Origin of the sequence: Psychrobacter sp. CLB018 (genome assembly GCF_041222815.1) — a bacterium.
Taxonomy (GTDB): domain Bacteria; phylum Pseudomonadota; class Gammaproteobacteria; order Pseudomonadales; family Moraxellaceae; genus Psychrobacter; species Psychrobacter faecalis.
This window is the reverse complement of the sequence record NZ_CP166085.1, coordinates 1,211,100-1,268,770: the sequence shown is the minus strand read 5'-3', so window position 1 is coordinate 1,268,770 and position 57,671 is coordinate 1,211,100. Positions and strand designations below refer to the sequence as shown.

At 41.1% G+C, this 57,671-nt stretch carries 45 protein-coding genes and 1 tRNA gene (2 of these 46 cut by a window edge); 23 read left to right on the top strand and 23 right to left on the bottom strand.

Annotated features, from left to right (window positions below):
• From benB to AB8P72_RS05410, 10 genes are all read left to right on the top strand, one after another.
• A protein-coding gene (benB, locus tag AB8P72_RS05455; RefSeq protein WP_305935449.1) for a benzoate 1,2-dioxygenase small subunit crosses the window boundary here: on the top strand, positions 1 to 375 show its 3' portion. It extends 132 nt beyond the left edge of the window; 375 of the gene's 507 nt are visible here — the last part of the coding sequence; its start codon lies beyond the left edge, outside the window; the stop codon is at positions 373 to 375.
• A gap of 65 nt (positions 376 to 440) precedes the next feature.
• Positions 441 to 1,457: a benzoate 1,2-dioxygenase electron transfer component BenC gene (gene benC, locus AB8P72_RS05450; RefSeq protein ID WP_369958182.1), complete on the top strand. Its 1,017-nt coding sequence runs from the start codon at positions 441 to 443 to the stop codon at positions 1,455 to 1,457.
• Positions 1,458 to 1,516: 59 nt separating this feature from the next.
• Entirely contained in the window at positions 1,517 to 2,296 is a 780-nt protein-coding gene (locus AB8P72_RS05445) for a 1,6-dihydroxycyclohexa-2,4-diene-1-carboxylate dehydrogenase (protein ID WP_201571628.1), read from the top strand.
• A gap of 75 nt (positions 2,297 to 2,371) precedes the next feature.
• Positions 2,372 to 3,601, top strand: a complete 1,230-nt coding sequence (gene benE, locus AB8P72_RS05440; protein WP_313492514.1) for a benzoate/H(+) symporter BenE — start codon at positions 2,372 to 2,374, stop codon at positions 3,599 to 3,601.
• A 113-nt stretch (positions 3,602 to 3,714) separates the two neighbouring features.
• Positions 3,715 to 4,404 carry a 3-oxoacid CoA-transferase subunit A gene (locus tag AB8P72_RS05435; protein WP_313492515.1) on the top strand — a complete coding sequence of 230 codons (690 nt, stop codon included), beginning with the start codon at positions 3,715 to 3,717 and terminating at the stop codon, positions 4,402 to 4,404.
• Between the two features lie 59 nt (positions 4,405 to 4,463).
• Positions 4,464 to 5,129 (top strand): 3-oxoacid CoA-transferase subunit B, encoded by a 666-nt coding sequence (locus AB8P72_RS05430; RefSeq protein WP_144296331.1) that lies wholly within the window; start codon positions 4,464 to 4,466, stop codon positions 5,127 to 5,129.
• A gap of 17 nt (positions 5,130 to 5,146) precedes the next feature.
• A complete protein-coding gene (gene pcaF / locus AB8P72_RS05425; protein ID WP_369958272.1) occupies positions 5,147 to 6,382 on the top strand; it encodes a 3-oxoadipyl-CoA thiolase in 1,236 nt (411 codons plus the stop codon).
• Between the two features lie 82 nt (positions 6,383 to 6,464).
• Positions 6,465 to 7,244, top strand: a complete 780-nt coding sequence (pcaD, locus tag AB8P72_RS05420) for a 3-oxoadipate enol-lactonase (RefSeq protein ID WP_313492517.1) — start codon at positions 6,465 to 6,467, stop codon at positions 7,242 to 7,244.
• A 274-nt stretch (positions 7,245 to 7,518) separates the two neighbouring features.
• The gene (locus AB8P72_RS05415) at positions 7,519 to 8,883 is read left to right on the top strand and encodes an MFS transporter (RefSeq protein WP_144296332.1); all 1,365 of its coding nucleotides are present in this window, start codon (positions 7,519 to 7,521) and stop codon (positions 8,881 to 8,883) included.
• Positions 8,884 to 9,182: 299 nt separating this feature from the next.
• Positions 9,183 to 9,716 carry a DUF2058 domain-containing protein gene (locus AB8P72_RS05410; protein ID WP_200661722.1) on the top strand — a complete coding sequence of 178 codons (534 nt, stop codon included), beginning with the start codon at positions 9,183 to 9,185 and terminating at the stop codon, positions 9,714 to 9,716.
• Positions 9,717 to 9,794: 78 nt separating this feature from the next.
• Here AB8P72_RS05410 and AB8P72_RS05405 read toward each other — a convergent pair whose 3' ends face one another.
• From AB8P72_RS05405 to speB, 4 genes are all read right to left on the bottom strand, one after another.
• The gene (locus AB8P72_RS05405; protein ID WP_313492518.1) at positions 9,795 to 11,294 is read right to left on the bottom strand and encodes an aldehyde dehydrogenase family protein; all 1,500 of its coding nucleotides are present in this window, start codon (positions 11,292 to 11,294) and stop codon (positions 9,795 to 9,797) included.
• 93 nt (positions 11,295 to 11,387) lie between these two features.
• Positions 11,388 to 12,794 (bottom strand): YjiH family protein, encoded by a 1,407-nt coding sequence (locus tag AB8P72_RS05400; protein ID WP_369958181.1) that lies wholly within the window; start codon positions 12,792 to 12,794, stop codon positions 11,388 to 11,390.
• A 126-nt stretch (positions 12,795 to 12,920) separates the two neighbouring features.
• Positions 12,921 to 14,672, bottom strand: a complete 1,752-nt coding sequence (locus AB8P72_RS05395) for a 5-guanidino-2-oxopentanoate decarboxylase (RefSeq protein WP_369958180.1) — start codon at positions 14,670 to 14,672, stop codon at positions 12,921 to 12,923.
• A 120-nt stretch (positions 14,673 to 14,792) separates the two neighbouring features.
• Positions 14,793 to 15,761, bottom strand: a complete 969-nt coding sequence (gene speB, locus AB8P72_RS05390; RefSeq protein WP_144296335.1) for an agmatinase — start codon at positions 15,759 to 15,761, stop codon at positions 14,793 to 14,795.
• A gap of 254 nt (positions 15,762 to 16,015) precedes the next feature.
• Here speB and AB8P72_RS05385 point away from each other — a divergent pair, with 254 nt between their 5' ends.
• Positions 16,016 to 16,915, top strand: a complete 900-nt coding sequence (locus AB8P72_RS05385; RefSeq protein ID WP_306495707.1) for a LysR family transcriptional regulator — start codon at positions 16,016 to 16,018, stop codon at positions 16,913 to 16,915.
• Between the two features lie 72 nt (positions 16,916 to 16,987).
• Here AB8P72_RS05385 and AB8P72_RS05380 read toward each other — a convergent pair whose 3' ends face one another.
• Both AB8P72_RS05380 and AB8P72_RS05375 read right to left on the bottom strand, forming a co-directional pair.
• Entirely contained in the window at positions 16,988 to 18,778 is a 1,791-nt protein-coding gene (locus AB8P72_RS05380; protein WP_144296337.1) for a potassium/proton antiporter, read from the bottom strand.
• Positions 18,779 to 19,202: 424 nt separating this feature from the next.
• On the bottom strand, positions 19,203 to 20,867 hold the full coding sequence (locus AB8P72_RS05375; protein ID WP_369958179.1) for an alpha-keto acid decarboxylase family protein: 1,665 nt from the start codon (positions 20,865 to 20,867) through the stop codon (positions 19,203 to 19,205).
• 260 nt (positions 20,868 to 21,127) lie between these two features.
• On the opposite strand from AB8P72_RS05375, the gene AB8P72_RS05370 reads away from it, so the two are divergent.
• Positions 21,128 to 21,202: transfer RNA gene (locus tag AB8P72_RS05370), tRNA-Gly, on the top strand.
• Positions 21,203 to 21,678: 476 nt separating this feature from the next.
• Here AB8P72_RS05370 and AB8P72_RS05365 read toward each other — a convergent pair.
• The gene (locus AB8P72_RS05365; protein WP_333613915.1) at positions 21,679 to 21,849 is read right to left on the bottom strand and encodes a helix-turn-helix transcriptional regulator; all 171 of its coding nucleotides are present in this window, start codon (positions 21,847 to 21,849) and stop codon (positions 21,679 to 21,681) included.
• 188 nt (positions 21,850 to 22,037) lie between these two features.
• On the opposite strand from AB8P72_RS05365, the gene AB8P72_RS05360 reads away from it, so the two are divergent.
• Genes AB8P72_RS05360 through AB8P72_RS05345 form a run of 4 tightly spaced genes read left to right on the top strand, consistent with a single transcriptional unit; the run spans position 22,038 to position 24,142 of the window.
• Positions 22,038 to 22,253 carry a hypothetical protein gene (locus AB8P72_RS05360; protein WP_147222245.1) on the top strand — a complete coding sequence of 72 codons (216 nt, stop codon included), beginning with the start codon at positions 22,038 to 22,040 and terminating at the stop codon, positions 22,251 to 22,253.
• Positions 22,254 to 22,279: 26 nt separating this feature from the next.
• On the top strand, positions 22,280 to 23,524 hold the full coding sequence (locus AB8P72_RS05355; RefSeq protein WP_369958178.1) for an Arm DNA-binding domain-containing protein: 1,245 nt from the start codon (positions 22,280 to 22,282) through the stop codon (positions 23,522 to 23,524).
• Positions 23,521 to 23,814 carry a hypothetical protein gene (locus AB8P72_RS05350; RefSeq protein WP_369958177.1) on the top strand — a complete coding sequence of 98 codons (294 nt, stop codon included), beginning with the start codon at positions 23,521 to 23,523 and terminating at the stop codon, positions 23,812 to 23,814. The genes AB8P72_RS05355 and AB8P72_RS05350 overlap by 4 nt, the downstream gene beginning before the upstream one ends.
• Before the next feature lie 10 nt (positions 23,815 to 23,824).
• Entirely contained in the window at positions 23,825 to 24,142 is a 318-nt protein-coding gene (locus AB8P72_RS05345; RefSeq protein WP_369958176.1) for a hypothetical protein, read from the top strand.
• 110 nt (positions 24,143 to 24,252) lie between these two features.
• Here the strand turns inward: AB8P72_RS05345 and AB8P72_RS05340 are convergent, their stop codons facing one another.
• From AB8P72_RS05340 to AB8P72_RS05310, 7 genes are all read right to left on the bottom strand, one after another.
• The gene (locus AB8P72_RS05340; RefSeq protein WP_369958175.1) at positions 24,253 to 24,813 is read right to left on the bottom strand and encodes a hypothetical protein; all 561 of its coding nucleotides are present in this window, start codon (positions 24,811 to 24,813) and stop codon (positions 24,253 to 24,255) included.
• 119 nt (positions 24,814 to 24,932) lie between these two features.
• Positions 24,933 to 25,445: a hypothetical protein gene (locus AB8P72_RS05335; protein WP_369958173.1), complete on the bottom strand. Its 513-nt coding sequence runs from the start codon at positions 25,443 to 25,445 to the stop codon at positions 24,933 to 24,935.
• A 359-nt stretch (positions 25,446 to 25,804) separates the two neighbouring features.
• Positions 25,805 to 26,494, bottom strand: coding sequence for a hypothetical protein (locus AB8P72_RS05330; protein ID WP_369958172.1), 690 nt, complete (start codon positions 26,492 to 26,494; stop codon positions 25,805 to 25,807).
• A 234-nt stretch (positions 26,495 to 26,728) separates the two neighbouring features.
• On the bottom strand, positions 26,729 to 27,607 hold the full coding sequence (locus tag AB8P72_RS05325; RefSeq protein WP_369958171.1) for a WG repeat-containing protein: 879 nt from the start codon (positions 27,605 to 27,607) through the stop codon (positions 26,729 to 26,731).
• A gap of 14 nt (positions 27,608 to 27,621) precedes the next feature.
• On the bottom strand, positions 27,622 to 28,383 hold the full coding sequence (locus AB8P72_RS05320; protein WP_369958170.1) for a WG repeat-containing protein: 762 nt from the start codon (positions 28,381 to 28,383) through the stop codon (positions 27,622 to 27,624).
• A gap of 642 nt (positions 28,384 to 29,025) precedes the next feature.
• Positions 29,026 to 30,285: an MgtC/SapB family protein gene (locus AB8P72_RS05315; protein WP_369958169.1), complete on the bottom strand. Its 1,260-nt coding sequence runs from the start codon at positions 30,283 to 30,285 to the stop codon at positions 29,026 to 29,028.
• A gap of 216 nt (positions 30,286 to 30,501) precedes the next feature.
• Positions 30,502 to 30,654 carry a hypothetical protein gene (locus AB8P72_RS05310; RefSeq protein WP_369958303.1) on the bottom strand — a complete coding sequence of 51 codons (153 nt, stop codon included), beginning with the start codon at positions 30,652 to 30,654 and terminating at the stop codon, positions 30,502 to 30,504.
• Between the two features lie 469 nt (positions 30,655 to 31,123).
• Between AB8P72_RS05310 and AB8P72_RS05305 the strand changes: the two genes are divergently transcribed.
• Positions 31,124 to 31,987 (top strand): leucine-rich repeat domain-containing protein, encoded by an 864-nt coding sequence (locus tag AB8P72_RS05305; RefSeq protein ID WP_369958168.1) that lies wholly within the window; start codon positions 31,124 to 31,126, stop codon positions 31,985 to 31,987.
• A 364-nt stretch (positions 31,988 to 32,351) separates the two neighbouring features.
• Here AB8P72_RS05305 and AB8P72_RS05300 read toward each other — a convergent pair whose 3' ends face one another.
• The 5 genes from AB8P72_RS05300 to zorA all read right to left on the bottom strand — a co-directional run bounded on the left by AB8P72_RS05300 (position 32,352) and on the right by zorA (position 42,465).
• A complete protein-coding gene (locus tag AB8P72_RS05300; protein ID WP_369958166.1) occupies positions 32,352 to 34,496 on the bottom strand; it encodes an Ltp family lipoprotein in 2,145 nt (714 codons plus the stop codon).
• Positions 34,497 to 34,984: 488 nt separating this feature from the next.
• Complete coding sequence (locus AB8P72_RS05295; protein ID WP_369958165.1) at positions 34,985 to 38,212, bottom strand: DEAD/DEAH box helicase; 3,228 nt, start codon at positions 38,210 to 38,212, stop codon at positions 34,985 to 34,987.
• A 9-nt stretch (positions 38,213 to 38,221) separates the two neighbouring features.
• Entirely contained in the window at positions 38,222 to 39,643 is a 1,422-nt protein-coding gene (locus AB8P72_RS05290; RefSeq protein WP_369958164.1) for an EH signature domain-containing protein, read from the bottom strand.
• A 5-nt stretch (positions 39,644 to 39,648) separates the two neighbouring features.
• On the bottom strand, positions 39,649 to 40,380 hold the full coding sequence (zorB1, locus tag AB8P72_RS05285; RefSeq protein ID WP_369958163.1) for a type I Zorya anti-phage system protein ZorB1: 732 nt from the start codon (positions 40,378 to 40,380) through the stop codon (positions 39,649 to 39,651).
• A gap of 18 nt (positions 40,381 to 40,398) precedes the next feature.
• The gene (gene zorA / locus AB8P72_RS05280) at positions 40,399 to 42,465 is read right to left on the bottom strand and encodes an anti-phage ZorAB system protein ZorA (protein ID WP_369958162.1); all 2,067 of its coding nucleotides are present in this window, start codon (positions 42,463 to 42,465) and stop codon (positions 40,399 to 40,401) included.
• Positions 42,466 to 42,986: 521 nt separating this feature from the next.
• Here zorA and AB8P72_RS05275 point away from each other — a divergent pair.
• Genes AB8P72_RS05275 through AB8P72_RS05250 form a run of 6 tightly spaced genes read left to right on the top strand, consistent with a single transcriptional unit; the run spans position 42,987 to position 54,319 of the window.
• A complete protein-coding gene (locus AB8P72_RS05275) occupies positions 42,987 to 45,407 on the top strand; it encodes a type I restriction-modification system subunit M (RefSeq protein WP_369958161.1) in 2,421 nt (806 codons plus the stop codon).
• Positions 45,407 to 46,705 carry a restriction endonuclease subunit S gene (locus tag AB8P72_RS05270; RefSeq protein WP_369958160.1) on the top strand — a complete coding sequence of 433 codons (1,299 nt, stop codon included), beginning with the start codon at positions 45,407 to 45,409 and terminating at the stop codon, positions 46,703 to 46,705. Before AB8P72_RS05275 ends, AB8P72_RS05270 begins: the two co-directional genes overlap by 1 nt.
• Positions 46,702 to 48,234, top strand: coding sequence for a DUF262 domain-containing protein (locus tag AB8P72_RS05265; RefSeq protein ID WP_369958159.1), 1,533 nt, complete (start codon positions 46,702 to 46,704; stop codon positions 48,232 to 48,234). Before AB8P72_RS05270 ends, AB8P72_RS05265 begins: the two co-directional genes overlap by 4 nt.
• Before the next feature lie 36 nt (positions 48,235 to 48,270).
• The gene (locus AB8P72_RS05260; protein WP_369958158.1) at positions 48,271 to 50,418 is read left to right on the top strand and encodes a DUF262 domain-containing protein; all 2,148 of its coding nucleotides are present in this window, start codon (positions 48,271 to 48,273) and stop codon (positions 50,416 to 50,418) included.
• A complete protein-coding gene (locus tag AB8P72_RS05255; RefSeq protein ID WP_369958157.1) occupies positions 50,415 to 53,585 on the top strand; it encodes a type I restriction endonuclease subunit R in 3,171 nt (1,056 codons plus the stop codon). The genes AB8P72_RS05260 and AB8P72_RS05255 overlap by 4 nt, the downstream gene beginning before the upstream one ends.
• A complete protein-coding gene (locus tag AB8P72_RS05250; protein WP_201559357.1) occupies positions 53,582 to 54,319 on the top strand; it encodes a M48 family metallopeptidase in 738 nt (245 codons plus the stop codon). The genes AB8P72_RS05255 and AB8P72_RS05250 overlap by 4 nt, the downstream gene beginning before the upstream one ends.
• Positions 54,320 to 54,359: 40 nt before the next feature.
• Here the strand turns inward: AB8P72_RS05250 and AB8P72_RS05245 are convergent, their stop codons facing one another.
• The 4 genes from AB8P72_RS05245 to AB8P72_RS05230 all read right to left on the bottom strand — a co-directional run.
• Positions 54,360 to 54,983, bottom strand: a complete 624-nt coding sequence (locus AB8P72_RS05245) for a hypothetical protein (protein ID WP_306495681.1) — start codon at positions 54,981 to 54,983, stop codon at positions 54,360 to 54,362.
• 183 nt (positions 54,984 to 55,166) lie between these two features.
• Positions 55,167 to 55,613, bottom strand: coding sequence for a DUF1810 domain-containing protein (locus AB8P72_RS05240; RefSeq protein ID WP_369958156.1), 447 nt, complete (start codon positions 55,611 to 55,613; stop codon positions 55,167 to 55,169).
• Positions 55,614 to 55,704: 91 nt separating this feature from the next.
• On the bottom strand, positions 55,705 to 56,709 hold the full coding sequence (locus AB8P72_RS05235; protein WP_369958155.1) for a leucine-rich repeat domain-containing protein: 1,005 nt from the start codon (positions 56,707 to 56,709) through the stop codon (positions 55,705 to 55,707).
• 30 nt (positions 56,710 to 56,739) lie between these two features.
• On the bottom strand, positions 56,740 to 57,671 hold the 3' portion of the coding sequence (locus tag AB8P72_RS05230) for a PD-(D/E)XK nuclease family protein (RefSeq protein ID WP_238049396.1). The gene runs 334 nt beyond the window's last position; the window shows 932 of its 1,266 coding nt (coding positions 335–1,266); its start codon lies off the right edge, out of view; its stop codon occupies positions 56,740 to 56,742.

Genomic DNA, 57,671 nt, shown 5'->3' with positions numbered 1-57,671 from the left:
ATGCCAAGTTGGGATGATGATGGTCAGCTCATCAGCGACCCACAACGAGAAATCTCGCTGATTTATTATCCGGATCGCCGTGGTCTTGAAGATCGTATCTTCCGCATTGAGACTGAACGTTCATCAGCGACCATTCCTGATACGCGTACCACGCACAATTTATCGAATATTGAACTACTCGAAGACAATGACGGTATTGTATCGGTGCGTTTTAACTGGATCAACAAATCTTTTCGCTATCATGAGACCAATACCTATTGGGGTTACTCTCAGTACAAAATAGACATGACTCAAGACCAACCAAAAATTTTGGATAAGTATGTGGTCTTAAAAGACGACTATGTGCATCAAATTATGGATGTTTATCACGTCTAAACATTATTCACTCATTATTTAGCCACTAGCTTTTAATTAATACGTGTTGAAAAGGGATATTTCTCATGGAATATAATATTGCTCTACAGTTCGAAGACGGCGTCACAGGATTCATCAAATGTGAAGCCGACGAAACGGTCGCCGAAGCAGCGTATCGTCAAAAATTTAATATCCCTGTGGATTGCCTTGATGGTGCTTGCGGTACTTGCCGTTGCCATTGTGAATCTGGCAGCTATGACATGCACCCTGATATGTATATCGAAGATGCACTGACAGAAGCTGAAGCCGATGAAGGTTATGTTCTCACCTGTCAGATGATTCCTGAAAGCGACTGCGTGATCAAAGTGCCAAGTTCTTCTGAAGCCTGTAAAGTCGGCAAGTCTGTATTCAAAGGCAAACTACAACAGCTGAATGTGCTGTCAGAATCCACTATTCATTTTGGTGTAGATATTGATAATCCCGAGGCTTTGGTCTTTCTTCCGGGACAATACGTCAACATTAACATTCCTAACTCTGACGAAACGCGCTCTTACTCGTTCAGCTCTGTGCCCAATGCCAAGCAGGCTGAGTTCGTCGTTCGTAATATTCCTAACGGTAAGATGAGTACTTTTTTATCTGACATCGCTCAGATTGGCCAAGATATTGATTTCGAAGGCCCATTTGGTAGCTTTTACCTGCGCCCTCTAATCCGCCCGACCCTATTTCTAGCAGGTGGTACTGGTATCGCACCTTTTTTATCGATGCTAAAAAGCTTAGAAGTGTCTGGTGCTCATCATCCTGTCAGGATGGTCTACGGCGTCACCAACGACTTTGATCTGATAGAAGTTGAGAAACTAGAAGAAGTCAAACAAAACCACCCTTGGTTTGACTACCGCACCTGTGTCGCCGCTGAAGACAGTAATCATGAGCGTAAAGGCTATGTTACCAGTCATGTTGATAATGAGTGGCTGAACGATGGTGACGTCGATGTCTACTTGTGTGGTCCGTTAGGGATGGTGGATGCGGTGAGTAATTGGTTAGACAGCAACAATCTAAAACCAAGTAATTTTTACTATGAAAAATTCACGCCCAGTGAACAATAACGTAGCCTAGCCGTATTACTCTACTAGCAAAGCATGAGCAAGATTTTTAGGAGACCGTCATGAGTAAAAGATTTGATAATAAAGTATGTATCGTTACTGGTGCCGCTCAAGGCATCGGACGCGGAGTCGCATTACGCTTAGCAAGTGAGGGCGGAAAAATCGTCATGGCAGACTTTTCTCCATTAGTAGAAGAGGTGCTGGCTGAAATCATCGCTGATGGCGGAGAAGCCGTTACCATTCAAGCTGACCTTGAAACCCATCAAGGTGCTAAAGAGGCTATTGATAAGGCACTTGATAGCTATGGGCGTATCGATATATTGGTCAACAATGTCGGCGGCGCAATATGGATGAAACCTTTTACCAGCTTCTCTGAAGCAGAAATCCAAAAGGAAATCAGCCGCTCATTATTTCCAACATTATGGTGTTGTCATGCTGTTTTACCAACCATGGTCAAACAGCAATCAGGCACTATTGTTAATGTGTCCTCTATCGCTACTCGCGGTATTAACCGCATACCCTATTCGACAGCGAAAGGCGGCGTGAACGCCATGACCGCATCGCTCGCTTTTGAGTATGCAAACGATGGTATACGCGTGAATGCTGTGGCAACTGGCGGTACTGAAGCGCCGCCCAGAAAGATTCCACGTAACGCCAAACCATTAACTGATGATGAAAAATCATGGATGAATGCGGTGGTTGATCAGACCATTGATCGCACCTTTATGAAACGCTACGGCACGATTGATGAGCAAGTCAATGCCATCTTGTTTTTAGCATCCGATGAGTCTTCTTATATTACTGGTAGTACCATTCCTGTGGGCGGTGGCGACGAAGGCTAATAATAAATCTGCCAATTAGTAGCATGCATCTTAATTTGCAACCCCGTAACGAATGCTAATTTGCAAGGAAGCAATATGGCCTCTGTAATCCAAACCTTAAAAAACGACTGGTCGCTCTCCTCATCGGTTGCAGGATTCTTAGCGGTTCTTATTTCCTATGCTGGTCCTTTGATTATTTTTTTTCAGGCCGCACAAGCCGCACGAGTATCGGATGCCATGATGGCGTCTTGGATTTGGGGTGTCTCCATCGGTGCTGCCATTCCTGGTATTTATTTATCCATTAAATATAAAACACCGGTTATTACAGCATGGTCCGCCCCTGGTACCGCTTTACTAGTTACCCTATTTCCACAGATGAGTATTAATGAAGCTGTTGCCGGTTATATCATCTCAGCGATTGTCATATTTATTGTTGGGGCAACAGGTTACTTCGACAAAATATTAAAATGGATTCCTAACGGTATTGCCGCTGGCATGATGGCAGGGATTTTATTTCAGTTCGGCTTAGAATTATTTAAAGCCACTGATAGTATGCCATTTATCGTCTTTAGCATGCTCGGTTGCTACTTATTGGCTAAACGCTTTTCACCGCGCTATACGATGATCTGGGTATTGATATGCGGTGTTATCTTAAGCGTCTTACTTGGCAAAATGAACCCTGTCCATTTCGATTTAGCCGTTACCATACCTACTTTTATTGCACCTGAATGGTCGTGGAACTCAACGTTTAACCTCGCTATACCCCTTATTCTTGTGAGCTTAACAGGACAGTTTTTACCGGGAATGGCTATTTTAAATCTTAGCGGTTATAACACGCCAGCCAAACCCATTGTCGCCATCTCTAGTCTCTCGTCGTTAGCAGTCGCCTGCGTTGGTGGTATTACCATTGTGCTTGCTGCCATCACTGCGGCGCTTTGTACTGGTAAAGATGCTCATGAGGTAAAAGAGAAACGCTATATTGCAGGCGTCGCCAATGGCATCTTCTATTTATTTGGCGGTTTATTTGCTGGCAGTATCGTGATGGTATTTAGCTTGCTTCCAAAAGAGCTTGTCGCGGCACTGGCCGGCCTTGCATTAATCGGTGCCATTTCTGCCAATATCACCATTGCTATGAAAAATGATGAGCAAAGAGACTCTGCATTGATTACATTTTTAGCGACAGCATCGGGTATGAGCTTTTTGGGATTAAGCTCTGTGTTTTGGGGCATTCTTATTGGCATGATTGCTCACTATATTCTGACCAAAAAACGCCTACTACCAACATCATCTATCTCATTAACGACCTCTAATAATGAAGCCAATTAAGAGCAAGTCTCTTACGAAAAAAATTAAGTAGTGTCAGAGCAATGAGTCCAACCCATGTACCACTTATTAATTCTAAAGACACTACCTCATATGACTTTTTATAGGATATAAACATGATTAACAAAGCAGATAAAAGTATCTCTGACGTACTTAGTCAAATCAAAGATGGCGCCACCATCATGATTGGTGGCTTTGGCACAGCAGGTCAACCAGCTGAACTCATTGATGGACTTATTAATTTAGGCGTAAAGGATTTGGTCATCATTAATAATAATGCCGGTAACGGCGACCATGGCCTTGCCAAGCTCTTAAAAACGGGTGCTGTGCGTAAAATCATTTGCTCTTTCCCGCGTCAATCGGATTCTTGGGTATTTGATGAGCTTTATCATGCTGGCAAGATTGAGCTGGAGCTAGTACCACAAGGGAATTTGGCTTGCCGTATTCAAGCAGCAGGTATGGGACTCGGTGCGGTATATACGCCCACAGGCTTTAGTACTTTACTCGCAGAAGGTAAAGAGACTCGAGAAATCGATGGTAAAGACTATGTTCTTGAATATCCGATCAAGGCTGATTTTGCTTTAATCAAAGCTTCTAGAGGCGATCGTTGGGGCAACTTGGTGTACCGCAAGTCTGCCCGTAACTTCGGCCCAATCATGGCAATGGCGGCTGATATTACTATCGCCCAAGTCTCCGAAACGGTTGAGCTTGGCGCGCTTGATCCTGAGCACATTATTACACCGGGTATTTTTGTGCAGCATGTGGTGCAAATTCAGCCTGCTAGCACTGAAGCTGCTAGCGCTTAACTTTCTAGCACAGCTACTACAGCCACCGCTTAATACTGCCAACTATAAGGAGCGTCATCATGAGCCATACTTCCTACACCGTTTTGACCCGCGATCAAATCGCCGAGCGTGCTGCACAAGATATTCCAGATGGTGCCTATGTCAATTTAGGCATCGGACTACCGACCAAAATTGCCCAATACCTACCGGATGATAAAGATGTATTTTTGCATTCAGAAAACGGCTTATTAGCTTTTGGGCCACCACCTGCCAAAGGTGAAGAGGATCCCGAGCTGATTAATGCCGGAAAAGAGTACGTCACAATGCTCGATGGCGGCAGCTTCTTTCATCATGGCGACTCTTTTGCCATGATGCGCGGTGGTCATCTTGATATCTGCGTACTAGGTGCATTTCAAGTGGCTGAAAATGGTGATCTAGCCAATTGGAGCACCGGTGCGACAGATGCAATACCGGCTGTTGGCGGCGCTATGGATTTAGCCGTCGGTGCCAAAAAAGTCTTTGTCATGACCAATCACACCACCAAGACTGGCGACCCTAAAATCGTTAGCAAGCTTACCTACCCTGTGACTGGCAAAAACTGTGTTGATCGTATTTATACTGACTTATGTGTCATTGATGTCACTGATAAAGGTTTAGCCGTCACTGAAATGGTCGATGGCTTAAGCTTTGCGGACTTACAAGCATTGACGGGTGCGACGCTAATTGATGCTACAAATTCAAAATAATAAAAAGGACAAGGATGATGACTGATTCAATCACTGGTTTAAATGATGCTTATATTATCGATGCCATTCGCACCCCTTTTGGACGCTACGGCGGCGCTCTAGCACAGATACGCGCTGACGATTTGGGAGCTATCCCTATCAAGGCGTTAATGGAACGTAATACCAATGTCGATTGGGTGCAAGTAGATGACGTTATTTACGGCTGTGCTAATCAGAGCGGTGAAGACAATCGCAACGTCGGGCGTATGTCATCGTTACTAGCTGGCTTACCTTATCAAGTGCCTGCCACCACCGTGAATCGCTTATGCGGCTCTTCAATGGATGCGTTAGCGATAGCGGCACGCGCTATCAAAGCCGGTGAAGCTCATCTAATTATTGCAGGTGGCGTTGAGAGCATGAGCCGTGCGCCATTAGTAATGGGCAAGTCAGATCAAGCGTTTGGTCGTAGTCAAAAGCTAGAAGATACCACTATGGGCTGGCGCTTTATCAATCCAAAGCTTGATGAGCTATATGGCACGGAAACGATGCCGCAAACCGCTGAAAATGTCGCAGAGCAATTCAATATCAATCGCGCTGACCAAGATGCTTTTGCCCTACGTAGTCAACAACGGACCGCAGCGGCGCAAAAGGCAGGGTTTTTCAAAGATGAGATTACTCCAGTCAGCATCCCGCAACGCAAAGGCGAGCCTATCACTGTCGATACCGATGAACACCCTCGCGCTGATACCACGCTTGAGAAGTTGACCAAACTGCGCCCTATCGTCATCTCAGATGGCACCGTGACGGCTGGCAATGCGTCAGGTATCAATGATGGCGCAGCGGCTTTTTTAGTGGCATCAGAGCAAGCGGTGAAAAAGTTCAATCTAAAACCGCGTGCACGTATTGTGGCCTCAACTACGGTAGGCGTTGAGCCACGTATTATGGGCTTTGCTCCAGCACCAGCGATAAAAAAACTACTGGTAAAAACTGGACTGTCACTTGATGAGATGGATGTCATTGAATTAAACGAAGCCTTTGCCGCTCAAGCTCTCGCTTGTACGCGTGACTTAGGGTTAGCTGATGACAGCGCGCGCGTCAACCCTAATGGTGGTGCCATTGCCCTTGGTCATCCACTCGGTGCCTCAGGCGCACGTTTAATTTTAACAGCACTCAATCAACTTGAGAAAACTGATAAGCGTTATGCTATTTGCTCGATGTGTATTGGGGTTGGACAAGGCATTGCGATGATTATTGAACGGGTTGTCAACGATTAGATAGTGCTATTCATAAATATCGCTCAAACCACCCACCATTACTACTGCAATGACATTACCATGATTAAAAAGGATAATAATGATGCCCATATTTGACAACAAAGACGTTGCCCTAAACTATGCCACTTTTGGCGATAGCAGCAATCCTGCTCTGATATTTTCTAACTCTTTGGGCACTAGCTATCATATGTGGCAGCCGCAAATCGATGCCTTACAAAACGATTACTTTATTATCTGCTACGATACCCGTGGCCATGGTAAATCTTCCGCACCAAAAGGCCCTTATCGTTTAGATCAGCTTGGACAAGATGTGATTGATTTGCTTGATTATCTGAATATTGATAAAGCGTTTCTTTGTGGCATCTCTATGGGCGGCATGACTGGTCAATGGTTAGCTATCAATTACCCTGACCGCTTCCATCACTTAATGCTTTGCAATACCGCCGCGAAGATTGGCAATGAGGATGCTTGGGTAGATCGGGCAAAATTGGTACGTGAGAAAGGATTAGAACCTATTGCATCGACAGCTGCTTCGCGTTGGTTTACAGCAAGTTTTATCGATGATTATCCAGATGTAGTTAAAGCATTATCTGACGCTCTCGTAGCTGGCAGTAGCGAGGGTTATGCCAGCTGCTGCGAGGCATTATCTGACGCTGATACACGTGAACAGCTAAAAGATATCCGCGTGCCAGTTACGGTGGTTGCAGGTACTGAAGACCCTGTGACCACAGTTGCGGATGGTCAATACATGGTTGATCATATCCCAAATGCAACACTCACGACCATTAATGCCTCACATATCTCAAATATTGAACAGCCTGACGTGTTCAATCAATTAATCAAACAATATTTTCATGACTAATAGAGTTACGGATACCATCAGATTTTTTAGTAATAAAAAAATAGTCTAACAATTAAGAGTTTAAATCTTTCATTTGGTTTAAGAAAAGCACCTGCATATCTAAAGGATATGTAGGTGCTTTTCTCTTTTACCACATGTCACCGCCCTTTATTAAGTTACGTCAAAATCTATACCTTATAGGTATAAATTAATACTCAGATGGTTTTTGACTTTCTTGATAGAAAACAATAGCTTAATAAAGACTTATAGGGATATTACCCACGGAGAAAAAAGAATGGACTCACCTACTTTAAACATCAATAGAGTTATTGATGAAGCCAAATTTGCACCTTTTCACTGGAAAGTCTTATTTTGGTGTTTATTGATTATTATCTTTGATGGCTATGATCTTATTATTTATGGTGTAGCATTGCCCCTACTCATGGAGGAATGGTCATTAACCGCAGTACAAGCAGGTTTTCTTGCCAGTGCTGCACTTTTTGGCATGATGTTTGGCGCCATGATTTTTGGAACACTCTCAGACAAGATTGGACGCAAAAAAACCATTATGATTTGCGTCGGCTTGTTCAGTAGCTTTACTTTTCTTGGTGCTTTTGCTGGTGGTCCAATACAGTTCGCCACTTTGCGCTTTATTGCAGGCCTAGGTATCGGTGGTGTTATGCCTATCTGCGTGGCTTTAACCTCCGAATATGCACCAAAACGTATTCGCAGTACTTTAGTTGCTATAATGTTTAGTGGTTATGCCATTGGAGGCATGGCATCGGCATTATTAGGCTCGTTTTTGGTGGTAGATTTTGGCTGGGAGATTATGTTTTATATCGCTGGCATTCCAATGCTACTTTTACCAATCATTTGGAAAATGTTGCCTGAATCTTTGATGTATTTGGTAAAAGAGAAGCGAGATAAAGAAGCCAAAATTATTGTTAAAAAATTGGCACCGCAAGAAACGATTACCACTTCTACCAGTTTGCTATTGGACGAGCCGACCAAAGGCGATGATGCACCAATTAAAGCCTTATTTCTGAAAAACCGTGGTTTCACTACTATCATGTTTTGGCTCGCTTTCTTTATGTGCTTACTGATGGTGTATGCCCTTGCTAGTTGGTTGCCAAAACTAATGATTCAGGCAGGTTACTCACTAGGTGCAAGCATGCTGTTCTTATTTGCACTCAATATTGGTGGCATGGTGGGAGCTATCGGCGGCGGCATACTGGCTGATAAATTTCATCTTAAACCTGTCTTAGCCATCATGTTTGCCCTAGGCGCTGCGGCGTTGATACTGCTTGGCTATAACAGCCCTCAGCTAGTACTATATACTCTGATCGCGATTGCAGGCGCTACGACTATCGGCTCACAGATACTACTCTACACCTTTGTCGCACAGTATTATCCGACGAGTGTACGGACAACAGCTATGGGCTGGGCATCAGGTATTGGTCGTATTGGTGCTATCGTAGGTCCTATCTTAACTGGCGCGTTACTTACACTAGAGCTAAGCCACCAGACGAACTTTTTGTTTATCGCGATACCAGGATTAATTGCAGCCACTGCTATTTTCCTTGTGAATTTAAGCGCAGCAGTGGATGGCAAAACAAGCAAGGTACAACCAGTAACTTTAGATACGCCTATAGCAACCTAAATCTGACTAAACTCTATTTTTATTTAAGCATTTTTATATTACACCTATATAGCTTTTAGCGTACTCACGATGTGGGTGCGTCTTTTTGACAATTTGAATAAAAGCTTAGCTCTTTATCTTTAAACCTTATGTGAGAGATATTATGTACAATTACTTTTTAAAATTATTCTTTTAAGGCGTAATGAACGATTTTTACGCCAGACTGTGACAGTACTGCACAAAATTTGCTACCATAACCTTTTTAAACACTATAATTTTGGATCTAGGCAATTTCACTTAGGTACTTAGGTAATACAGACATGGCCAAAAACGCCCTACAAGAACAACTCTTAAAAGCTGGATTGGTGGATAGCAAAAAAGCCAAAAAAATCAGCAAACAGTCACAGCATGCCAAGCGCACAGGTGACGCATCAAATCTTGAAGCCAAAAAAGCCTTGGCAGACGCTCAAGCCAAAAAAATAGAAAAAGACCAAAAGCTCAATCAAGAAAAACAGCAGATTTTAGAAGAAAAAACGCTAAGAGCCAACGTTATCCAAATGATTAGGCAACATCAAATCACAGAAACGCAGGGTGACATCACTTATCAGTTTGTTGATAATGGCAAAATTAAAAAGATTTATATCTCCCAAAAGCTCTATGATCAAATCGTAGCAGGTCATGTGGTGATTGCACGCTTAGAAGACGATTATGCGCTGCTTCCTCGTCCACTAGCTGATCGTATCAACGCCAAGCTCGAAGGTTTCATTGTGGTGTCGAATGACAAGTCAGAGGTCGAGCTGGCAGAAGATGACCCTTATGCCGCTTATGTTATTCCAGATGATTTGATGTGGTAATCTACTAAACATTAACCAAAATCCCCTGTATAAGATATCTATATAGGGGTTTTTTTGACAGTGCAATAAAAACAGTAATTACAATGGTAGCAAAACGTGCTTACTCTTCTGATAAGCAGACAAGCCATCAGCACCCAATTCGCGACCAATGCCACTTTGCTTAAACCCGCCCCAACCTGCTTCAGGTACTACAATTTGCTGCTCGTTAACCCAAATATGACCAGCTTGAATTTGTAACGCCATCTCTAACGCTGCAGTCTCATTAGCACTGACAATAGTCGCTGCCAAGGCATACTTACTATCATTGGCAAGTTCAATCGCCTGTGCATCGTCTGCAAAGGTAGTACTGACCAATACTGGTCCAAATACTTCTTCTGTCCATAACTGACTGCTTACTGGCACATTCGTATAAATAGTCGGCGTTGCAAAATATCCTTGACGGTCTAGTATCTCGCCACCTGTTAGGCAAATAAGATTTTCACCAACCGCGATATCGATATACTTTTCGACTTGCGCAAGTTGTTGCGCGCTAACCAATGGACCCATTTGCGTATCGACAGCAAAACCATCGCCTATTTTTAAACTTTCTGTTTTTGTTTTCAGTGCGTCAAATAACGACTGGGCAATGTCTTGATGGACAAGCAGCCTTGAGGTTGCAGAACAAATCTGACCGGCGTTGGTAAAGATACCGCCGATGATTAAATTACAAGCATAATCAATATCAGCATCTGCGCGCACTACGATAGCGGACTTACCACCAAGCTCTAGACTGATATCCTTGACACCTGTTGCTGCTTGGCGCATTACTTTTTCACCGACGATATTACTACCGGTAAAAGATACTTTATCAATCAGCGGATGACTGCTCATCGCTGCGCCCACTTCTGCTGCGCCCGGTAGGATATTGACCACCCCTTTTGGCAGCCCAATAGCCGACAATATATTGCCCAGCATCAACTCTGGTAATAGTGTCACCTCTGATGGTTTGAGAATAACAGTACAACCTGCCGCCAATGCTGGTGCTAATTTCCAAGCAGTAGTGACCATCGGGAAGTTCCAAGGCACGATAAGAGCGCAAATACCAACAGGTGCGTAGGTTTTTAATAAGCGTATACCTGTCTCGTTGGTGGTGACCTTAGACCAAGTCGTCTGCTCGGTGATAAGATTGGCATAATAGCGATAACAATCAATGGCGTCGCTCACGTCTATTTTCGCCTCTGCAATCGGCTTACCATTATTCAATACCGACAACGCAACCAGCTTCTCAAACTGCTGCGCCATCGTATCTGCAATCGCCTGCAGATAACGCGCGCGCTCATTGACGCTGGTTTGCGACCAAGTTGCATAAGCGCGTGATGCGGCATAAGCGGCGCTGTCTACCTGTGCGCTACGACACAAGCGAGTTTTTGCAATGACTTCGCCGGAGTTTGGATCATATAAAGCATGTTCACCTACCGAATCAGATGCTGCAATCGTGACCCAATCACCCTCTATGTAGGCGGCATTTAACCTAACTTCATTTTTCATGCTTTGCTGAGCGGCGGCTCTCGTTAAGGATAAAGAATTTGTTATTTCCATGATGACTAGTTGCCTTATATTGTTTAATAAAGTTGTCTTTACGCTAACTGTTCACTGATTTTTTAATGCCAAAATGAGGCGTTGCAATCACGACTAATACAATAGATGCGCCACCGACGTAATGACCACCAAGCTAATCAGCGTCCGCAAGATAAAAATCATAAACAGCTCTAAGACGTTCAGCTTGATGTTTGATTTCAATATCAGCGCGCCTACCTCAGACATATAGATAATCTGGGTAATAGAAGCTGCACCAACGATAAAACGCGTCATTTCACTCTCGATACTTTTACCAACCAAGGCTGGCAAGTACATATCGGCAAAGCCCATAATCATCGCAGGCGCGGCCTCTGCTGCCTCTGGAATTTGCAATAATTCAAGTAATGGCACGAGCGGCGCAGAGAGCCAATTAAATACCGGCGTGTATTCTGCCAAACCAAGACCAATGACGCCAATAGCAAAAATTACTGGAATTAAGCCAAAATAAATATCAAATAAGTTCTTTAGGCTATGCTTAAACACTTTCCCTAAGCTTGGCATAGAATGCGCGCGCGTGACGGCACGATTGATCGCCCATTGGTAAGTAGAATACTCAGTAGGAATTTCTTCATCGAGCATACTTTTGCCAGAATGATAAGTGTCAGGTTTTAATGACAGCGGCGGTATACGCGGCATAATAATCGCGGCGATAAAACCAGTTGCAGCAATGGTCAGATAAAAGAAAACAAAGTTGTTATCGACGCCGATGGTTTTGGCAACGACATAGGTAAAGGCGATGGACGTCACCGAAAAGGTGGTGGCAATAATTGCCGCTTCACGCTGACTATAGTAGCTTTTATCATACTCTTGCATGGTCACCAGCAGACCAATAGAGGCGGCGCCAAACCAAGAGGACATGGCATCGACCGCAGAGCGACCCGGCAATCTAAATAATTTAACGAACACTTTACTAGATAAAGTACCCAAAAACTCCATTAAACCGAAATCAGTCAGAAATGGTAAGGATAAAATGGCAAAAAAGAACAAAGGAATAAGGATAGGAATCAGGTCTTCAAAAATCACGCCGCCGGTATTACGATTGATGATAAATTCAGGGCCGACTTGTAAATAAATCATCCACGCAAACAGTACGCCCAAAAAGCGGGCAGCAAGCCAAAACCAGTCGACATCAAAAAGCTTTACCCACATGGAGCCTGCGGGCAGATTGGGTCTTAAAACCTTAACAGCCAGCGCCCCGATAAAGGAAGCCGTTACAATCGCTAATACCGCGTAAACCACATAACTGCCCAGCACTGCTTGCAAGGTATCGGTTAATACGCCCAATAAAATGGTTACTTTGCCATCCCACTGAAAGGGAATAATAAACAGCGCAATACCCAGTGCTGAAAATAGCAAAAACTTCCACATGGAGGCGCGCCAATGTAGTCCTTCTGGTGTGCCTGAAACAATGATATTGTTGCCTAAGATTGGCTGCTGGGATTTATCGATATAGTTCGTCATTCAATCCTCCTTGATAGGCGTCGAGCGCAAATTTTTTCTTTCGCGGCTCACTCTGTCCATAGATTGAGCGCATTGCGCAAATAGTTAGATAACGTTTTATAAGTTATTTTTAGTAGCAATTATGCTTTAGCTAAAGCAGGTAAAACCTTTACCCATTTCAAGAAGAAATGCATCAGCTTCATCGACTTCATAAATAATTGGTTGTTTGCCTTTGATGTCTTCTTTTAATGCCTCGATCAGCTGCTGCTTATCTGTGATTCGACGATAACCGGCGCCAAATCCTGCGGCTAACCGCTCAAAGTTCGGGGTTTTAATATTGACCCCAATCAATGGCAAGCCGCCCTCTTGCATATAGCGGCGAATCTCGCCATAGCCTTGGTTGTTCCATAACAGCACAATTAATGGCAGCTCAAGCTCGGCGGCACAGATTAGCTCGGCAATAGTAAACTGAATGCCGCCATCACCCATCAGGCTAATAACGGGCGCTTTTGAGCCAATCATGGCACCAATCGCGGCGGGCAAACCATAACCTAAGGTGCCAAAGCCCGTCGATGAGTTAAACCATCGACGCGTAGCTAAAGCTTCAAAGCCAAGATTGCCGCTATAAACAGGCTGGGTTGAATCGCCAACGAAGATAACGTCCTCCACCTCATCTCGAATCAGCTGTAGCAGCGCGTTTTGACCAGCAAAATCTGGCGTCATTTCTTCTATCAACGCTTGCTTTACCTTTGCTACTCGCGGTGCTGCTTGATGATGCAGCGGTTGATTTTCTAAGCGCGTACATAGACCACTAATGGCCATTTGCGCATCCGACAATAGCGCAATATCCGCTCTAAACGGACGCTGTAATTGCTGAGCGTCACAGTCGATACGAATCAACGTGCCATTGATTTTGAACCCACCATTAAAAAAAACATCATAATCAGTCTCACCAAGCTCCGTACCTATCGCCAATACTAAGTCGGCCTCGCTAATGACGGCGCGACCAGCGGCCAATGATTGATTGCTACCCAAACTCAGCGGATGCGCAGGCGGCAGTAAACCTTTGGCATTGATGGTCAAAAATGTTGGCGCATCGATAAGTTCTGCCAGTTTTTGTGCGTCATGATTAACATCAGCGCAGCCACCACCGTAAAGCAAGACTGGATTTTTTGCCGTTTTTAAGGTTTCAACAATCAAATCTAATTGCGCAGGATGAGGTAGCGGTTTGTTTGCTTGTAATGGCGCCAAAATATTATTAGTAGATTGGCTGTTTAGAGAAGTGTCTAGCTTATCTAGCTTATTTAGTTTAGGCGGCTTGGCGACATGGCTGGCATCAGCGGTAATCACATCAATGGGCAGCTGGATATGCACCGGTCCCGGACGCGCGCCATTAAATAACGCAAAAGCTTCAGCGATGACTTTGGGTAGTGACTCAGGTTGCCAAATGGTTTTACTCATAAGCGCAACCTTACTGATCATACCTTGCTGATCGTGCAGCTCATGTAAGTGCCCTTCACCGCTGCCGGTATGCTGCACTTTATTGACACTAGATATCACCAGCATTGGTATAGAATCCGCCAATGCTTGCGCCATCGCCGTCATAATATTGGTCATGCCGGGACCAGTGATGATAAAACAAACCCCCACTTTGCCAGACGCGCGGTAATAACCATCGGCCATAAAGCCAGCACCTTGCTCGTGACGTGGCGTCACGTGGCGAATATTGGTATTCGGCAGGCCACGATATAGCTCGACCGTATGCACGCCCGGAATACCAAATACCGTCTCCACCCCGTAATATTCTAACCACTGGACAAGTAGCTCACCGCAAGTCAAAGATGAGGCAGTTGGCGCGGAATTTGGCAATAAAGAAGGCGTTTGCAGAGAGTGCGTCATGAGTTAATCATCCTAAAAAATTCAATAGCAATTAAATAAGTCGTTCAGTATCAAATCCAAGCTAAACCCAAACTGCCCTTTAATTCCTTATAAAAGGCAGTTTAAGTGTATAAATTGTGCTTAATAAATGGCTTTGACCTTATCGTCATAGCGCACACCCGGTAGGATACATAGCATCTCAAATAGCAGGTTCGCAGCTAGTACCGAGGTGTTACCAAACGGGTCATACGGCGGTGACACTTCTACTAAATCGCCACCAACTACGTCAAGTCCGCGCATACCGCGAATGATTTCGATACCTTGCGTTGACGTTAGGCCGCCAATTTCAGCCGTGCCCGTACCGGGTGCAAACGCCGGATCGATGCCATCGATATCGAAACTTAAATAGACAGGGCCGTCGCCTAATTTTTCGCGCACTTCTGCCATGAGTGGTGTCAATGATTTATACCAGCACTCCTCAGCAGGCACGACGCGAAAGCCTTGCTCGGTTGACCAATCAAACTCTTCGGCGCTATAACCCGTGCCACGCAGACCAATCTGAACGACGCGATTGCCATCGATAAGGTTCTCTTCGACAGCTCGGCGGAACGGCGTACCATGGGCGATTTGCTCGCCAAACATCTCATCATTAATATCGGCATGGGCATCGATATGTACCATCCCAACAGGGCCATATTTTTTGGCGAGCGCGCGCAAAATAGGCAAGGCAATCGTATGATCGCCGCCTAATGTCAAAGGAATAGCGCCATGACTGAGAATCTTATCGGTATAGAATTTCTCAATAATATCGACGCTTTTTAGTAGGTTAAAAGTATTGATAGGCACGTCGCCGATGTCAGCGACTTGTAAAGATTCAAAAGGCGCGGCACGAGTGGCGACATTATAAGGGCGAATCATGCGTGATTCATCGCGAATCTGTCTCGGACCCAATCTTGCACCGCTACGGTTTGAGGCGCCAATATCTAAAGGCACCCCAACGAATGCTACATCTAGCCCTTCAGCATCGGCTTGGGTTGGTAGGCGCATCATAGAAGCGAAGCCGCCAAATCTTGGCATGTCGTTGCCACTTAGTGGTTGGTTAAATTTCATCACTTACATCCTTGTATCGATTGGTCAAAACAGACAATTTGTCTATATTACTTTTTATCTATATTACTTTTTGTCTATGCCGTTTTTTCTATAGCTCTGACAATACCTAAATATCAGAGGCGAGACCATGGTAAAATTCAGAAGTAAACTTCTGGTTTTTCGTAGTAACTTTGATTTATTCGTTATTTGTAGAAGTTTTATAAAAAATCTGGTTAAGACAGATTAAGATAATAGATATGGGAACATGACCTTTAATGCTAGATGAATTGATAAAAATTGATATCAAGACCTTGCGCAGCTTTATGGCCATCGTAGAATGCCAAGGCGTGACCGCCGCGCAGTCACGCTTAAATGTCACCCCGTCTGTCATCAGCGGTCATTTAACCCATTTAGAAGATCGTTTGGGTATGACGCTTTGTCATCGCGGGCGCGCGGGTTTTAAGCTCACCGAAGACGGCGCAGCAGTTTACGAGGCGTGCTTAAGCTTTAATGAGGCAGTGGCCAGCTTTCAACATCAACTACACTATATTCGGCAGCTAGATTCAGTACGCGGCGGTCATATTCGATTATGTCTTATCGATCAGATGCCAACGATTTTTTATGATGTCTTGCGTCAGTGCTTAGCTGCGAGCTATCGCGACAATCCACTTATTCACTTTTCTATCGATGTGCAAAGCCCTGAGAGTATGCTTGATAAGTTACTTAGCAATGAAAGTGACATTGGCGTGGGATATTTTGGCAGCTTCCCGCCCCTACTAACCTTCCAGCCAGCATTTATCGAAAAGCAAGTCGTCTGCTGCGGCCGTGAGCATCAGTTATTTGATAAGTCAGCTGGTTTAACCTTTGAGGATTTGGAACAAAATTATCCATGGATAAAACGAGGCTATGTTACCGATTTGAGCATCAATCATGTCCGCCCAAAAACGTTAAGCGCCACCACTTACCATATGGAGGCGACTGCACAGTTAATTTTGGCGGGTCATCATGTCGGCTACTTGCCCAATGATTTGGCCAAGCGCTATGAAGAAAAAGGAATGATGAAAATACTGTTGCCCAATGAGGCAAGCTACGAGGTCAAGCATCATTGGGCCTATCGAGAAAACCTGCATAAGCATGTCGCTGATTTTTTGCAGCAAATGACTGGGCTTTTATAGAGTGATAAGCATTTAATGGATAATAATAAAGGATAACGATAAACAGTCATGGCAAAAAATAACGATAAACAGCTACCCTGCTTTTGGTAGCTCTTCACGTTTTAAACCAATCGTTCTAAGTTTGCCTTTATCATCGACTTCTTTGATGACCAGTGACCATTCATCATTAATCGCCACTGTATCGCCCGATACCGGCGCCATATCTAGGTTACCTTTGACGTATTCAGCAACCGTTTGCTGCCACATATTTTTTTCATTATCTTCTGGCTTGGATCTTAGCTTATCGACCAAAGACTCAGAAGTCATAACACCGGTAAAAAATGGCAAGTCGCCCAGTTTAACGCTCGGTGATAGGAGCCAATCGCCATAAAAATCATCGATAGCTTTGCGGTCTAAGGTGGTGTCATTAAAAATCCGCGCAATTTGGCTGGCATGATTGCCGCGCATCGCATACCAAACGCTATCACCAAATTTTAGCTTAGTGTCTTCGTCGACAATGACAATCTGCTGACCGCGTACCAAGGCAAACACACTAATTTCATCAGGGTTAACGTGGTTAGAAATGCTTTTTGGATGACGTCCAATCGCAAACGCCCCAGACTTTACTTGAAACTGATATAAAGTAATACTTGCCTTGTCCGATACCCAAACCTCATGCTTCTCTTCGGGGTCTTTGTTATTGGGAATGCGTACTTTAAATAAATCCGCCATAAAGGGAATGGTTGTGCCTTGCAAAATCAAGGATAAAACCACCACGCCAAAGGCAATATCAAACAGCATAAAGGCGCCGTCAATACCCGCCATTACGGGCAAAATAGCAAGGGTAATCGGTACGGCACCGCGCAAGCCAACCCAAGAAATAAAACCGATTTCTCGGTCTTTAAACTTAAAGGGTTTTACGCTGCTGTAAACGGCGATAGGACGAGCAATTAAAATCATAAAGGCGGCAATCGCAACCGAGTAATACCAAACATTAATGACGTTTGATGGCGTCACCAACAGACCCAGGACCACAAATAAGACTGCTTGCGATAGCCACGCAAAGCTGTCCATCACGCGCATGACATGCTCGGTTGAGCGCACTTTATGGTTGCCTATCAGCACGCCAGCCAGATAAACTGCCAAAAACCCACTACCACCGATTAAATTGGTCGCCGCAAATACTGCCAAGCCCGCCGACAATATCAAAATGGCATACATGCCTTCTGCCAAATGTATCTTCGGTAATAGCCTTGCCAATAAATAACCAAATAATAAACCCATACCGAGGCCGAAGCTCAGCTGCTGTAATAGCAAGCCTATAAAGCCCAGTACCGTTTGTCCCTCAGGGTCGACATTTAGCGCAATCAATCCGGTGACTAATAAAATGGCTAGTGGATCGTTGGCACCAGATTCAAGCTCCAACGTCGCTTGTACGCGGTCGTTAAGTTTAACCCCGCCATTACGCAGCAATGAAAATACCGCTGCCGCATCGGTCGAACCGACAATAGCTGCCATCAATAGCCCAAAGCGCCAATCGACATCGAGTAGCCACGTGACAAAGACGCCCAGTATCATGACCGTTGCCAGCACTCCCCACGTGGCAAGAGTAATAGCAGGTCTTAGCCCCACTCGAAAAGATTTAAAGGAGGTGCGCAGTCCACCATCTAACAAAATACAAGCCAGCGCCGCCTGCCCGACAAAGTTAGCAAGACCATATTGAGAGAACTCAATACCCAAGATACCTTCTTCACCGGCGAGCATGCCCACGACTAAAAACAACAATAATAGCGGCACGCCCAAACGCGCCGACAAGGTACTTGCCATGATACTGGCAAAAATTAAAACTGCTCCTACGAAATACAGGATATTTAAGGTATCCATCTTTTTTAAGCCCTATTTTTAATCATTATTATGTAAGTGTGTCCTTTAGCTTTTCTAGCGTACTTGTTGCAAAAGCTTCAAATTGAAATGCTTTAAATTAAACAGTCTTATTGTAGTTTTCTTAACTGTCTAACTTTAAAAACCCAATCTATAAAAGCCTACTCTATTGTATAACATAGAATCCTAACGGTAGTTTGTGTTAAGCGTCGCACGCCTGCAATTCCTATAGAAAACATTAACTATTGGCTCTTTATTTGTTCAATCATAAAGACTTTTAGCGCCACTATAAACCTTCGTCTGAGAATATTAAAAAAGTCCTATTTAGCATGACGCTAAATAGGACTTTTCTGTTTTATAAACGCTTAATTATTCTCTTTCATCAATAAAAGATATAAATTTATAGTAATGAAATTTTTTACTTAGGCTATTTTGGTTTAAGGGCAGCGCTGATATCAGCCAATAAAGGCGGGATATCGTGTTTATCTGTCATCACTTCTAACATTACCAGTTTATCTTTGGTGGCCGCTGCTTTTTCGAGCGCTGCTTTTAGTTCGCCAGCGGTTTCTGCTTTAAGTATAAGGCTATTTTCTTCCGTGGCGCCAAAGGCTTTTGGCATCATTTGCCAGTCACACTTAGGAATATCATTATAGCGCTGATTTTCACCATGAATCGCTCGCTCAACGGTATAGCCATCGTTATTAATCAAGACAATAACCGGATTGATGCGCTCTTTAATCATTACCGCGATTTCTTGAATGGTTAACAAAGCCGAGCCGTCACCAATCAATAAGATACTACGCTTATGCGGTGAGGCAATAGCGCCACCCAAACTCGCTGGCAAGGTATAGCCGATTGAGCCCCACATCGGTTGCCCATAAGACGTCACCCCTTCTGGCAGCCGCACATCACTGATACCAAAATACGCCGTGCCTTGGTCAGAAAATACGAGGTTTTTATCATCAAGCGCATCGGCGATGATATGCCACAAGTCATCTTGGCGAATCGGCTCGTCATCCTTGCCGTTTTGCTCATGCGGCTGCATCGCCTTGCAAAATTGCTTCGGTACGATATTAATGCCTGAGGTCATGACTTCATGCAGGGTTTGCAGCGCATCTTTGAGCGCAATCGGTGCAAAGTTTTGACCGCTGATAGATGCCCGCTCATAATGCAAATCAACCACAACTTTTTCATCAATATTTTGGCTAAAACCTGCGGTGGTTGTGTCGGTATATTGCACGCCGATTTTAATTAAGCATTCGCAATTTTCTACCGCATCTTTAACCACAGGACGTGATGCCACGCCTGCATAAGTACCTGCCCAACGCTCACTGTTTTCATCAAGCAAGGTTTTGCCCCATGATAACGTCGTATAAGGAATGTCGGTATCAGCAATTAAAGCCTTTAGCTGGTTTTGCAACCCCAAACGATGCACCATCAAATCTGCCATCAGTGTGGTGGTTTTATTAGGTAAAAACTCTATCAATGCTTGCTTAAAGTCTGCCAACGCGGCTTGGCTGGTGATATCTTCTTGGCTATCATCAAGCTTGGTCGTTGGCGGATAAATCGGCATCTTCGCCACATCTGGTGATAACAACAAATAACCGGGACGATGCTTTTTCAGAATAACTCGAATCACACGATCAATCTCAGAGGCAGCGTTATCAGGCGTGATTTGCGCGCGTGCCACGGTGACAGGTTCCACCATTTTAATAAAATGATTAAACACCCCATCACCTAAAGTATGGTGAATCCGGCGTTTCGAATCTTGCAGGGCGGTACTTGGCGCACCGACCACGTGCAGCACGGGTGCGTACTCGGCAAAAGAGCCGGCAGTAGCATTAATCGCCGACAGCTCACCCACGCCAAAAGTCGTCACCATAGCAGCAAAACCACGCTCACGTGCGTAGCCGTCGGCTGCATAACCAGCATTTAGCTCATTGGTATTGCCGACCCAGCGCAACTTATCAGACGCAATAATATTATCTAAAAACGTTAAATTAAAATCACCGGGCACGCCAAAGATTTCAGTCGCACCCGCTTCAGCGATACGATCGAATAAATAATCCGCGATGGTATATTGTTGACTCATTTTTTATCCTTAATGCTTAAGATTATAAGTATTGATAACTATCAATAAAAATGGGATTTCTTATAAAATGCACACCAGCTTATTTCTTCCATACAAAGCTTTTGGAATACATATTATAATAAACTGTTATAACATAAAATTATGGCTAGATGACATGCCTGTTTTGCTAACTTTTACTTTTTTTCGTGATAGGTGTTGACAGATAAATAAAACTGCGTATAATACGCCATCATCAACTGACGATAGTTAATTGATCATTAGCGGGAATAGCTCAGTGGTAGAGCATAACCTTGCCAAGGTTGGGGTCGAGAGTTCGAATCTCTTTTCCCGCTCCAAATACTTAAAAAGCCTCACTTAACAGTGAGGCTTTTTTTTGTCCAATTTTCGGGGGTTGTAGAGAAATTCTCGAGATATCTTTTTGAATATAGTTAAGTTTAGCTACTCAATCAAAAAGCTCATTTTCGGTGCGGTGCCCATTTGGTGCCCAAACCGTGCCCTGCCCTAAAACTGCGTATACGTATCTGACTACAACCTAGCTATTTTTGGTTCAAAAACTATCATGACACCTAACCTAGTAAATTTGGCACTATGCTGATTTTTGAACCCAACCTCAATTCAGCAAAAAATGTGCTTTTTAGATGCCTCGTTTATTGGAAATATATTTAAGATACATAGTGCTCAAGGCTAATCGTGACTTAAAAAATCATGACTCCAACCTAACAATATAAATCATTAAGCCTTACAAGTATGCTTCAGCCCTAATATGCCTTCAGCTAGCAATTTCCTATCAGAGGTTATCACGATAGTCAATCTACTCCTCTTCTGAAAAGCTCCCATCATTAACTTCATCTGGAACATATTTCAAAATATCCCCTGGCGTTACTTCTAATACATTACATAGCTTACTCAAAGTATCGAACTCAATTCTAGTCGTCTCGTCATTATATATTCTATGCAGCGTCGATTTACTGATGTCCGTCATTCTCACTAAATCTGCTACACGTAACCTTCTTTCTGCTAAAAGAACAGGTAAGTTACATGAAATCACAATAAAATCCTTATTGGTAAGTAAAAAGTACTTGCCAATGACTACTTTTCTGATAATATAGTACTCGTTGGCAACAACAAAGTGTTTATTAAAAACTATTTAATACTGACTGGAGAACTATTATGTCACAGACTTATCTCACTACTCAAGAATTAGCCGACCGTATCAAATACGACGCCCGTACTATCCGCAATCAAATGAAAGACACCGTTTTGATTGAAAACATTCATTACATTCGTCCTTTTGGCGGTCGCAAGATTTTGTACGTATGGGAGCGTATCGAAGAAGATATGTGCAAGCCGGTTATGAGTGCTATCAACGGTATGGCTTTACAGTAAGTTTTATTTAAACAAGGAGATTAACAATGGCATCAGTAAGAGCAAGGCGTGGCAAGCTATTCATAGATTTCACATATATGAATATTCGTTGCCGTGAGACAACAATCTTCCCTGATACTCCCGCAAACGTTAAAAAATTGACTTTAGTGGCAAAAGAGATAGATGCAAAAATAACCCTAGGCATCTTTGACTATGGCGCCTACTTTCCGAAGAGTACGCGTTTAAAAGAGATGACGGCACTGGCTGATAGAGCGGAAGCTTGTATCAGTCGTAATCCAACCTTTAGGCAGTTTTCAGAGATTTGGTATGAGGAGAAGAAAATTGAATGGCGGCCGAGCTATCGGCAAAAAATAAAGATTATTCTTGATAAGTACTTGTTGCCTGAGTTTGGTGGTAAAGCAGTGCATGCCATAAAAAAACCAGACTTGCTGACCTTCCGTAGCTCTCTCGCCAAAGTTCGTTACGGTAAAGATGGTCAGTCAAGTCTGTCAGTAGCACGGATCAACCAGATCATGATACTTCTTCGTATGATACTAGAAGAAGCGTCAGATCGCCATGAGTTTGAGATGCCTTATAAAAATATTAAGAACCTCAAGCAAGCTCGTCCGGATGTAAACCCGTTTACATTGAGTGAGGTATGGCTGATTTTAAAGCATGTCCGTGCGGATTATAAGCCCTACTACACCATTCGCTTCTTTACCGGGATGCGTACCAGTGAGATTGATGGGCTGAAATGGGACTGCATTAACTTTGATCGGCGTGAGATCAGTATCCGTGGTGCATTAGTAAATGGTGAGATGGGTCCAACGAAGACGTTAGGCTCGCAACGTGATATTGCGATGTCACAGTTAGTGTATGACGCCCTACTAGAGCAGAAGGCACGCACCTTTGGTAAGTCAGAGTTTGTGTTTTGCAATTCACAAGGCAATCCGATGGAGTACCGCAATGTGAACCGGCGGGTATGGAAACCCACGCTTGCCCTGCTCGGTCTTAAACATCGGCGGGCTTATCAAACTCGGCACACGGCAGCGACGCTTTGGCTGGCTGCTGGTGAGAACCCTGAGTGGATAGCTCGGCAGATGGGTCACAGTAGTACGGAGATGCTGTTTCGGGTGTACAGCCGCTATGTTCCTGATATTACCCGTCAGGATGGCTCTGCAATGGATAACTTGCTCTTAGCGAGCAAGGAGAAGTTAACCAGCGCATCAAATAGCTTTGAAACTGAAGAAACAGCTACGAGCGCACAAACAGACAAGGAGACGTCACTATGAAAATCATCAATTATGAAGAGCTGTTTAGCGAGTTTAAACGGGACGGTGCAATCAGTGATGATGCGAATGAGATTGCTAATGCATTAATGCGTGAGTTATATATTTCATCGGGTCATAACCTAGCTCGCTTCTTGGGAGTGAAGCACTGCTTTAATAACGATATGGCGGTGCGGGTATGGGTGCAGAAGCGCTTAGATGCCAGTCTTGACTATGTGATTGAGGATATGTGTTGTCAGCTTCAGAGCGAGCTTTACGAGCTATTACCGCAGTCTGGCTATGGCGGCTACTAAGGAGAATGTGATGAGTGTAAAACTTCAGCCGAATATGATGCAGAATGCGCGAGATCTAAGAATCTGTGAAGATTACTGGGCATATGATAACGAAAGTGATTATATCGCATATGTAGAAGCGGTCTGTGAAAAGTATGAGATTGGCGCACAAGTACTATTCAAGACAATCGGTGAGTGTTTTGCTTATTTAGATGATGTGCTTTGTGAGTACTGCGGCTATGTTTGTCCCTTACAAATACCAGCAGACATTCCGTATATGCGCTCAAAAGACAGTTGGTGCTGTGAGATATGTGAGCATGCTGTATGGCGGGAACATAATCATAGATAAGTCGTTCAAATTTTAAAGCCAGGCAGCTTGGGTTGCCTGGCTTTTTCGTATGCAATATATTTTCTCTTAAATATAGTCCAAATTTAGTGTGCCACTACACTATTGCAGAGCTAAGAATAAGGATTCCCTTGCAGCTCATTCTCCCATCTGTACTCTTCTTTTAATTTAACATTGCCTTCTTTATCGATAAGTAGATTAAACTGTATAATCCTGTCTTGTAGACTGGGAAATAGACTAGGGTAATATATACCCCAGCCAATTGGTATAGCGATACCCATAGGATTACCCTCAGGCGTTTTACCTTCATATTTCTTTAAGGTACTTTTGACATCAACAGTATAGGTTTGCCACGCCGAGGCAGGTAATTGCGCGATGGCTTTGTTTAAGTTTTCATTACCAAGTTTCATCCATTCTTCTTTACTTACTCTTTTACCATCTGCACTAGTATATATATTACTTTCTCCTGGTTCATACCTCCAAACCTCTTCTCCAAAAAAGCGTTCAAAATCTATATCATCATTCGGCCAAACAGCATAAACAATTTCAAAACTGTCTGGTGGGGCTGTGTTTTCAAATGAACATCTCACACCAAAAAAGTAATCACTTTCTTTACTTTCATAGTGAGAATATGCAGGCTTACATTTTTTAAAAATTGGGGTGTTTTTAATCACAGTGTAATAGTCTTCCCCCCCCCACACTTACGCCTTCTATCTGCGTTGATCCACAAGCTGTTAAGGTTATACTACTCAACAGTAAAAAACTGAATCGCTTTATAAGATGAATATGCTGCCTAATTAATTGATAAATTGTTACTAGTGCCGATTGCATAGCCTTTATCCTTTAGCCATTGAACGTATGAGTTTATTCTTATTTTTTCATCGCTACTATTATATAAAATAGTATCGTTTGCCTTGGCCTTCAGCGCCTTATATTCTTTTCGATATTGCTGTTTAGACTTACCAAGACAAACCAGCTGACCACTGCTACAAGACTTCGCTGTCGCCATTGCTTCTGAAATTACTTTTATCTCTTGAAATTTTTTCTCACCCGCTGCTTGGAAACCTAGTGTATTTACCCAGTTTAATTTTAGATGGGACTGAGTAAAAAACTGGCTAGGTCCTTTGACGCTCTGCTCCGCCCATAGAAACTTTCTTGAAGGGTCAAACTGAGCTATACCTACCTTAATTCCCAATACTTTCAATGCCGCAACACTGTCATGAACGATAGCGTTGGTCACTTTCTTGTAAGAGCTTGGCACAGTGAAGTTGACTCCAGCATTTTTTGCTTCATTGATTACCCACATTAAGGCAACATCTGATAAGTCGCCTTATGATAACGAAAGTGGTTATATCGCACATGTAGAAACCATCTGTGAGAAGTATGAGATTGGCGCACAAGTACTATTCAAGACAATCGGTGAATGTTTTGCTTACTTAGATGATGTACGATGCGAATACTGCGGTTATGTGTGCCCTTTACAGATACCAGCAGACATTCCGTATATGCGAGCAAAAGACAGTTGGTGCTGTGAGGTATGTGAGCATGCTGTATGGCGGGCACATAATCATAGATAAGTTGTTCAAATTTTAAAGCCAGGCAGCTTGGGTTGCCTGGCTTTTTTCACCTTGATAAATACAAGGTTTCGACATTCATTGGGATTAATTAACTTACATTACAAGTTATCTTTTTGCCTTTGCTATTGGTGTCCCAGCCATACTTATTAATAAACTGACCCAATTTATTTTTTTCAGGAGTGACTATAGACATAGTGTAACCTTGGGTTTGAAATGTACTTGTTACCACATAGCTCTCAATCTGCGAGCTGGCTAAATATAAGTCATTTTTAGAAGGAGAGAGCGCGGCGATATTTTTTGGCATCACGTAAGCTTGTTGAAAGTCTACTGATGCTCCTGTTTCATAGCTATGGCCTTCACCGTCATCATCTCTGTCGCTAGTAGAGACATCTTTAAAATTACAGTTACTTTTTAATGGAATATTACCTTTTAGTTTATCCAGTCTAACAAATTTTGAGCTCTGGGTATTGCCCGCTCCCCATGTACGAGATTCTATTACGGCAACTTCTGGACGCTCTTTACTACCGTAAAAAGTAATCGTGGTCTGAGGGTTATCTTCACGAATAGTTTGCGTCATCATATAACGATTTTTGCTTTCACTATCCCGTTCTAATTTTCCCATATTTGGCAAATTAGCAAAGTTTTTCCACGTCCAAGTATTGTTACGCATTTTTTCGACGGTTGGTATCACTGGACGTGTATCAAAAACTTCAGAAAAATTACTCGCAAAGCTTAACGCCGGTACCAAAAACAGTGATGCCAGTAGGTATTTTTTCATAATTGTATCTCGATTATTTTAAAAAATTTATTGAGCTGATAAACTTTTACTTGAAAACGCTAATATTGCTTGCTGAAAGCAACCCTCTTGACGACGTTAAGAGGGTTATTCCGTGAGTATGAGGCTTAATAAGTGCAAGTAACCGTCCTTTTTTCTGAATAGAATATGTAAGTCATTATCTTTAAAATATAAACTTACCTGTCCTTGCTCATAATATTAAAAGCACATTTCTCACTATTTAAAAGTACAGATAACATCATCGTTATTGTTATCAATACTTTGTAGTTCTAGGTTTACATGCTCATACACAGGTTTAAAAAACTCCTCTAAATTTTTCGCAATACCAAATTCCCTATCGGAGCCAGAATTACCAGACATTTCTGCATCATAAATATACAAGGGTTGAAATCCTTTCTTTTCCCATTTATAAAACTTTTGGACAAAACCTGAATCAACATCACAGTTAGACGGAATGCGAGTTAAATCTTTTTGATTAAAGAAATCATTAAGCTCGTAAATACCTCCAAGAGAACTGTCATCCATAACACCCTGACTTGAACCTAGAGTAATAATATTTGGCCGGCTCTTATTACCATATGCTGACATCGAACTGGTTTCGTTCAATCTAGCGTTGATAGAATAGTTTGGATCTTCAGGCTCATACTCATTTTTAACGGGGGTTTTCTCAAGCCACTCTTGCACATTAGGTAGTGCCGCTACTTTATCCCATGTCCAATTTTCATTAGGTTTTAAGGCAATATAATCAGTTATCGCAACAAATTGTGGGGCATCAGCACTCTTCTCATCTAGAGTTCCCTCTTCTAAGTCGTCCGTCTCATCATCGAGTTGATTATCAGTAACGCCTATACCATCTGGGCATTGAGTTTCACTACCCTTTTTGTCAATGCAGAAGGTACGGCCCTCTTTATCATTAACAACAGCAATACCGTTATTAAAATCTATGATGCCTTCACTATCATCCCAATAAGCCTTAATAAACTGCATGGGGATTACAAGCTTACCTGTCTTATCAATGTATCCGTATTTAAGATTGTCACTGTTTTCTTCGTAGCTAAAGACAGCAGCCAAGCCATCTGAGAAATCATTGACCATCTCATACTTTAAGGTTATCGGAATAATCGCTTTGTTTTTTGTATCAACATAACCCCATTTACCGTCTTTCTTAAGGCGATGAGCGACTCGCTTAAGTTGCCCATACTTTCATACATAAAGGGTATGACCACTTCATTCTGTTTATTAATCAGTCCATATTTACTTTCATAATCTTCCGGGTCCTTAGGTGGACGAGCTGCTGTGGCGAATCCATCATGGAAATTGGCTAAAGCTTGGTATTCAAACGGGATAACGGTTTTACCCTGTTTATCAATAGCACCATACAGACCTTCAGCACTCACAATAGCGAGTCCGTTAGAGAAACTGCTTGCCCACTCGTACTTTGGCTCTATGACCACCTTACCCTTGGTATCAATAAAACCATATTTATCGTTTTTACTTATGGCAGCTAACCCTTCTGAAAAGTCATTAAACTCTAAAGACTCTCCACCCTCTCCTGCAACGATCGCATCAAACTCAAACGGAATAATTAATTGTCCGTCTTTATCGATATAGCCCACTCTATTGGTTTTGTCATATTCATCGTTACTCTGCTTAATCACCCCTGCAAGCCCGTCTCTTAAGCAACCGACTTTATCGTAGTCCTCTACCTCAGGTATAACGCACTTTTCTTCTTTTTTATCACTTTCGACTTCAGCGGTACTGACTGTCTCTTTATCATTAACTGATGAAGGCGTCACTTCAGCATTATTTTTGTCACTACATCCTGATATGGCGAGAAGGCTAAAAACTAAGGGTAGATAAATAGGTTTCAATGCAACAGTCCTTGTTAAGTGGGGATACTTAGAAGTAAGTTTAAGAGTTATATAAATATTGAGCTGTTAAAGCCCATCTTTGCTCTACTGAGAATATGAGCATGGCTTGTTTAATATTGCTCACTTTTTCCTAAAATTAAATATTAGTGAGTATTCATTTCATCCTCATAGTCAAAATCACATTCAATCACTGTCACACCGTATTTGGTTTTAGGTGCAACATTGAATGTATAGGTTATACCTAAGGTAACTATAGCTACTGCCAACACTAGGCTTATTTTTTAATCTCGATTATAAGGTGTGGAAGCGATATAGCATTGATAAAAACTGGCCTATGCAACACTGCTACTAAAGGTATTAAATTTAGGCAACAATAGTAATCAACTTTTATTCATATATCAATATATATGTTATTTATCACCTAAGCCTTAAGCTATCTTTTAGATAAAAGCTATAGATGCAAAAAAGCCAGGCAACCCAAGTTACCTGGCTTTTTTGTATAGCATCTCTTGTTTAAATCGAAACTATCGGTCGTAGCTATCCATTCGTATGACTTGTCATTTTTATAATTCTTTTATACCATCAACAAGACCGAAAATCGGTTTCTAAAGCGGGTGAATGAGCCTTACTCATTGAGTTTTTTTAATTATTTGTCATGGTATATATCAAGATAATTAAAACAATCATGTGAATAATTTGGATTGGAACAAAAGCAAGTGCGTATTGAAAACCACCCGTAATTGCCGCATTAATTGATTTAGAAATTGCATGTGTCGCTAAACCTAATAATAAGGCGAGCAATAAAATAGGGTCAGTTGGGTTCCCTTGCATTACTACAGCAGCCATTGCTGCATGCACCTCAAACATAGAACTCAGTACGGTTCCTGCAATAAGACCGGCGTCACCCAGCCATAAACTTAAACCATAAACAAGTACTTGAATAATAGTAAGCGTGACTACAATGATACCCGCCTCTTTTAAACTAAACATGGGTGTATCAGTTAACTTAGCTTTCTCTTCGGATCGAGTTTTTCTCATCAACCATATCCCAGGAATAATTAAAACTATCATGGCAATAATAGAGGGGAATAATAAGATTTTAAGCCAACTAAAACTTACACCTGCAACAATAATAAGAAGCTGTACCACTGTTGCGACACAGGATATAAGGGCAGCTCCAGCATTTTCTTTTGCATCTGCACGACCCTGACGAACTTCTATTCCAAGGCTTGCAATCGTGGCTGTACTGGATATAAATCCTGATGCTAAAGCAGATAAAAACATGGCGTGGCGTGATGGTAAAAGCCTCTTTGCCATATGTGCTAGTGCTTGAATGGCTAAAATCAATATCAATAATTTTAAAATAATATAAGGATTTAGTACTGAACCCCAAAGATCCCTATTGGGGGTTAAAGGAAGTGCAATTAAAAGTAAAGCAAGTAAAAAGATACCATCTCTGAATTCACGCTCAGTAATCCATTTAACCGCTACTCCATGCATTGAATGCTTTGTCACTAGAAGGAAGGTAAGGACGACTGTAAGTGCCGCTGCATAAGGAATATGCCATAAACACAGTCCACCTATAAAATAGGTGAGTATAAAAGCAAGTTCAGTGGTTACACCTGGATCTTCAATTTGTTTATGAGTAGAGATGATACTTATACCACCTACTATCAATGCTCCTATGAGTCCCATAAATAAACCGAAAGCAAAACAAATTGCCCCTAATAGAGCGCAAATTGCAAAAGATCTAATACCTGCAAAGCTGTGTTGATTTTCACGTTGTTTGCTACGCTCTCTTTCTAGACCAATGAGTAGTCCACAACCTAGCGCTGCAGTAGATGCAGTAATTAAGTTTTGGACAGGTTCAATCGTAAATGTATTTTCTATTATGAAATTCATCCCACTCTCTATGACCCCTGCTGTCAAATCCGTATAACTAAACTTGGGAGATTTTGATTACGCAGCATGACGATAAAAATCAAACCACACCTGTCTTGGCGATCTATATCTCAACAGAACCAGTCGTTTTACTCTTGAAACCTGTTAATAGACCACTTAAAATAGACTGCTCTAATGGAAACACTTATAACAGACTGCCCCAGTACTATCAAAGACTCAGTATGCTGAGACAATACGATAGCCTTCATTCGCTTTATTCTGCCAGTTAGATAAGGTTTGCATGGCTATGCCTAACTGCTTTGCAGTCGCTAAGATATTGCCATTGTTCTCTAGAATTTCTTCAGCATAGCTCAATGTCACTTTTGACAAATAATAAACAGCTTGCTATGATAAAAAAACATCGTGGGTTTACGGCTACTTCCAGCGCGATGAAAAACAAAGACTGGTAAAACGCACACCTCCTTTTCGCTCTGTAAGGTGACTGTGTCGTTTCAATTTGATACAGACAGAGCAACAGGAGATTTCTTTATGACTACTTCTAGTCAATTACATCCAAACTTTAAACCTCTCAATCATTTTCCTCATACTCAGCGACTGAGTCTTATGAGCGCTTTCTGCTATTCCGCTTTTTTAAGCAAATCCTCCAAACCGCTTCATAAACCTTTATCAGTCTCAGTCACTGAGATACCAAGCTCTGTTAAGAATATGGCTTACCTTGGTTTTATTACTGTGCCCAACTAATCTGCAGTTTGACACATAGCAATAAGACTAGCTAAGAATTTGAATGCATTCACCTCATTTAATCATCATTATTTAACAAGTATTAAAAGGTAACCTTATGACAGAATATAGCGATAAAACCAACCAAAATAACAATACAAATATCAATCAAGATACGCACGTTGAAGACTGGATGATAGAGATATGGGACTGGATTGACAACCATAATATATCAGGCAGCCCTGATAGCAGCGTCCCTCGTGAACCTGAAGCGTTGCGCCAGTTAGAGCGACTGGATTTGGGATATGGAAAATCTACAAGTTATAGTTATATTGATAATAAGTCAGTATTACAAAGCAAAAGTGAATCTACTAAACCGTTACCTGGCGCTATCGGCCATTTAACAAATATAAAGTATCTTAGGCTCAGAGGTTTTGATGAGCTGCCGGACGAGATTGCTCAATTAGATAACTTAGAGACACTGGTTTATACGGACTGCGCTTTCACTGAATTCCCAAAAGTACTGTGTAAGTTAAAGAATCTTAAATCGCTTAATATTTTTTCAAAGAGCTTAGAGCGGTTTCCTGATGAGCTCGGTAATTTATCCTCACTTACCCATTTTGATATGAGAGGAACGCAGGTTCAGGAGTTACCAGACTCTATTGGCAATCTAAGCAAGCTTACTAGTATTGAGCTGTATGCCAATGAAGCATTAAAGGCTTTGCCTGAGAGTATCGGAAATCTAACAAACCTTGAAAAACTAGAGATACGTGCTTCTGACCTCAAAACCCTGCCAAGTTCTATAGGCAATCTACATCAATTAAAAAGTCTTGGGCTCTATCATAATGGCCTACAAAGTTTGCCTGATAGTGTTACCAATCTAAAAGCATTGGAGCAGCTCGATGTTAGGGAAAACCCCCTGTCTGATGTATCAGAAACTGTCAGTCGATTTTTGGGTAGTGTTGGTAGTAAGGTGACTTAGACGATGTTGTATGTGAATGCTGCGGTTATGCTTGTCAGATTGAAGTACCTGAAAACATTCTTCATATGTGCAAAAAAGATAGTTAGTTATGCGCAATATGTGAGTATGCTTTGTGACAGACGGATAAATAAAACAAATTAGTATTGACCGTCAAAAAAGCCAGACAGATTAAGTTGTCCGGCTTTTTTGTGGGCAGCACTTCTTCTCTTAAACACAGTCCAAAATTAGTGTGCTACCAAAACCTTCACTATTTTTATGCATTGTTATAAAATTAGGCTAAGCTGAATAGTTACCTTAATTAGCTGTCTTTTGATAAAAATCTTACTTATTTCGGTTTATTTATAAGAGATATGTTCAACTATAATCAAGCGCCAGCCTTTTCTGCTGCATAACTTGCTTGGCTTTGACTATAACCATCACTTTCAGAAAGTGTTTCAATAAGACTTTTACGTGAGTAGCCAGAGTATTCAAGCCATTCTTTTGCTGACATCAGCGCTTGCTCATTCCAATCAATATTTAAGCCATCTACTGCTACAGTCGAATCATCAACAGCATATCCGTCGCTCTCAGTAAGTGTTTCAATAAGACCTTTACGTGAGTAGGGAGAGCAATCAAGCCACTCTTTAGCTGCCTTCTTAGCTTGTTTAGTCCAGTTCATATCTAGACTATCTACTGCAAAGGTGGCATCGCTAACGCCATACCCGTCACTCTCAGAAAGCGTTTCGATAAGACCTTTACGTGAGTAGGGAGAGCAATCAAGCCACTCTTTAGCTGATCTGGCCGCATTCTTTTGAGGGCCTGTTAGATCGCCAGGATTCTTACAGATTACTTCTGCTCTTTCTGTGTGGCTCTGCTTAGGTTTGTCGCTCTTAGCTTGACCTAAATTTAAGCTATCTACTGCTGCAGTCGCATCATTGACTGAGTAACCGTCATACTCTAGCTGCTCAATCAGACCATCTCGTGAGAAACCTGAATCTCGAAGATAAGACTTCGCTGTTTTCTTGGCTTGCTTAATCCAGTTCATATCCAAACTATCTACTGCTGTGGTCGCATCACTAATTGTATAGCCGTCATAATCTAGTTGCTCAATCAAACCCTTGCGTGAAAAACCCGAATCTTGAAGATAAGACTTCGCCGTTTTCTTGGCTTGCTTAAGCCAGTTCATATCCAAACTATCTATTGCTGTGGTCGCATCACCAATTGTATAGCCGTCATAATCTAGTTGCTCAATCAAACCCTTGCGTGAGAAACCTGAGCTTTCAAGGTAGCTTTGAGCAGTTCTAACCGCATTTTTCTGAGCATTGGTTAGGTTTTTAGATGATGGCTGCAGTACAGCGCTGTCTGGCGTAGTGGTGGCGTTTGCTGAATGCGACGTATGAGCAGGTGGCCGTTTCTTTACAGATGGGCGAGTCATGTCTAATGAAGACTTTTGTATAATCGGCTGAGGTTTCTGTTTAAATGACTCAGTAATAGAAACAGGCGTACTTTGTGGCAGTTTTGGTGGCATAGCAGAACGTGCTGCAACTTCTGGTTTTGGTATCTTATTAACCACTTGGTCATGCGTTAAGCTTGGAGTATGGTCTATTTTTGCCCCTTTCGAGCGATTACAGCGCCAACACAGTACCTGTAGGTTATATTCTGTTGATTTACCACCTTTTGATAAAGGCACGATATGGTCAATCTCAAGTAAAAGATTTTTTTCATCCGAAGTGGAGAGGGAGCATATCTGACAAGTAAAATTATCTCTTACTTTAATTCTCTCTCTTAACTTGGCTGTCATTAATGCTCGCTGACCTGCCACACTATTCTCGAATTTTACCAATTCAGCTAAATACCCAATAAATCGTTCTAGCTGTTCTAAGTCCAATCTAAAGTCAAACCTTGATGAGCTATTACCCCCAGCTGAGACATATTGAAAGGTATAAACAGGAAAATACAACTGAGATAAGCTAACAAGCATAAAGCCTAATTCTTGCTTTATCCTATCTTCACTAGAGCGCAGCACAAATGGTGGTATGGATTCCATTACACTTGCTATCGTATCATCCCTTTCTTGCACCAACAAACCCTTGCCTTGTTCGGCGGCAGAGAAATCATTTAGTGCGTTCTCAAACTTCTCTAAAGTTTCTTCGGTCGGTTTGATATTGAAATATTTACATAGATACTTGAAAGGCTGATCGTTAGCATTTTTCACAATAGATAGAGAGCATGGATGTGTCCATCGATTGTTTGTGCTTTCAGACCAGTTTTTTCTTTTCATGTTGTATCTACTAGTATCGGACAACTGCCCTTTACCATAGTCGAAGGATTCTATATCAGCATACGACAACTTTAGGTTTTGAATGTGTTGGTTTAAGTCATTACAGTCTTGTACATGCTGAGAGATACTTTCTTTTATGGCAAGAAATTCCTCACTCTTAAAGTAACGATCTATAGCATACGGGTAAGCGACATTCTTTATGAAAAGAAAAGTAACTACTGCAAAAATAATTGTATAAATAAAAAACAAGATTTTTCTCCATGCATATTTATCAGATAACTACTAATACCTTTGTTAGTCTAAAGGCTTATAACATTAAAAAAATCTTTAAAATAAGCAGGTAGAGTAAGGCTAGCTATGCTTAAGCTCATTGTAGTCAATTTATAAAAACCTTCCACTACTTTAAAATTCCTGCTAGCTCGTTAGGGAACCATACCTTTATCTATGTCACTCAGAATTAGGATCTGTAGTAGATAAGGAGTAAATACCACTCAATTTTCTCAGAATTTTAAGCTAGTTAGATGATGACCCATAAATAAATTAAACTAGCTCACATCTAATACATTGCAACCTTGATAGCTATCAGTATAAACAAGCCTGTCAGGCTTTATTTTATGCTTGATGACGGACATTAGAGTGGTCTGTTCAGTATCTGCTAGGACTTTACAACCAGTTATCTTCATAAAAATAGTCTAGCATAGTGCTTATCTACTACAGCCACCTGTTAGAAATCTTACTCAATAAATCGACTGAATCAGTTCTTGAGTAAGCTCTACGTTTGGTTTCAACATATCATCAGCAAGACTGCGCTTACTAGATAGTAACTTATCCAGTTTGATTTCAAAGGTTTCAAAATCATCTGCTGCAATAGATGGGTAATAAACAAAAACCTCTTTATCTTGCCCAATACGGTAAGCTCTATCAGTTGCTTGATCTTCCTTAGCTGGGTTCCAACTGCGTGTATAGTGGATAACATGGTTTGCTTTTTGGATATTCACACCAAAGCCAACTGCCACCGTGGATAAAATAATTACATTGAAACCATTCGTTTCTTGGAACTTATCAATAATGCCCTGCCGCGTTAAGCCTACTCTACTATTAGTATTTGAATCCCCATTCACTGTAGTAACGTTTAATCCAAATCGCTCAAGGAGAAGTCGCTTTAAAAACACTTGAATAGCCCTGAACTCAGTAAAAATGATAACCTTCTCATTTTTTTGTTTTATGGTCTCTAAAGTGTTTATTAACCATTCGGCTTTAGGCGAATCCTTGATAGTCGCTTTTTCTTGAAAATTCAGGGGGTGAGCACAAATCATTCGCATGTCATGTAGTGCTTTTAACATAACGCCTTTATGGCCTTGCTCAGATAAACTTCTATAATCATTTGATACTTGTTTATAAAGTGTGCGTTGCAGCGTTGATATTTCAATATTTTTACAATCATTAATTTCGTGTTTTGCTGGCAACTCAGCGACATCATGCTTCATACGTCTTAATACTTGCGGCTCTATCAATTGACGAAGCTCATCTATTATCGCGTTGTCTTCATCGTCTTTCTTTTCAATAGGACGTCGATACTCTTTATTAAATTCACTAAGCGAACCCATCAGGTTTTCTTGAATGAAATCAAATAAGCACCATAGATCAACAAGTGAATTCTCTACAGGCGTGCCTGTACAAGCAATCTTAAAGTCTGCTTTTTGGGCTTTAGCAGCTTTAGTAACCATTGCAGTAGGCACTTTTATTTTTTGGGCTTCATCACATATCATGACACTCCAATCCACCCTCCCTAAAGAAAACTCAAGGTCTCGCATGGTTTCATAAGTAGTCAGCACGATATCTGCCCCACCTAACCAATTATCTTCAAGTAGGTTTGTTATTCCGTAATCGTTTCTTAATTGAGGAGATATTAGGTGTTTGGGTATTTTTCGCTGTTTTAAGTTATCGCCATATAAACTTAACACTTTTCCGAATTTTGCACTAAAAAACCTATTGATTTCACTCTCCCAGTTCTCTAATAAAGAAACTGGTGCTACTACTAATGCAGGTTTTTTATCTTCTGCAGTTTCTAGATATTCACCAATAAAACAAAGTAACTGCAAAGTTTTTCCTAATCCCATATCATCCGCTAATAAGCAGCCGCTAACCTGAGTTGGCGCATACTGATATAGATTTTGTAGCCAAGCGATACCATACTCTTGATGCTTTTTTAAACTAAATTCTTGGCTTCTAAAACTTGATGGCAATCTGGCCTGAGGGCTGCTGCTTTCATCAAAAGTCAGAGTCTCGGCTCGCTTCTTAGTAAAGTCAGCCTCATCGATATTATTGGCAATCAATAAGGTAGATTTTTTCTTTGTTTCATCAGCTTCTGGCTGCTCTTGCTCTATGTCGTTTTCCGCTGGGTCATCACTCTTTGAATCACGCAGATCATTAAGTAATTTTTTTGCATCATCTAATGGAATGGAGACGTTGCTGTCCGGATGTATAACAAAGCTCTCGCCTTCTGCCTCTGCATGCTGGATACGTTGCTCAAGTAGCTCAGTAGTGGCATCAGTATTATCAGAAGTAAATTGAGATAAGTCGGCTGACCCATCTATAAGATTCTGTGGTAACCATTCGGATTCACCACTATCTTTTTGAATGGCTTCAGAACTCAATTTTTCGGCTTCACCAATACCAATTACTCGATCGCTGTAATTATTTAAATCTAGTACGTTTTTAGCTTGTAAATCATCTTCATGCTGCCGAATTTCTTCTAGTTCACTTTTCAGTTCTTCCACTTGGTTATCTAAATAGTTTGTTCTATCTATACTGTAGCCTGCCCATAGGAACACTGGTGATGATTTCTCATAAGTAGCAATAAAGTGTTGAGCTTGCTCTAGATTTGAAAGCTCTAGAAAAATAGGGTTTTGTGCTCTACTTGAGTTTTCATGTAACGTTAGTTGAGCCGAACTAAAATGTGATGCTTCATCATAGGTTTTATCTATTAACAAACGGTAGCTATAGATTTCTGCCTCTTCTTTGGATTGCTCAAAGCCCTCTGGAGATATCACCTCTACAGCATCTTCCCCTAACTGAGCAAAGGGGTTATGTAAAAAGGTCTGTGCACGCTCGCCAGCTATCCGACGATTTGGCATCTTTTTAATTTCATTGAGTACACTCTTAACTTGCGGCTCGATAATAACGTGAGCCAGACCTCCTTCTGGTAAGCTGATCGTATATTCATCTTGCACTTCATTATACTTATCAAAAGTTTGTAGCCAATTTGAGGGCGAGTCTTTAAAATCAGGCTGCACCTCTACCACTGACTCTGTACTAACTAAGTTTTTACGGAGATTGAGTTGCAGCTCCTCTGGAGCAAGTACGATGGTTTTACGCAGAAACTCATCTAAGTTCGCCTCACTTTTATTCGCTAAACTGCGTATTTGCGCCCAATACTTTTGGTTTAATGATTTGTTTTTATCCGTGACACGAGAGAATTCTTTGATTTTCTCTAATAGCTTCCAAGTCGCCTCACTCAATAAATGTTCTTTACCGGCAAGACTAATGATTGCCCCTGTACGCTTGACTGAGCCTTTGAATTTAACCTTGTTGTTATCACACCAGCCATCCAAAATAATTTGAAAATCCGAATCACTTATACCATTTTCACTACGAATAATCGGGTATAAATCATTTGAGGACGGCAGATTGAGCAGATCAATAACGCCATCATGCTCAGAGCCTTGTTGGATCTGAAAAAGCTCTTCCCATGGTAAGATATAGTTATCATCCGACTGATAGGCAACCTCCTCATCAGCCAGGCTCTCCCAATAGAAATCTGCATCCGTTTTAGCCACAGCTGTATAGCCGTGCTTTAAGCCAATATCATCGTATTGCAGCTGCAAAGGCACGATACTTGCTAATTCATCTTCTGCAGAAGCCTGCTCAACGGATTTTTTTCTTTTCCAGAACGCTAGTTTCATATCAGCTCTTTAATAACGTTTTTTGTATTTTGGACTACTGGATTGGCTGGCAAAGACGCCTAGCTCAGCGAGTTTTTCATCAAATTTTGCTTCCCAGTTTCCTGAATGGCTCAAACTCGTTGCTCGACCAGAATCACTTTTAAATATTGAATGCTGTTTGCTCTTTAATTCATGAACCGTTATGTTTTTCTTACTAAGATTAAAAGGTAAGTCACCATACCCATAGCAGGCATTTCCAGTATCTGAAAAATCAACAATATGAACGTTATCAATTTTAAGTAGAAAAGCATTGTTACTAGGAGTAGAACCCGTAATATTTTTTAATCTGCCATGATTAAGCTCTCTGAACTTTCTATGCTCAGCATGTCTAGATTGCACGGCGGCTGGGCCTAAAAATATCTGAGAAAACGAGATTTTATCAATAAACTTAATCCAATAATCAAAGCGGTCGACATCAGCTGTTTGGCTGAATAATTTAAAGAAAGCCTCTAAATCTGCTCTGACAAACCACTGAACTACCATTTTTCTAGTATCTGGGTTTACATTCCGCCAACCTGCTGCTGAGTCATATTGCGGGTTACCCCATTGCGTCAAACAAACATACTTTAAAGCTTCGTGTACAAGTGTACGTCTTGAAGTAGAAGCATAACGTTCAAGTAGAGCCGTTAAAATAGCTGTGGTATAAATTGGATTTTTTTCGAGGAGGAGCAAGAAACGAGGTATCACTTTAAAGTAATCATCTTCTTTCATTGTCTTGACTGACTTGATAGATGAACTTACCAAGCTATCCCAGAACCAGCTATTAGGAGCGATACTTAAGCTTTCTAACTGGCTACTCACTCTGCTGTCATCACTATTATGTAAAAAGTCATGAATAAATCTTTTGGAAGGATCTAGCGAAAGCACTTCAGGATGATCAGTTAACGTAGTAAGCCATTTTTTAGGCCTAAGAGTGGCTTGAAACAACGTAGAACGGTTGGTATTTAAGATATTTCTGAGCCCAATCCAGTTATTTGGCCGTTTATTTATCTCATCTTGTTCTACCGCAAAATAACTATAAAGCAGAGGGAAATAAACAGCTTTTAGTAAATCAGGCTCCATTTTGCTGAATTGTTCAATGAGCTCGCTACCTTTGAAAGTGAAAAGCATCTTGTCCTCATAACTTAGCAGCTTTTTACTGAGCGACCAAGCCAGGTTCTTCCAATCGCGCTTTGTTAGATAGTCGGTACCATGCTTCTCTAACTTTAAAATTGAGTTAACAATTTTTTCTTCGATAGGCTGAGCATTTTCCATATCATCAAACTTACGTTCAATGATTTCTAACGTCTTAATTAATTTTTTTGGTCTGGCAAACTTATTATGCATTTGGGCAGGTTCAGAGAACTTATCGACACTCTGATTTAACCTCTGCTTTAATATAGCGATACTCATCACATTCACCTTGCCAGCTGACAGGTTTCAATAGGGGCAGAAACGAAAATAGGCTGCGCCTCAGCACTTTCTTTTTCTTTTAAACCATAAAACTGCATTCTTAGTTCTACACGGCGCGAAGCTTCTTTACTGTCTTTTGCTGCATTAAACGATACACCTCCAGCTAGAAACAGCTGTTTGATTTGGTTTTTTTGCTCATCAGTTAAAGTGAGCTCTGGGTTAAATGTAGGATCCAATAAACTGCACATCACCCACTCCGAACGACGCAGACTTAAATTCAAGTTATATAAGTATGAGCCATCAGTATCTGTAAAACCTTCAATCACAATCTGTTTGAACCATTTTTTGCCGTTTTCACTATTAGCCGCTTCCAAGACAACAGGTACCAAAGCACTTAAAGCCTTTATGCCCTCTGCATTCAGTCGGTAATCATTGTATCCAAAACGCCCTGCTTCACCAAAGTTAATACGGTTCTCTTTACAGTCTACGGTGATAAGCTGATTCTTTAAAGTAGGGTCGTCTTTAATACTCGTACAAATATCCAAGATCTCTGAACTACGTTCTTTTTCAGCTTGCGTTGCTTCGTTAATTTTCTTAGTGACTACCATTAAAGATACTGCCATCACTACTAAAAAGAGCGTCATTAGTGCTGTCATTAAGTCAGCAAATGAGATCCAAAAAGGTTTCTCACCCTCATCTTTCGAACGAGGTTTTTTAGCGTACCTATTACCAATCATTAGCGATACACTCCAAAATTAGCGTCTAGTTCTTTGGGTAAGATCTTCAAGGTCTTCAACCACATTACCTAAGCCTTCAACACCAGTTGCAAGGCGTTGAACGGCTTGGTTAAGTGTGTTGTCAAAAGACACCAACGATTGATTTAAACTACTTTCAACGGAAGTACCAAAGCTATCAAAGCTCTTCACTAGAACATCACTAACTTCTGCCAAATATTCTTGCATCTCTCTCTTCACTTGGCTTAAAGCTGTCGTCATATTCTGCATATCATTAAGCATTTGACTAGTCATTCCAGCTTCAGACTTTGATTGCTGAATGAGACTTTCTAGTGCTTCAATGGCAGTATTAACACTGTTTTGAGAATTCTTATAATCTCTTATCAACTCAATAAGATTACTGCTTGCACTGGTCATGTTGGTTGAAGTCGTATTAACCTGTGCAATAAGCTCTGATGTCTTACTAGTCACTGTGCTTAGCGAACTACCAGCCGTAGTAAACTGCTCAGCAGCCAAGCGCATTCTTTCTGCACCACTATTCATACCAGTGATACTATCTGTAGTTACTTGAGACAGTTTTTGGATGTTTTCTTTATGAGTTTGAACGGCTTCTTTGCTATGCGTAATGAGCTCTTTAATTTCACTACCTAAGTTATCAATCAATACAGAGGACTGTTCGTGTAGTTTTTGTTGATTATCTGATATCTGCCGATCTTGCTCGATACGTTGCTCTGCAACATTTGACAGCAGATCTGACATTGAAGTACCTAAACCTGAGACAAGATCTGAAACCTTACTATTCAACTGCTCAACCACATGTAGGCCTTGCTCACCAATTTTAGCCGAACCTGCAGATAGATTTTCTACCATCTCATTCATTTGGGTAGACATCTCATTTTGCTTTTGATGGATATCCTCCATCATTTTAGCCATTTGTGTCTCTAACGTTTTAGTCGACACTTCACTGTTAGTTTGCATATCTATCATTAATTGAGAGAAACCTGACTGCATCTCGCGCATAGCAGTAACAGACTGGGTCATCATCTCACTCATGCCCGTCATTTGACCACCGAACGTCGTTTCTAACTTACTCATAAACGCAGTTAGCACATCAGTCATAAGATCTTGCACAGCCGAACCTTGATCACCACTGACTTGCTGCACGCTTGAAGCAATTTTATCTAAAGGGTCTTGGAGGCTATCTTTAATAGACTCGCCAATCTGTGTTGCCATCGACTGGCTTGATTGCGCATAAGAGTCACTTAGTTGAGTTGCAAAGGCAGCTTGATTTCTTTTATTCTCTTCGACCAAGTTAGTCATCATGGTTTTTAAGTCATTAACCAGACTATCTTTAAGCTGCCGAGCATTAGCTTCATTTGCTTGAGAAGACTTAAGTAATTTAGCCAGATACTCCTCACCACTTTCATCAGCAGTAAAAGTGTTATCAATGGCTGTATTTAAGCGTTGTAATTGCTCATAACATTTTCTTAACCAAGACTTTTCAAAAAATGTAATAAGCATGGCTGCGAAAATAGCTAATGCAGAAGCCATAAAAGCTTCTGCAACCCCGTTTAGTAGTAAATCTAAACTGTCTTGAACCTTGTCAGGATTACCCGCAGGGTCGAATGCTAATAATCCAGACAGTAAGCCTATAAAGGTCGCAATAATACCGATACCGGTAATTATTCCGGGTAAGTGCTTGTAAAAATCCACCTTCAACGGAATATCTACTACGATGGATTCCGTGAAAAATATCTCACTGGGTACAGTTGCCCGTGAGTGTTCTCTAACACTTTCACCGTCTATCACTTCATGAATATCATGAAGAGTTTGTTTGTAATTTAACCAAGCCTGGCTCAATACAGGGTCATCGGTAAAACTTGCATCTAGTGAATCTTTATCAGTTTTTGCTTTTTTATCAAGCCCTTCTAAACTGTTAGCCAACTTTGACAATCTGATCTTTAGTAACTTGGCAGGCTTAGTATAGTTAAAATAAAAAGTAAAACCGATAATCACAACGAAGAAAAACATCGATGCGGGCAAAATGAAGAACTTTTGCGAAAATTGTGCTAAACCTAACAAATCCATCAATACCACCTATCCCACCAAATAAAAGATTGAAAGCTTTGTTATTCAACCTATTGCATCCAAATCTAGCTAAATTAGAGTCAGCTCAATTTACTAATAAATATCTACGTGAAAAACCATCCATAACGACAGGCAAGACCCGTCATTACAAGCTGTAACTTACAAAAAGGGAATAGTAACATAAACAAATGACTAGAAAATGATTGGCAAATAATATTTAGGAAATAATAGATAATCTCGAGAATTAATAGCTACATGCATTTATATTTTTGATTGGAGAATAGCCTGAAAAACTCCGATAGCTTAAGCTACCACTGACCACTTACGACATTAGATGACGTTTGAATCTCTATTACTATTTTAATGCTCTTCTATCCTATCTACACTGACGCTAGACTAGAGCATATATCTATTAACCTTTTAAGTCAGTCTATATAACGAGAATACGAGCTGTTGTGTGATACCATTCTTCGATAATTTTTCATTTAATAAAACCTCCTCTGATCATAAGATTTATAACTATGGCACTTAAGAAAACCGAGATTTATTCTACCCTTTGGGCAAGTTGCAATGAGCTACGCGGTGGCATGGATGCCAGCCAATACAAAGACTACGTATTGACCATGCTATTTATGAAGTACGTGTCTGATAAATATAAAGACGATGCCTTTGGCGATATCGTAGTACCAGAAGGTGGTAGCTTCGATGACATGGTGGCGCTGAAAGGTGACAAGGAAATTGGCGAAAAGGTTGATAAGATTATCGCTAAGCTGGCTGACGCCAACGGTTTGCGCGGTGTCATTGATGTAGCTGACTTTAACGATGAAGAAAAGCTCGGTACAGGCAAAGAGCATGTCGATCGCTTGTCTAAGCTGATTGGTATATTTGAAGGTTTGGATTTATCAGGCAACCGTGCTGATGGTGATGACCTGCTGGGCGATGCTTACGAGTATCTGATGCGTCATTTCGCCACCGAATCAGGTAAGTCAAAGGGGCAGTTTTATACGCCATCAGAAGTGTCACGTATTCTAGCGAAGATTATCGGTGTAGATGACAATACACCACTAGACGCAACTGTCTATGACCCAGCGTGCGGTTCAGGTTCTCTACTGCTAAAGGTTAGTGATGAAGCACCAAACGGCTTGACTATCTATGGTCAAGAGATGGATTTCGCGACTACCGCATTGGCGAAGATGAACATGATATTGCATGGGGCCACAGGCGCTGACATCTATAAAGGCAATACTCTATCCTCACCGCACTTTGTAGAGGGCAATCAGCTTAAGACTTTTGATTTTATCGTGGCAAACCCGCCGTTTAGTAATAAAAACTGGACCAGTGGCTTAAACCCAGAGTCTGATGAGTTTGACCGCTTTACCTGGGGTATTCCGCCCGAGAAGAACGGTGATTATGCTTTTCTTTTACATATCATCAAAAGTTTAAAAAGCACGGGCGTTGGCGCAGTGATCTTGCCACATGGCGTACTGTTCCGTGGTAACGCTGAAGCACATATCCGCCAGAACTTAATCAAGCAAGGCTACATTAAAGGCATCATCGGCTTGCCAGCCAACCTATTCTACGGTACAGGCATCCCTGCTTGTGTCATCGTGATAGATAAAAATACTGCTGAGAGCCGAGCAAAAGGTGATGCGGGTCTATTTATGATCGATGCCAGCCGCGGCTATATGAAAGATGGCAATAAAAACCGCCTACGTAGTCAAGATATCCACAAAATCGTCGATGTCTTTAATTCTCAAATCGCTCTAGAAGGCTATAGCCGAATGGTTGAGCTAGATGAAATCATTGATAACGACTATAACTTAAACATTCCTCGCTATATCGATGCCAGTATCGATGAAGATCAGCATGATCTGACCGCGCATTTAAAAGGCGGTATCCCTGTTGCCGATATCGACTCTCTAGAGTCTTATTGGCAAGTACTACCTACCTTACGCCAGACGCTATTTTCTGATTTGCGTGAAGGTTATCGTGAGTGTCTTGTGGCATCGACCGAGGTCAAAGCAGCGGTATTGGCTCATCCTGAGTTTATTGCCTTTGCTGAGCAAAGCTTAACGCCATTCAATGACTGGTGGCAAGCTATCCAGTTAAGTGAAATCACCACAGGCGATAGACCTAAAGCGCTTATTCACAAAATCAGCGAAGACCTACTACAACGCTACGAAATAGCGCCCCTACTCGATAAATACGATATCTATCAAATCCTGATGGACTACTGGAGTGAGAGCTTGCAGGACGACATCTATGCTATTAGCCAAGATGGCTGGCAAGTAGGCGCACAGCTGCGCAAGTTGGTCGTGGCTAAGGGTGAAAAGCTTAAAGAAGAACCTGACCTGATTATCAATAAGGTCAAGTACAAAGCCGAGCTTATCCCGCCAGCGCTTATCATCGACCGTTACTATAACGATGAGCAAGCCCATATCGATGCGCTACAGGCTGAGCTAGACACCATCTCAAGTACCATAGCTGACTACGTTGAGGAGCATGGCGATGAGGAAGGCTTACTAGCAGATGCCGCCAATGACAAAGGCAGCTTTAATAAGTCTAGTGTCAACGCCCGTCTCAAGCTCGCCACCGATAGCGATGAAAAAAATGCACTCCATCAGTTGCTTTCTTACTTCGATACTGAAGCCAATACAAAAAAGGTATTAAAAGAAGCACAAGATGCGTTAGATCTAGCGGTATTTAAACACTACCCAACTTTGGATGAAACGGCTATCAAAACGCTATTGACTGATGATAAATGGCACGCCACGCTACAAGGGCGTATCGAAGATGAGATTGAGCGTATCACTGCCCAACTTGCCAATCGTATCAAAGAGCTGGATGAGCGTTATGCTGAGCCTTTATCGAAAATAGTAGATGAGGTGGAGACGTTAAGCCAAAAAGTACAAGCGCATCTGCAAGCGATGGGAGTGGCGTAATGAGTGAGGTTAAAGTGCCTGAAGGCTATAAGCAAACTGAGGTTGGGGTTATTCCTGAGGATTGGGGGGTTTCTTTGTTGATGGATATTACTATCGATATGCTTCAGGGTATAAACACTGCTATTGATAAACCTGAGTATGTTTATGTAGGAGTTCCGATCCTTAAGGCTAATAATGTCATTGATCAGGTTATATCCCTAAATGATGCCGATCAAATCTCCTACAAAAGTTATCTGAAATACAACCAGCGCTATAGTGTTAAGAGAAACGATTTCTTATTTTCTAATATTGGAGCTAGATTGGGAACTGGTGCTTTATGGGAAAGTGACATAACTGCAACTTTTGCTTGGAATGTGATGAGAATTATCCCCGACCCCAGAAAGGTTGCTCCAAAATTCTTAGCTCAACTGATCAATTCACCAAAGCAGTCAGAAAAAATTCAGGCACAACAATCAGGTTCAGGAATGGGCTTCGTCCCTAAGGCAACGATGCAAAAATTATTGCTCCCACTGCCTAAACTAATAGAACAAACCGCCATCGCCACTGCCCTATCTGATGTCGATAATTTAATTCAATCGCTAGAAAAGCTGATTGCAAAAAAAGAAGCCATTAAAACGGGCACGATGCAGCAGCTACTCACTGGAAAAACGCGCCTACCTGAGTTTGCCACTCGTGAAGATGGTAGTGCTAAAGGGTTTAAACAGACTGAATTGGGGCAGATCCCTGAGGATTGGGAGGTTAAACCTTTGGGGGATTTATCTATTCAGATTAAATCCGGAAAAAATATCAAAGACAAGTTTGGCATTTACCCTCTCTATGGCTCTACGGGTCAAATTGGTAAATGTAAAATACCCTCTTACAATCAAGAAGCTATTTTAGTGGCTAGAGTTGGAGCCAATGCTGGACGTGTTAATTTTGTAGATGGCAAGTATGGGGTCTCTGATAACACTATTATTATTAATACGAACTCAGATAATAGCATTCAGTTTGTAAAATCATGGTTAGTTCAAAAAGATTTAAACACTTTGGTCTTTGGTTCAGGTCAACCTCTTATTACAGGTACTCAGCTAAAAAATCTATTAACTCTTGCACCTTCCAAGAACGAACAAATCGCCATCGCCACTACTCTCTCCGACATGGATAACGAGATTCAGGTATTGCAGCAGCGCTTGGAGAAAACTAAAGACATCAAGCAAGGCATGATGCAGCAGCTGTTGACAGGTAAAGTGCGGTTGCTAGATTCATCTGCTAAGTCAGACACCCAAACGTTAGCTAGTAAAGGCGAGCTGCAAGCATGAGTGACTCCACAACCTTAGAGCATGAAACTATCGTCTCCGTAGCCGACCTGCTGAATGAAAGCCGCCTAACTATCCCTGAGTATCAGCGCCCCTACAAATGGGATCAGCACAATATCGCTAGTTTATTCAACGATATCAAAACCCAAAGTGACAAGCCTGCCTATCGACTGGGTACTATCGTACTGCATAGCTCTGAAAACGATGAGGGCAACATTGTTCTTAATATCGTCGATGGTCAGCAGCGCACCTTAACGCTTATGCTGACGGTCATGGCGATTATCAAATATTATAATCTTGATGACTCAAGTCAGCCTGAATCTGAGCAAACGATTCGCGAGGTATTAGGTAATCTTACTCAGAGCGTGCCAAAGCTGGCTGAACATCAAAAGTTTGCCAGTGATATCTCTGTCTATAATCTGCATACAAACTTTCAAGAGATACTACGCGTTATCAGCCGTGGTGAGCTGAGTATCGACCATATCGACTTTTTGCTACATAAGTGTCAAGTCGTCATCTTTATCTTAGAAGATGAGTCAGAAGCGTTTCAGTTTTTTGACTCACAGAACTCCCGCGGCAAAGAGCTTTATCCGCATGACTTGCTTAAGGCTTTTCACTTGCGTGAGTTTGATACCGATGATCAGGAACTAAAAGCTAAGACGGTAGCGTATTGGGAAAAATTAGATGATGACAAGCTAGCGAAGTTATTCGCCCATCACTTGTTTAGAATCAAACATTGGTCGCAGCGTAAGTCTGCTCGTTCTTTTACCAAAAATCATATCGATGTCTTTAAAGGAATTAACTTAGATAAAGACCATCTACCTCCGTACGCTCAAACCCTGCTTATCTCTAAGCACTATATTGATCAATATAACGCCAGCTCGGACCGAGTTATTGATAAGCAAATCATGCCTTACCCTTTTCAGCTTGATCAAACCATTGTTAATGGGCAGCGATTTTTTGATATGGTTCAGCACTATCACACTTTGATCAAACAGATAAAACAAGCGCCCGTTTATGATGCTACTCTCCGTAAGTTAAAGGACACAGACTGCCACGCCATTATGGATACTGATAGTAGCTGCTGTTCCGTTGTGTTGAGCAATCACACTTTGAATACGCGAGCTTCTGCCATTATCCATACGCTTAATACTTATAGCGAAGGCCACAGAAAAGGCGATAAATATAGCCGTAATTTATTCGATAACGCATTGATTTATTATATTGATAAATTCGGTACGCAGGATTTGTCGCAAGCTATTGAGGCTATATTCATTTGGGCTTATAGCATGCGCTTGACTGAGTACGCAGTTAGGCTATCTACGCTGGATAATACTGCCAAAAGTTATGATGGGATATTTAGAATTATTCAACAATCTATCTCTGCTAAAGAGATTTTAGTCACCAACAAACTTTCTATCAATAAAACAGCTGTTGATAAAAATAATAAACCAATTAATGAAGATGCTGATAGTGCAAGTAAACACTATAAAATCTATAAACTATTTAAGCATCTAAACTATTTAGTTTAATGATTATTTGAGCTAAATTTTTCTAGGACTTATGACATGACAGAACCATCAGTACTCTCACTAAACCTACAACAGCTACTTACAGAGCACTCATACCTGATTCCTATGTATCAGCGCAACTATGCTTGGGGTAAGGGTGAGATTCAAGCGCTCATTGATGACGTGCTAGATGCTTGTCAAAAAGACGCTCCTTATTATATAGGTACTCTTGTTGTGTTTAAAAGAAAGGATGGCACACTAGAAGTCATAGACGGTCAACAGAGGCTGACTACACTTACCCTTCTAGCCCTATGTTTAGATAACAATGAGAACTCTAATTGTGCCCAATATTTACTAGACTTTAAAAAACCTAATATATATTTTGAAAGTCGTCCTCAATCACACGAAACTCTTCAGCTACTTTTTGATGGTACGCAAGAAACAGATTTAAAGTATGAGAGCCTAAATGGAGCTATTTTAGATGGTTTTAAAATAATAAAAGAGGTCTTACAACAGTCTTTCAAAATAGATGATAAGACTAAAAGCTCTAAAATAACTCTGAATCAATTCTGTACATATCTATTTGAAAAAGTACTAATAGCCCAAGTACCTGTACCTGAGGAAACAGACCTAAACCATTATTTTGAAGTGATGAATAACCGAGGTGAACAGTTAGAAAAGCATGAAATTATAAAGGCGCGGTTGTTATCAATTATTGAAGAAGCGAAGGAAAAGGATATAGAAACTGATGATAAAAAATTAGCTAAAGCCCTAATTCATGATGTTTGGGAAGCCTGCGCCAACATGAATAAGTATGTGCAGTATGGTTTTAGTACTAGCCTACGCACAGCTATATTTTCAGGGGGATGGAATAATCTTACAGCGATGAAATTCCAAGATCTATTAGCGCATTATAAAAATAATGCAGAAGATGAAGCACTTAAGCAAAGCAACCTAAATCAGAAAGTTGCTAACCCTATTAAAGATGAAACGGCTAACTCAAGTTTATCATTACACAAAATTTTATTTGATAAAGACACGGTTATTCCTCCTAACCCTAAAGACAAAAATAAGAACAAAGATGATGACAGTGAGATTTATTACAGCGTAGTCAATTTTCCAAACTTCTTATTGCATGTTCTAAAGATTATGCTAAATACAGATGGCGAATTAGTAGACATCTCACTAGATGATAAGCAGTTGTTACCACAGTTTGAAAAATATATTATAGGTAGGGATGTAGCAGAACCCTATGAGCAGACTACAAAATTTATTTATGCTTTACTTAAAACTAAGTTCTTATTTGATAAATACGTGATCAAGCGTAAACCACTTGATGATAAGCATTGGTCATTAGAAAAATTAGAAAAAAGAGGCAAAGACCGCCCTCTAGATTTTTATAACAGTTTTGAAGATGAGAAAACTAATAAAAAACTGATAATGTTGCAGAGCGTTTTTCACGTGTCAGCGCCAACCATGAACTATAAGCATTGGTTGAATGCTAGCCTGTACTATCTACATAACAGCTTTAAAGAAAGTTATGACTTGAATGGTAAACAAGTTATTAACGGTGACAAGTATATCCAATATCTAGAAGGACTTGCTCGTGCATTTATGTTAAGACTCTATTTAACTAATGAACGAGATAATTATCACCAAATCATTTATCAAACCTCAGACTTTAATCAAGTCCTATCTAAAGATACTGACGATAATTTGAATCCTGATAGTTTACGTACACATATTAGGCATTATCTTAGGTATGGCAATATTCGTAATATCTTCGTATTTAATTATTTAGATTATTTGCTTTGGAAAAAGGGTAACGGGCCTAAATTTATATTTACTGCTCGAAGCTCTATAGAACACTTTTACCCTCAAAATAAACGAGATGATAAACTTTTTATAGATGATAAAAATACAGAAGATACGCTACTTCATTCGTTTGGCAATTTGTGTTTGATTAGTCATAGCCTTAACTCGCGAGTAAGCAATGATATGCCTGAAGTAAAGGTGAAATATTTTTCAGATGGTAGAGATATTGAAAATGGGCAAATTGATAGCTTAAAACTACTTAAAATGGTTGAATACACTAAAAATAAAAAAGAAATATGGGATAAAACAATGATCCAAACTCATGAAGATGAAATGTTAGAGATTTTGATGCAAGGTCTTAATCTAATTTCAGAGGACGCTGAATCATGAGTAACGTCACTGACATAGAAAGACTCACACAAAACCGTGTCGTACGATTCTTTACCGACACACTAGGCTACCGTTATCTAGGCGACTTCAAAGACCGACCTAATAACAAAAACATTGAGTCCGAGATTTTAGCGGCGTGGCTAAGCTCACGTAACGTCAGCCGTACGCTGCAAAATAGAGCCATAAACGCTCTAGAAAAAGCAGCCGCTATAGGCAGTGGCGTTAAATTATACGATGCCAATAAAAAGGTCTATGAACTACTGCGCTATGGCATTAAAGAAAAAGAAGGTACTGGTGATCATAAAGAGACCGTCTGGTTGATTGATTGGGACAACATAGAGGTCAATGACTTTGCCATTGCCGAAGAAGTCTCCATCAATGGCGAAAATAAAAAACGTCCCGATATTGTCCTTTATGTCAACGGTATTGCACTGGGCGTGATCGAGCTTAAACGCTCAACCATCAACGTCACCGAAGGCATTCGTCAGAACCTAGACAACCAAAAGAAAGAATTTATTCGCAGCTTCTTTAGCACTATTCAATTGGTTATGGCAGGTAATGATACCCAAGGTTTACGCTATGGCACGATCGAAACGCCTGAGAAGTATTATTTAGAATGGAAAGAAGCCAACCCCAATCATACGCCCCAGTCTGATTCTAGCGTACCGACGCATCTTACTTTAGCAAACGCTAACTTCACCGATCAGCCCTTAGACTTCCATCTATATCATATGTGCAATAAGCACCGATTTTTAGACATCATCAATAACTTCATTGTTTTTGATTCGGGTGTCAAAAAGACTTGCCGACACAATCAGTATTTCGGGATACAGGCGGCAAAAAAACACATTGCTCAGCGCAAGGATGGGATTGTTTGGCATACCCAAGGCTCAGGCAAAAGCTTGACCATGGTTTGGCTGGCTAAATGGATACGGGAGAATGTTACCAATAGCCGTGTACTCATTATTACTGACCGTACCGAGCTTGATGAACAAATTGAGAAGGTCTTTTTTGGTGTCGATGAATCAATATATCGCACCAAGAGCGGTGCTGATCTTATTAGCCAGTTAAATCAGCCTAACCCTTGGTTGCTCTGCTCCTTAGTTCATAAATTTGGTCGCGGCGGTGATGATGATAGCCATGACAGTAAAGACACAGACGACTTTATAAAGGAAATTCAAGCCAGCTTACCGTCAGACTTTAGCCCTAAGGGAGATTTATTTGTCTTTGTTGATGAGTGTCACCGCACTCAGTCTGGCAAGCTGCACGGCGCTATGAAGGCATTATTGCCAGAAGCGATGTTTGTCGGTTTTACCGGCACGCCACTACTCAAAAAAGATAAGAAGAAATCTATCGAAGTATTTGGACCCTTTATTCACACCTACAAGTTCGATGAAGCAGTTGCTGACGGTGTGGTATTGGACCTCCTGTATGAAGCACGTGATATCGATCAACAGCTTACCTCCTCTAAGAAAGTCGATGAATGGTTCGATGCTCATACTCGTGGCTTAACCAATATTGCTAAAAGCCAGCTTAAGCAAAAATGGGGAACCATGCAGCGGGTTCTGTCTAGCCAGTCGCGCATAGAGTGCATCGTCAATGACATCTTGCTCGATATGCAGAAAAAGCCAAGGCTTATGGATGGTCATGGCAATGCCATGCTTGTGTGCAATAGTATTTATCAAGCCTGTAAATCTTATGAGGCCTTTGAGAACTCTTTCTTGAAAGGCAAAGTGGCAATTGTGACCAGTTACTTACCAACTGCAGATAGCATCAAAGGGGAAGAAACTGGCGAAGGCATGACAGAGAAGCTTTTCAAATATCGAATCTATCGCAGGATGATTGCTGATTATTATGATATCAGCGAACAAGAAGCAGGTTCTAAGGCCGAGGACTTTGAAAAGTCAGTTAAAAAACGCTTCATCGAAGAACCAGGTCAAATGCGCCTACTAATAGTCGTCGATAAACTGCTAACAGGATTTGATGCCCCTTCTGCTACTTATCTATATATTGATAAAAAGATGGCTGATCATAACCTTTTTCAGGCTATTTGCCGGGTTAATAGACTCGATGGTGCAGAAAAAGACTATGGCTATATCATTGATTATCAGGATCTATTTCAGTCTTTAAATAGTACTATCTCTGACTATACGCAAGGCGCGTTTTCGGAATACGAAGATGAAGATATTGATGGGCTGTTAAAGAACCGCTTAACTGCGGCAAAACAAAACCTAGATGATGCCCTAGAGATGGTCAGAGGACTGTGTGAACCTGTTAAACACCCTAGAAATACACAAGATTATGGTGCTTACTTTTGTCCTAGCGAGGGCACGACTGAGGCTGAAAAAATAGAACAAGAACAGCTTAGACTCACCCTGTACAAAAGCGTCTCCAAACTGATACGTGCTTATGGAAATATTGCCAATGAAATGGCGGAAGCGGGATATAACGATCAGGAGATCAAACGCATCAAAGATGATGTAAAGCACTTTGAGTCGGTTCGTAATAACATCAAGCTTATGAGTGGCGACCATATCGATATGAAAAGCTACGAGCCGACCATGCGTAGGATGTTAGACACTTATATTCATGCCACCCCTAGTGAGACGGTTATCGACTTTGAAGATTTAGGACTTATTGAGTTAATTGTCAATCAAGGGCCTGAAGCTTTAATCAAAGCCATACCTGAGGATATAGCGAGCAACCCTGAAAACGTCGCAGAGACCATCGAAAACAACGTGCGCAAAACGATTGTCGATGAAAACCCCGTCAACCCAAAGTACTACGAGCATATGTCTGCCCTACTCGATGAGCTCATTGAGCTACGCCGACAAAAAGCCATTGCTTACGCTGAGTACTTACAAAAAATACGCCAGCTAGCCTCTAAAGTAATTAACCCGACTGGCAGTGCAGGTGGTGACGCATACCCTGAGACCATTAACACCCCTGCTAAACGCGCACTATATGATAATTTGGATCAGAATGAAGACTTGGCAGATAAAGTTGATGCAGCTATTCGCCTCCATAAACAGGCTGATTGGCAAGGTCATCTAATTAAAGAGCGCAAGATTACAAATGCGGTGCATCAGGTCATCAAAGAATATGAAGTTGATACTGACTTAGAAGAGCTGATTAGTTTGGTGAAAGCACAACAGGAATATCAGTGATTATTAAGTCAGCCTTTATTAAAATTGGTGAGCTAGATATACATCTAACTCGCAAGGATATTAAAAACCTACATATCAGCGTGATGCCACCTGATGGACAGGTCAGAGTATCTGCACCTGATGCTATGACCGATACGGCCATTCGGATGGCTGTCATCCACCGTATACCCTGGATTCGGCGTCAGCAGGCTGCCTTTGCCAAGCAAGAGCGTCAATCTACAAGGGAGATGGTAAATGGAGAGACGCATTATCTTTGGGGCAAGCGTTACCGACTTCAAGTGATTGAGAGCGATACCCTCAAATCTCAGACGATCAAACTAAAGGGCGGTAAGCTTGTCCTAACCGTAAACACTGATGCCTCAGAGGAAGTAAAACTTAAGGTATTGACTGAATACTATCGTGGCCGACTAAAAGCTAGAGCACCCGATCTTATCGATAAGTGGTCAAAGAAAACTGACGTCACTATAAATAGCTGGCAGATCCAAAAAATGAAAACAAAATGGGGCAGCTGTAATGTAGAAGAAGGAAATATACGGCTTAATTTAGATTTAGCTAAAAAGCCTCTGCCCTGTTTGGAATATATCATTTTGCATGAACTGCTACATTTCAAAGAAAGGCAGCACAACGATAGATTTAAAGCTCTACTCGACATTTACATGCCAGACTGGCGATCTAGACGAGATTTACTCAACCAAATGCCATTAAACCAGGAAAACTGGAAACATCAAAAATAGTACTTCAACTAAAGACGAACTCTTAGCTCGGGACCTCTACCTACTCTTCAGCATATAACGCCTTTAAACAAAAACAGTCTGGCTCATCAGTGATTCTTGAGCTGTAATATATATACGCATCATTAGATAATAATGCTTCAACAGCTTCTGATATATAAGAAAAGACTTCTAGTGAGGGACTTTCGATACTCTCTATGGTAACTAACAGTCTCTTAGCATGACGAGCTTTTATAAATTGACTAACTAACTGCTGTGTAGCTGCCTTTACTGATTTCGATATAGATTCACCTGTGGCACTTGCTTGAATGAACTGGAATGAATTGCCATACTCAAACAGACTTTTGATATCCACAACATCTATACCGATGATGGTACTTGCAGAGTTTACATCAAGTACTCTAATGACCTTATCTACTTCATTAGGCTGACATCTAATAACGCCCTCTATAATATCTAAGCGCTTAAATTCACTATCATCTATTTGCAAGCCTACTAAAAACCAAGCCTCTGACTTCTCTTTTAACTCTATTAGCGCCTCCTCATCCCAAACATCACTGATGATAAAGCAACCAATAGCAGACTTTGGGTAATGATCCATGGTTTGTCGATATAGAACAGCACTAGGTATATCATCTCTATACGAGTCATCAATCTGATACTTCATGGTTATGCTCACTGATCATTAAGGAGTTTGAAGGTAGTCAAAAGTATCAAGTTCTGACGAGAGTTAACGACTGTAGAGCGCTTGCACAGTCTCTAAGATATTTATCATCTGGCATAGTTAGTTTATTGAATTTTGATCTTCCCTAAGGGTTACATCTCCTTTTGAAAAATCATTCGGTTTTATTTACCTAGATTGCTGATCATCGATTTGCTTTAACATTCTGATAGAGTTTATATCGTAACTGCCTTCAAAATACTGATCCAAAAGCTCGTCAAAAACACATTTTTTATTAGAGGATGCTAAAGTAAATAACGTAAGCGAAGAGTGTAATTTCAGCGTATCGATTGATCCGAAAACTTCTAAAGCACTTTTATCAGGATGCAATAATAGTAATTCAGCACACTCTCTCAACCGTGCTCCAAGCATGTCGTGCTGCAAATACTCTTTTGCTTGCTCTAGACTCTCAATTGCAAAACGCCGAGCCATTGTACTGCGCCCCAAGCCTTTCACCTGTGGAAAAATAAACCACATCCAATGTGTACGCTTACGCCCTTCAGTTAACTCTTTAATAACCGATGGATAAACAGTATTTTGCGCTTGGATAAAATCGTTGAATAAAGCTGTACTCATACCTCTCACCTTCTATATTCTTTGCTTTTTAAGTGATTACCTGGCAACGATGCTGACGAACTCATTCAAGCTATATTTATACTTAATACAACTACAAAACCATATATATCATACCCATCCAACAGTACTTAGGCTTATCGACAACTTCTGTACTATAGAAAATATGTTCATCCTCTACACCCATATTATCAATAGTATCTGATATAACTTTGAACTCATCAAACGTAAAATGGCGGTTACTTTCAGTTTTAAACATCATATCTTTTATAGTAATATCTTTAGGAATCTGATCAATAATCTGACTGAGTACTTGGTCTGATTTAGACATTTCTAATGTGCTAGCTTGTATAAACTTAGCAGGTTTCGAAAAACTTAGCGCCTTTTTAATATCTGTAGGGTCGTTACCCATAAATTCGTTGAAAGTAGTTTCAAACAAATTCATGACGTTTTGCACTTCATCAAGCTGGCAAATAATAATGCCATCCACCACATCAAATTGCTTAATAGTTTTTTCAGTCGTTTGCAAACCGAGTAAGAACTCTGGCGCTGTTTTGAACCTCAGATCAATTAGTGATTTTTCATCCCAATTATCACTAATAAGAAAAAACCCATAACGAGATAAGTCATATTCGCTCATTTGTGGCGCGTACAACTTTGTAAAAGCAATATTTTTAATCCACAACTCATTATTGCGATACCTTTCAATAATGCCTATCGGTAACTGATCAACTAAATGAGCAGGGATATCTAACCCACGTAGCTGGGTTAGGTTAGCCAAGCTATCAGGAAGCTGTTCTATTGTTTCACTAATGACAATAAGCTCCTCTAACTGGCTGAACTGCCCTACTGACTCTGGTAAATGCTCAAGCGCTTCACAATTTAGCGTAAGATTGGTTAAGCTATATAAGTAGCCAATACTTTCAGGTAAATTGGTTAATTGGCTACAATCTATACTCAAGTCTGTTAACGCCAATAAATTAGCGTGATTACGTGGCAACACTTCATCAGGAATCTTAAATTTGTCAGCCCATGCCCAAAGCTCTGTCATCCATGGCTTTATATCGTTGTTTCCGACTTTACTATTCAGTTCTGACATATAATAAGCTTCCTTATTTAGTTAAAAAAACTATTTACTTAGTAATTTATTATCGTTTAAAACTTTATAGTACCCATCGAGCTCTTTAATGATTTTATGTGCCATCTTACCGTTATGAATTTGTTCCCATGGTTCAGTTTTGGACCACCAATCATGTGGTTCAAAATTATACCAAGCGCACCAATAACCGCCCTTTGATTTATCTTCTTCTGCCTTTATATTTTCACTAGCAATGCCATTGCTAGCCTTACACTCAGCCAGAATTTTCTCATAATATTCATGGTCTTGGCTTACATCCTCATTAGCTATAAAAATACCTAGGTAAGGGCAATTAAAAACCGTTCCCCCAAAACCTAAACAAAATTCCAGAACACTTTCTTTGATATTAAATATAATTTGCTCTTCTCGGTTAACACCCTTTAGGTCGGTTTTAATCATTGAATAAGGTTTGCTTTTTTCTTCAATAATTGTGATTAGATCACGCTGTAACTTCTCAACGAGTTGCTTTTTCATTTCATGAGTACTTAAAGCTATTTTGATAGAGCTAGCAACACTCTCTTCGCTAAACGACATAACCTCTAATATCGACTTTGACTCATTCATATCTTCTATCCCCATAAATTGCTTTTGAATAAAACTGATTAATTGTGCGAGAAACTCACTAACACTATAATTTTGGCATTCTATTTGGCACGCTTTGAGCCAAACAATTAGACCGCTAAAACGAAGATGGCTATATCGATTCTTCTTTTTCAACGCTTCTAATTTGCTCGTATCAATACTGTATTTGCTTGGACCTTCATCAGACTCATTTAAGTAGACAAGATGCCAAGCCTTGTGGCTTCTTTTTTCAAGCTCCTCAGCATAATCCTTCAACTGTTCAAACTGGTCTGCCGCATAAGGTTTGTTTTCAATACAAATACCGTAACTGTCATCACCCACCTGACATTGTAGATAAATAT

Excerpts from the sequence above, each read along its gene's own strand:
- benC (WP_369958182.1), top strand. The coding sequence starts at position 441 with ATGGAATATAATATTGCTCTACAGTTCGAAGACGGCGTCACAGGATTC.
- AB8P72_RS05445 (WP_201571628.1), top strand. The coding sequence starts at position 1,517 with ATGAGTAAAAGATTTGATAATAAAGTATGTATCGTTACTGGTGCCGCT.
- benE (WP_313492514.1), top strand. The coding sequence starts at position 2,372 with ATGGCCTCTGTAATCCAAACCTTAAAAAACGACTGGTCGCTCTCCTCA.
- AB8P72_RS05435 (WP_313492515.1), top strand. The coding sequence starts at position 3,715 with ATGATTAACAAAGCAGATAAAAGTATCTCTGACGTACTTAGTCAAATC.
- AB8P72_RS05430 (WP_144296331.1), top strand. The coding sequence starts at position 4,464 with ATGAGCCATACTTCCTACACCGTTTTGACCCGCGATCAAATCGCCGAG.
- pcaF (WP_369958272.1), top strand. The coding sequence starts at position 5,147 with ATGACTGATTCAATCACTGGTTTAAATGATGCTTATATTATCGATGCC.
- pcaD (WP_313492517.1), top strand. The coding sequence starts at position 6,465 with ATGCCCATATTTGACAACAAAGACGTTGCCCTAAACTATGCCACTTTT.
- AB8P72_RS05415 (WP_144296332.1), top strand. The coding sequence starts at position 7,519 with ATGGACTCACCTACTTTAAACATCAATAGAGTTATTGATGAAGCCAAA.
- AB8P72_RS05410 (WP_200661722.1), top strand. The coding sequence starts at position 9,183 with ATGGCCAAAAACGCCCTACAAGAACAACTCTTAAAAGCTGGATTGGTG.
- AB8P72_RS05405 (WP_313492518.1), bottom strand. The coding sequence starts at position 11,294 with ATGGAAATAACAAATTCTTTATCCTTAACGAGAGCCGCCGCTCAGCAA.
- AB8P72_RS05400 (WP_369958181.1), bottom strand. The coding sequence starts at position 12,794 with ATGACGAACTATATCGATAAATCCCAGCAGCCAATCTTAGGCAACAAT.
- AB8P72_RS05395 (WP_369958180.1), bottom strand. The coding sequence starts at position 14,672 with ATGACGCACTCTCTGCAAACGCCTTCTTTATTGCCAAATTCCGCGCCA.
- speB (WP_144296335.1), bottom strand. The coding sequence starts at position 15,761 with ATGAAATTTAACCAACCACTAAGTGGCAACGACATGCCAAGATTTGGC.
- AB8P72_RS05385 (WP_306495707.1), top strand. The coding sequence starts at position 16,016 with ATGCTAGATGAATTGATAAAAATTGATATCAAGACCTTGCGCAGCTTT.
- AB8P72_RS05380 (WP_144296337.1), bottom strand. The coding sequence starts at position 18,778 with ATGGATACCTTAAATATCCTGTATTTCGTAGGAGCAGTTTTAATTTTT.
- AB8P72_RS05375 (WP_369958179.1), bottom strand. The coding sequence starts at position 20,867 with ATGAGTCAACAATATACCATCGCGGATTATTTATTCGATCGTATCGCT.
- AB8P72_RS05365 (WP_333613915.1), bottom strand. The coding sequence starts at position 21,849 with ATGACGGACATCAGTAAATCGACGCTGCATAGAATATATAATGACGAG.
- AB8P72_RS05360 (WP_147222245.1), top strand. The coding sequence starts at position 22,038 with ATGTCACAGACTTATCTCACTACTCAAGAATTAGCCGACCGTATCAAA.
- AB8P72_RS05355 (WP_369958178.1), top strand. The coding sequence starts at position 22,280 with ATGGCATCAGTAAGAGCAAGGCGTGGCAAGCTATTCATAGATTTCACA.
- AB8P72_RS05350 (WP_369958177.1), top strand. The coding sequence starts at position 23,521 with ATGAAAATCATCAATTATGAAGAGCTGTTTAGCGAGTTTAAACGGGAC.
- AB8P72_RS05345 (WP_369958176.1), top strand. The coding sequence starts at position 23,825 with ATGAGTGTAAAACTTCAGCCGAATATGATGCAGAATGCGCGAGATCTA.
- AB8P72_RS05335 (WP_369958173.1), bottom strand. The coding sequence starts at position 25,445 with ATGTGGGTAATCAATGAAGCAAAAAATGCTGGAGTCAACTTCACTGTG.
- AB8P72_RS05330 (WP_369958172.1), bottom strand. The coding sequence starts at position 26,494 with ATGAAAAAATACCTACTGGCATCACTGTTTTTGGTACCGGCGTTAAGC.
- AB8P72_RS05325 (WP_369958171.1), bottom strand. The coding sequence starts at position 27,607 with ATGGTCAATGATTTCTCAGATGGCTTGGCTGCTGTCTTTAGCTACGAA.
- AB8P72_RS05315 (WP_369958169.1), bottom strand. The coding sequence starts at position 30,285 with ATGAATTTCATAATAGAAAATACATTTACGATTGAACCTGTCCAAAAC.
- AB8P72_RS05305 (WP_369958168.1), top strand. The coding sequence starts at position 31,124 with ATGACAGAATATAGCGATAAAACCAACCAAAATAACAATACAAATATC.
- AB8P72_RS05295 (WP_369958165.1), bottom strand. The coding sequence starts at position 38,212 with ATGAAACTAGCGTTCTGGAAAAGAAAAAAATCCGTTGAGCAGGCTTCT.
- AB8P72_RS05290 (WP_369958164.1), bottom strand. The coding sequence starts at position 39,643 with ATGAGTATCGCTATATTAAAGCAGAGGTTAAATCAGAGTGTCGATAAG.
- zorB1 (WP_369958163.1), bottom strand. The coding sequence starts at position 40,380 with ATGATTGGTAATAGGTACGCTAAAAAACCTCGTTCGAAAGATGAGGGT.
- zorA (WP_369958162.1), bottom strand. The coding sequence starts at position 42,465 with ATGGATTTGTTAGGTTTAGCACAATTTTCGCAAAAGTTCTTCATTTTG.
- AB8P72_RS05275 (WP_369958161.1), top strand. The coding sequence starts at position 42,987 with ATGGCACTTAAGAAAACCGAGATTTATTCTACCCTTTGGGCAAGTTGC.
- AB8P72_RS05270 (WP_369958160.1), top strand. The coding sequence starts at position 45,407 with ATGAGTGAGGTTAAAGTGCCTGAAGGCTATAAGCAAACTGAGGTTGGG.
- AB8P72_RS05265 (WP_369958159.1), top strand. The coding sequence starts at position 46,702 with ATGAGTGACTCCACAACCTTAGAGCATGAAACTATCGTCTCCGTAGCC.
- AB8P72_RS05260 (WP_369958158.1), top strand. The coding sequence starts at position 48,271 with ATGACAGAACCATCAGTACTCTCACTAAACCTACAACAGCTACTTACA.
- AB8P72_RS05255 (WP_369958157.1), top strand. The coding sequence starts at position 50,415 with ATGAGTAACGTCACTGACATAGAAAGACTCACACAAAACCGTGTCGTA.
- AB8P72_RS05245 (WP_306495681.1), bottom strand. The coding sequence starts at position 54,983 with ATGAAGTATCAGATTGATGACTCGTATAGAGATGATATACCTAGTGCT.
- AB8P72_RS05240 (WP_369958156.1), bottom strand. The coding sequence starts at position 55,613 with ATGAGTACAGCTTTATTCAACGATTTTATCCAAGCGCAAAATACTGTT.
- AB8P72_RS05235 (WP_369958155.1), bottom strand. The coding sequence starts at position 56,709 with ATGTCAGAACTGAATAGTAAAGTCGGAAACAACGATATAAAGCCATGG.